Origin of the sequence: Halovibrio sp. HP20-59 (assembly GCF_033052795.2) — a bacterium.
Classification (GTDB): Bacteria; Pseudomonadota; Gammaproteobacteria; order Pseudomonadales; family Halomonadaceae; genus Vreelandella.
In genome coordinates this window covers 230,687-284,240 of sequence record NZ_JAWJUW020000005.1, presented here as the reverse complement: position 1 = coordinate 284,240, position 53,554 = coordinate 230,687, and the positions used below count along the sequence as shown (strand labels likewise).

Below are 53,554 nucleotides of genomic sequence, written 5' to 3'. Positions count from 1 at the left end.
ACCAAAAGGCTTGAGTGGGATTGAGTTCACGGCTCATGATGATCTCCAAAGCAAAAGAGACCACCAGTGTGATCAGCGAAGATACGCTTCGGTAGATGTGTTTTGTGGATCGCTTACTATCTAACTGATAAAATACTTATCGATAAAGATATTGGCCTACATAAAACTAGGGAAATATCAACACGGACTAATGGAATATTTTTATGTGATTTGTTGAGCATAGCCAGAAAATATAAATTGCTTTTGAAGCCTATAACAACAGGCTGGTCTATGCTGCCCCTAACCGACTACCACCCGATTGCGACCGTGAGTTTTCGCTTGATACAGGGCTTTGTCTGCACGCGCATAAAGATGCTTAAAGGTAGCTTCGTTTTGGTATGCTATTGCCACTCCTACACTCACCGTTACTGAAGTGGCAACGCCTAATTGTTGCTGTGTCAGATCGCTCACTTTTTGACGCAGACGTTCTGCTAGTTTCATGGCACCATCCACATCTGTATCCGGCATCAAAACACAGAACTCTTCACCTCCGATCCGAGCTAACACATCAATTTCGCGAGCTTCATCTTTTAGCGCTCCGGCTAATACCTGAAGTATTTGATCACCGGTAGGATGGCCAAAGGTGTCATTTATATATTTAAAATAATCAATATCAATAAGAATCAAACCCAGCGGACAACCACTGCGCTGGCTTTGTTTACAAAAGCTTTCTGCAAAACTCAGTAAATAGCGACGATTGCCTAATTTTGTTAGTTCATCAAACTGGCTAAGTTGCATCACCTTATGGTGCTCGCGCTTGAGCCTAAACAACGATATTAAAAGTCCCACTACTAGTAGCAGGATCATAAAAACCAGCACCAATATAATGCCCCCCAGGCGCTCCATGACAATACGCTGTTTGGCTGCTTCTGAATGCACCAGTCCTTCAAGGATGCTGTAAGTCAACGCCAAGTCATTTTCGATCACTTGGCCCTGATCCAGAAACTTTTCGGGTGAGTCGCCTGAGATAATTCCATCAAGCTGATGCCGCATATCAGACAGACGGTTCTTAACTTCCTGTAACTCTTCTAGAGAGGCGTGATAATCTGATTTTGAAAGCTTATTGCTCTGCAGACTAAAACTGATCCCATCAATATGCTGGGGTATTCGCCATAGAAGATTCTCCAGGCTACTAAAAACGTCAGGGTCTCCAGGGCGTTCGCGCAAATCCTCCAGGGCGTTTCGAAACATAACAGCATGAGACTGAGAGCGTACAACGACTGCTGCTAGCGAGGTGTAATTAGACCCCATGTACTGACGAGCATTTAAATTATATAACGCAATGGCAATGGCAATAATGCACGTCAGCAGAGAAAAACCTAACACCAGTTGCCAGCCTATTGACTTGATGGCCCCCAACTTCATTGGACGATGATATCTCGAATCGACCAGACCCAATGGGTCATATTGGCGGTTCCCGCTTCAACAAACTCTGCCTCAGCCGGAACAATCAGCATAGTAGGTCCAAAATCGGTCAGCGTTAAGGGCTCTCCGTCGAGCCGGGTAACGAGAAGGTAATCCCGTTCTTCAGGATTTATAAAAGCGCTGTAATCGTCATGAGCGATGAAACGCAGCGTCGCCGTTTCATCAACATCTTGTGCAGACAACAGATCTTTAAGCCACACGCCTGCAAAACTTCCTTGCGGACCTTTGAAGTGCTGCACAGTTGTGGCATGAAGTGGCAAGGATTCAATTTCAGCACGGCTAATGAAACGACGTTCTGCCTGAGCATCCACCATCATCAATATGGGAGACTCATCTTGTGAAGGAACAAAAGTGCTTGGGACGGGCTCAGTCTCAGTCGCCTGTAACGTTGTAGCAAACAAATTCAGCGAGACTGCCAATAACCACCATATATATTTTCGTAAGCCAAACGATAAAAAACTTATCATACTTTCAATTACTCACTGAAAAAAATCAACAATATCCCTGAACATCACTCGCGGAATAAATTATATTCGACACATATTGTATTAATATATAGTGTACTGCTTAAGGTAGGTCAAAATTATTAACGAGTGATAATTCCTTTGACGGTAGGTGTCAAACCTATCGCTTAGCCTGAACCCAAGTGCCCATTGAGAAGGACGATGCGTCTATGACCATTACCGCCTCCTTCGACGTGACGCACATCGCCGAGATCTTAAAAGCCGCTATCAAGCGTGCCAATAACGGCCTCGACGAAGCCAAGGAGACAGGTCGGAATCGCATTATCATTCAAGAGATGTACTGGGACCTTTAGGCATGCGCTATTCATGGTTTCCCTCTAACAGGTATTAGATGGCGCATTCTATGATTGAATGAAAGTGCTGGCAATTCATTCCGGCAAATGCAGCCTACCAGACTCTCCCAAGCCTTTGATTCTTGATCTGTTAATTTCCCGTTAGAATGCATAGCCAAAATTCACGCTCCTACTGCATTTCCAAGAATGACCGCTCAGGGTCGTTAGAGGACAAAGCGTTTACCGCTACGCTGAAGCCATCGATGGCTGATACACTTTCGCCAGCCAAATTTAGTCACCGAGTTTACCGATGCCAGTCGTTGACGATAATGTCTCAAAACCTCCCGTATTGCTATTCGACGTATTTAAAACGCTGTTGCTGTTCGACGGCGATCACGTTGATGATGCCACTTTCGCGCACCTCACCGGTTGGCTGCGCTATCGTCAGATAGCGATCACCCCACAGGCACTGAAGCGCCTCTATGTGGCTGTCACGCAGGCACAGCTTGCCGCAGCGCCCGGTCAGCCACCGGATGTAGACGCACTCATCGTCTGGAATGCCGTTTTGACCGAACTCAGCGTCTTCCAGGTACGACGTCGGGAGCTAGCCGTCGAGTTGGCACTGGTCTATCGTCAGATCACCACCCGCCAGATCGATGTCTGGCCTGGCACCTTCGAGATGCTCGACGCCTGTCGCGGCTTTCGCTTGGCTATGGCCTCGAACACCAAGCGTGCCTAAACCGAACCAGAGCTGCGCATGCCCAGGCTGTGGGACTATTTCGAACGAGTGATATCCAGTTCCGACGTCAAGGCCTGCAAGCCCGATACCGCGATTTTTCGGCGCGCCCTGGTTGAGCTCGACGTCACGCCCAGCCAGGTGATTTACATCGGTGACAATCCCTACGACGATGTGCTCGGCGCAGGGCTGCTAGGAATTCCCGCGATCTTGCTCGAGCGTGACACGCCGGCACCGCCAAATGTCGAGCTTCCGACGCCGCTGGCCCGAGTCGCAGACGGTGATCCGGGAGCCGTAGCGCGAGTGCCGACGGCCAGTGTCCAGGCCTATTACAGGAGCGCAAAACCGATTTTCAAAAGTTCCATTTACAGCTGACCGAACTGAGGAGCGGCGACGATCCCGCTCGAACTCCACTGCACCTGTCACGGCGGCATCGTGAGGCGGCCGATATTTATCGTGCGTTGTCGGCGCACTGGGCGTCCAATGGAGCGACCCGCGACGCTGGCTGGGCCTATTATCAAGCACGACGGCTAGAAACCCAGGCGCAGCGTCCTGACAACGTGCTTCATCGGCGGCGTTGCGAGCGAGTCAAGGGACCAAGCGAACTCACCTCGCCGGGCATCGTGCTTGGCACCATGCGATGGCTTAACGGCACCCTGGCTGGCTTAGTAGCCGGCTATGGCGAGAGTCCGCTGCGCGTGGTGGGCGCGATGTTGGCGGTGGTAATGGCCTTCGCCATGGCGTACCTAGCGCTGGGTGTTACAGGCGTCTCAACCGACCCACTTTGGTTACGCGTCACGAATGCGTTACTGTTCAGTACCCAAGCAATGACCGCTTCGCTTGATGCCGATGTGACCCGGCGCTGGCTACGCTGGACGGCGACACTTCAGACCACCGCTGGAATCACGCTTTTGGGGCTGTTGGGTTTCTGCTTGGGAAACCGTGTGCGCAACGCGTGACGTAACTGAATAACATGCTGATGACATATTCGACAATGACTTACCACTGGATACTTGGTCCCGGCGCCATTGGTCGCCTGTTGGCACATTCGCTCACGCCGCTGGCGGCTGTCACGCTGATTGGCCGCCGTTCGCTGCCTGGGCAGCAAACGCTGACCACGCCGGAAGGCAAGACGCTGGGTCGTCTACTCAATTCGCTCACTGTAGCCGATTTGGAGGCTGACGCCCGTGAAGCGCCCGCTTTTGTGCATATCACCACCAAGGCGATGGCCGCTGAGGCGGCGCTTGAGAGCATCGCGAGTGTGATCTCCCCCACTACCCCGCTGGTGCTGTGGCAAAACGGCTTTTTGGCGCAGCCGCGTATTACTCAAGCGTGGCCGGGGCCGGTGCTGTGCGCGACCACCACGGAAGGCGCGTATTTAACAAGTGATAACGGCGTGGTGCACGCGGGGCGCGGGGCGACGTTTGTGGGTGATTTAAATCATCAGTATGGAGAGCTTTCACAAACGCTTGCCGAGACGCTCACGCAGGCCGGGCTTGCCACCACAGCGGTGGACGATATTCGTAGCCGTCTATGGCAAAAGCTCGCGGTAAACGCCGCGATTAATCCGCTGGTGGCGCTGCACGGGGTGCGTAACGGTCAACTGAGTAGCGAGGCGTATGCCGGCCGTGTCCAGGCGGTGGTGAAGGAAGTCGCGGCGATCATGCAGGCTGAGGGCATTCAGCCGCCAAATGATGGGCAAGGCGAAGCCGCATGGTTGGCGTTGGTTTGGCAAGTGGTGGAGAACACCGCCCGAAATAAGGCCTCGATGCTGCAGGATGTGGAGGCCAAGCGCCCTACCGAGCGCGAAGCGATTTTAGGGCCGTTGATTGAGAACGCCCAGCGCCATGGCTTGCCGTATGACGTCCTGCAGGTGCTGGATGCCGATTTAGCGACGCTGGAGGCCAGCTACCTGAACGCTCGCTAAGCACGAATGCCCTAGGCCAGTACTGGGTAAAGCGAACCAATCAGCAGCAACGCCATGGTGATATTAAACGCTCGATTACGCAGAGGGCTGGTCAACCATTGGCGCACCACCAGGCCCAACCAGGCCCATACCGAAATCGCGGGAAAACTCACCATAGCGAACACACTTGCCACCAGCACGACCGATAGAAGCGTATGGTCCGGCGCGTAGAGCGTAATCGCCGAAAGGCACATCGCCCAGGCCTTGGGGTTCACCCACTGAAAGGCAGCCGCCTGCAAAAACGTCATGGGCGTGCCTTTTTCATCTGTCGCTTTTAGCGGCGCGGCGTTGGCTACTTTCCACGCCAGCCAAAGCAGATAGCCAATAGAAACGGCTTGCAGCAGCGTATTGAGTACCGGGTACCTATCAAAAAGCGTCATCAACCCGCCGCCTACCACCAGTACCATCACACTCACGCCCACCATAATGCCCAGCATGTGCGGCAAGGTTCTTTTGAACCCGAAGTTTGCGCCCGACGCCATGAGCATTAGGTTATTGGGCCCTGGGGTCACGGTGGTTACAAACGCAAAGGCCGTTAAGGCAGCAAATACCGATATGCTCATTGATGCTGTCTCTTCTGATTAAGTATGCGTAGAATTTTACCGGCTTACACCCGCAATTTTTCGCCTAATATCCACTTAGATGACCATTATTCACAATAAAATATGAAATTAGACTCAGTTGACAGGAAAATATTGCACGAGCTAAAACGCGATGGAAACCTCAGCAATGTTGAACTTGCCAAGCGCGTTAACTTGTCCGCCTCCGCGTGCCTGCGCCGCGTGCAAGAGCTTGAAAAAAACGAGGTCATCCTCGGGTATCGTGTTATGACAGCGCCAGAGGCGATGGGGAGAGGCTTTGTGGCCTATGTCACGGTGGGGCTGGCATTGCATACCAAGGCGGCTCAGGAGGGCTTTGAACGGGCGATGGCCGTGGCGACGGAAGTGGCGGAGTGCCACAACATTGCAGGCCCGTTTGAGTACCTGCTACGCGTTGAAACCCGAGACCTCGCCAACTACAAGCGCTTTCACACCGAGGTACTCGGCACCCAGCCTGATGTCAGCGCCATTTCCACTCTCATCGTGATGGGCTCCCCCAAAGACGAGCGCGGCTAGTCTCGAGCGACAAACCCATCATCGCTTGCGTATCAGGCGTTGCTGTCATTGTCCTGATAAAAGCGCATCAGGCTCGAAAAGTCGAGCTTGCCGTTGCCGTTGGCCTTGTGGAAGGTGAACAGCGAGCGGGCGGCGGAGCCCATGGGCACCGGCGAGGCGCTTAGCTGGCTGACGTCCATGGCAAGGCCCAGGTCCTTGATCATCAGGTCAACCTGAAAGCCGCCCTGGTAGCCCTTCGAGGCCGGGGCATTTTCCATCACGCCGGGGTAAGGGTTATACACGTTGAGCGCCCAGTTGCCGCCGGAGCTTTGCTGCATGATTTCTGACAGCACTGCCGGATCCAGGCCGTTCTTGACGCCCATGTTGATCGCCTCGCAGGTGCCCGCCATGAGGATCGACAGCAGCATGTTGTTGCACACCTTGGCAATCTGCCCGGCGCCGTGGTCGCCCGCGTGGAAGATGTTTTTACCCATCGCGCCTAGCACCGGCCTGGCCTGCTCGAACTGGGCATCTGAGCCACCGACGATAAACGTCAGCGTGCCCGTCTGAGCGCCGCCTACCCCGCCGGACACCGGCGCATCCACAAAGCCAATACCCTTTTCAGCACCGATGGCGGCCACCTGACGGGCGGTGTCGGCATCGATGGTCGAACAGTCGATCACCAGCGCGCTTGGTTTGATGACGTCGAACAGCGGCGCGTCACCTTCCGCGTAAAGGCCCATGACGTGCTTGCCGGCGGGCAGCATGGAGATCACAAAATCCGCCCCCTCGGCAGCTTCCTGTGCCGAGAACGCTACCTCGCAGCCGTTTAACTTAGCGGTATCCAGGGCATCTGGAGAAAGATCAAAAGCGCGCACGCTGAAGCCTGCTTTGTGCAAATTAGCCGCCATGGGGCCGCCCATGTTGCCTAAACCAATAAATGCTATCGTCGCCATTGGTATTGTCCTTATGATGGGTTGATAGATGGTTAATAGCGTTAACGTAGATCTTCCAACGGGCTTTTCGCCCAGGGAGACGCTAACAGCTGATTGATAAAGCGCTCTTCTACCGAGGCCACATCCGGGTACGTCCAAGCGGGTTGGCCGTCTTTGTCGACCAACAGCGCGCGCACCCCTTCGGGGAACTCGCGGTGGCGGCAACATTGCACCGAAAGCGCCAGCTCGGCTTGAAACACCTCCGCCAGCGACATGTGCTTGGCACGCTTGAGCTGCTCATCAATTAATTTAATGGAAACCGGGCTACCGTGAGCCAACGTCTTCTGTGCTTTGCTAAACCACTGGTTGTCGCTTTTTACCGCCGCAATGGCCGAGACGATTTGCTCGACGCTGTCGTGGTCCATCAACTCGCGAATCAGCGGTGAATGCTGGTAAACGGGTGCTTCCAGTTCAGCGAACACGGGCTGCGATGTTTGCTCCAGCTCTCGCATAATGCGGTTGACCACGCCGTTGGCATCGGTGCTCTCGCCTTTTCCCCAGCGGGCGTCGGTGAGCTGTTGCACCAAGGCATCACGGTGGTAGCTGGCAATCGCCCGGTCGGCCAGCCCCAGATGGACGGCATCCGGGGCGTTGATTTGACTGCCGGTCATGGAGAGAAATCGCCCGGTGCCATTGGGCAGGCGGTTCAGGAACCAGCTGGCACCCACATCTGGATAAAGCCCAATAGTGACTTCCGGCATTGCCAAGCGCGAGGTCTCGGTCACTACACGATGGCTGCTCGCGCTTAGCAGGCCCATACCGCCACCCATGACAATGCCGCTGCCCCAGCAGATCACCGGTTTGGGGTAGGTGTGCAGCGCGTAATCCAGCCGATACTCGTGCTCAAAAAACTGGGTAGGGAAATTTGGGTCGCCCTCGCCTTGTATCGCTTTATACAGGCTGACCACATCGCCACCGGCGCAAAACGCTTTGTCGCCGGCGCTATCCAGCAGTACCGCCACCACGCGTTCATCGTCCCGCCAGTCGGCCAGGCGTGGCAGCATTTCCTCAATCATTTCCAGCGTCAGCGCGTTGAGCGAACGCTCGGCATTGAGCTTAATTTCGGCGATTACATGACCATCGTGGGTGGGGTGTTCAATAAACACTACGCTACTCATCGGCATTCCTTGTTTGTTACTGCTGTCTCGTCTCTGACGCTAAAGCTCCGTAGCCCCTTCAGCCAGTACCCGGCGTGAGATGATCAGCCGCATGATTTCATTGCTGCCTTCAAGAATCCGGTGTACCCGGGTATCGCGCACGTAGCGTTCCATGGGGTACTCCTTAATATAGCCGTTGCCGCCGTATAGCTGCAGCGCCTCATCGCATACGTTAAAGCCTACGTCTGTGGCAAAGCGCTTGGCCATGGCGCAGTAGGTCGGTGCATCTGCGTGGCCCGCATCTAGCTTGGTCGCTGCCATGCGTACCAATTGCCGAGCAGCGACCAGCTCGGTGACCATATCAGCCAGACGGAACTGGAGCGCTTGAAACTCGGCTAGTCGCTTACCGAACTGCTGACGTTCCAGCATATAGTCGCGCGCTTTATTAATCGCCTGCTGGGCAGTGCCGATAGAACAGGTAGCAATGTTGATACGCCCGCCATCCAGACCCTTCATAGCGATTTTAAAGCCATCGCCTTCGTTGCCGAGCATTTGTTGCGCAGGAACCCGCACGTTTTCAAACGTAATCATACGCGTGGGCTGGCTGTTCCAACCCATCTTCTCCTCCTTGCGCCCATAGCTGATGCCGCCTGCGTTGGCATCCACGGCGAAGGCGGAAATCCCGGCCGCCCCCTCGCCGCCGGTGCGCGCCATCACCACCAGAACGTCGGTGCTGCCTGCGCCGGAAATAAACATTTTGCTGCCGTTGAGCAGAAAATCATCGCCGTCACGCTTGGCGGTAGTTTTTAGCGATGCGGCATCAGAGCCTGAATTGGGTTCAGTTAAACAGTACGAGCCCAACAGCTCACCGGTGGCAAGCTTCTCGCCCCACTTTTCAAGGGTGGCAGGCGTGCCGAAATCGGCCACCATCCAGGTCACCATGTTATGGATGGTCAGGTACGCCGTGGTAGAGGTACAGCCCATCGACAGCTGCTCGAAAATGATGCTGGCGTCCAAGCGTGAAAGCCCCAACCCGCCCACACTTTCCGGTGCGTAAAGTGAGCAGAAACCCAGCTCGCCAGCTTTACGGATCACCTCGACTGGGAAGAAAGCTTCTCGGTCCCACTCGGCGGCGTGGGGCGCTAGCTCGTTTTGGGCAAAGGCGCGGGCCATATCGGCAAACGCAACCTGATCTTCACTAAGCTCAAAATCCATGGCGACTCTCCAGGAATGCGCTTGCGCACTGGCTGTTGTAGTTGTAGCTGTGGTTGTAATGCAGCAGCAGCTTCAATTGACGTTTACGTTAACTTATCCATTTACATGACCATAAGCAACATACTCGCACTTGCGACCTTAGACGTAGGGATAAATGAATAGGAACAAAGCGCCAATCGTCGCTTATCAAGTACATCAACACCAAGATGAATAAGGGGAGACACAGACGCGGCAGTAAAGACGACTTGCTCAACAATATAACCGCCGAACAGCAAGCTCATCATTAATAGTTCAGCACCCCACTCATTCCTTTCACATTGCTGAAGCGGACCTCCTGCAGCGCTCCAGATTTAAAATAGATTTAACCATCACCCAAATGGATAAATCCCTGAATAAAGTCTAAAAATCATCGGAAGAAAGATATCCATTTCGTCTTATTTTACGCTATCGACTAAAATAATGACTAAGAAGTGAAAGCTTGCTCAAAGCATTACAGACCGAGTAAAGTTTTCAATTAGGCAGCAACGACACGTTCCAATAAGGATGTAGGGTAATGCACAATCAATTGGAATTAGCCTTATCGCTTTTAGCGGCTCTCACCCTGGGCTTGATGATAGGTGTTGAGCGTGGCTGGAGCGGTCGAGAAAAAGATGAAGGTACGCGCGTTGCTGGCGTACGCACTTTCAGCCTGATTGGGCTAAGCGGGGGTATTTTTGCCATCTTGGCTGAGCAATGGGGTGTTTGGCTAATTGTTACCGGGTTTGTTGTCGTCGCGATGCTTATTTCAGTATCTTACATTAGCCACAGCCACCGCTCAGACGACGCGGGCATTACGACCGAGTTTTCCATGCTGCTGACCTTTGCTTTGGCAATTTGGGCTACCTCTGGTGATCCGCTTCCCGCACTTAGCTGTGGCGCCGTCGTTGTTGCTTTTCTCGGCCACAAAAAAACCTGCACAAATTGCTTAAACATATTCCGCCAAAAACCTTTTACTCAGGAATTACTTTATTGCTTATTTCGGTAGTTATTTTACCCTTACTACCGAACGAAGGTTACGGCCCCTGGCAAGCATTAAACCCCTACTGGCTTTGGTGGATGGTCGTTTTGATTTCTGGCCTATCGTTTATCGGTTACTTATTTACGCAGTTATTAGGCGAGCAGCGTGGCACATTAATTACTGCTATCGCCGGGGGATTCGCCTCATCGACTGCCGTCACATTAACAATGGCGCGTTTTGCAAAAAACAATACTAACAGCATGATATACGCCAGCGGCATGTTACTCGCCTGCAGCATTATGTTTCCGCGTGTTCTAGTTGAAGTCTTCGTCGTTAACCGAGCGCTTTTATCACTGCTGTTACTACCTATTTTATTAATGTTCGCCGGGTTAATAACGGTCACATTTATTATGTACTGGCAACAAAGAAGAAAGTCTTCTGCCGAGGCTGCCGACATGACCATAAACAACCCTTTACAGCTGGGTACAGCGATTCAGTTTGGTATTTTATTGGCCGTTATACTACTTCTGTCTGAAGGGATGAAAAACTGGTTTGGAGACGCCGGCATTTATAGCTTAGCCATCATATCCGGGCTGATGGACGTTGACGCAATTACCTTATCATTGTCACGCTCGGCCCAAGGAGAGCTTTCTCACGCTACTGCAGCAATAGGGATCATATTGGCCTGTGCCAGCAACACGTTACTTAAAGGTGTAATGTTTGCCACGGTTGCCGGTATTAAATTGCACTACCGTTTTGTTGTTTATATGGTTATTGCCGTTATTCCAGGGTTAATTTTGGGATTGTGGCAACTTTTGTAAAGTGAACCCCAACTGGGCATGAAGGAACAACGGCGCTGTGAAGTGAAAGTACTGCTCCACAAGCACACAGCCTTTATCGATTTGCCAATCTCTACAGGTAAAGCAATCAACTGCTACTGCTTTACCTATACGTAAGGTAGGCCTGCAAGCTAGCAACGCTATCTATAGCACTACAATTACAACTTTAGTCGATTAGCGTTAGACCCCTGAGCCAACCGGCCTCGTCAGAATATAAATATCAGACACTTAGACGATTACAGTGCTTTTCAACCGCTACCAACTATTGCTTTACGTTTACGTAAACTTATTTTAGCCTCAATGGCAGTATCCAACAGGCGCATGTCTTAGGAATGATTCTTAGCAACGGTTCTTGAGGACGGTTCTTGAAGACAGTCCTTGAAGACAGTCCTTGAAGACAGTCCTTAAGAACGATGCCCTTTTAAGAGAATCTCGATCATGAGCAAAACCTATTCAATCAGCGAACTGGCCAACGAGTTTGATCTGACCACCCGCAGCATCCGTTTTTACGAAGATCAGGAGCTGCTACACCCGACCCGCCGGGGGCAAACCCGTATCTACAGCAGCCAAGACCGGGTGCGCCTGAAACTGATCATTCGCGGCAAGCGGCTGGGGCTTTCGCTGGCCGAAATCCGCGAGCTGTTTGAACTCTGGGATGAAACCCGCAGCGGCAGTAAAAAGCAGCTGCATTTGATGCTCAGCAAGATTGCCGAACGCCGGGCGGCCCTCGACCAGCAAATGAAAGATATCGCTATGGTTCAGCTCGAGCTTGAGAGCGCAGAAATTCGCTGCCGACAAGCATTAGAAGAGCTAGACGAAAAAGAGCCAGAGGAAAGACAAAACGCGCTAACAACAACAGGTGATTGACCATGTTTTCACACTACTCAGAACTTAATTTTGGCCTCGATGACGAACTGAATATGCTGCGTGAGCAGGTTAATGCCTTTGCGGCCAGTGAGATTGCCCCCCGTGCTGCCGAAATCGACCGTAACAACGAATTCCCCAATGATTTATGGAAGAAGTTTGGCGATATGGGGTTGTTGGGTATTACCGTTTCTGAAGAGGATGGCGGCAGTGGCATGGGCTATCTCGCTCACTGTATTGCCATGGAAGAAATCTCCCGCGCCAGCGCCTCCGTCGCACTGTCTTACGGCGCCCACTCCAATCTGTGCGTCAACCAGATCAAGATCAACGCCTCCGCCGAGCAGAAGGCCAAATACCTGCCCAAGCTGATCAGCGGCGACCATGTAGGGGCGCTGGCCATGTCAGAGCCCGGTGCGGGCTCGGATGTAGTTTCCATGCAGCTGCGAGCCAAGAAAGATGGCGATCACTACATCCTCAACGGCAACAAGATGTGGATCACCAACGGCCCGGATGCGGACGTGCTGGTGGTCTACGCCAAGACCGACCCGGACGCCGGCTCCAAAGGCATCACCGCCTTTATTGTCGAAAAGGGCATGCCCGGTTTCTCCACCGCCCAGAAACTCGACAAGCTCGGCATGCGCGGCTCCAACACCTGCGAGCTGGTGTTCCAGGATTGCGCCGTTCCCGCTGAAAACATTCTCGGTGACGAAGGTAAAGGCGCTCGCGTACTGATGAGCGGCCTGGATTTTGAGCGCACCGTGCTCGCGGCCGGCCCTATCGGCATCATGCAGGCTGCCATGGACGTCGTGCTCCCCTATATCCACGAGCGCAAGCAGTTCAACCAGTCGATCGGCGAGTTCCAGCTGGTACAGGGCAAAGTTGCCGACATGTACACCACCCTGACCGCCTGCCGGGCTTATCTTTATGCCGTGGCGGGCGCCTGCGACCGCGGCCAGACCTCCCGCAAGGACGCCGCCGGGGTGATTCTCTACTGCGCCGAAAAGGCTACCCAGGTGGCGCTGGATGCCATCCAGCTGCTCGGCGGCAACGGCTACATCAACGAGTACCCCACCGGGCGACTGCTGCGCGACGCCAAGTTGTATGAGATCGGCGCGGGCACCAGCGAGATCCGGCGGATGCTGATCGGCCGCGAACTCTTCAACGAAAGCCTTTAACAAACATCAGTAGGGTCGCGCCATGAGCACTTTAAAAACCCAGATCAATCCTCGCAGCGATGTCTTTCAGGCCAACGAAGCGGCGATGCGCAAGGACGTTAGCCAGCTGCGCGAACTTACCGCGGCCATTTCCCAGGGCGGCGGCGCCAAAGCCCGCGAGCGCCACGAAAGCCGGGGTAAGCTGTTCGTGCGCGACCGCATCGATCACCTGATTGACGAAGGCTCGCCGTTTCTGGAATTTTCCGCGCTGGCCGCTCATCACCTCTATGAAAGTGATGTGCCCGCCGCCGGGGTGGTCACCGGCATTGGCCGCGTTTCCGGCGTGGAGTGCGTGATTGTCGCTAACGACGCCACGGTGAAAGGCGGCACCTACTTCCCGCTGACCGTCAAGAAGCACCTGCGCGCCCAGGAAATCGCCCGCAAGCATCGCCTGCCGTGCATTTATTTGGTCGATTCCGGCGGCGCCTTTCTGCCCCGCCAGGACGAAGTTTTCCCCGACCGCGACCACTTTGGGCGCATCTTCTACAACCAGGCGACCCTGTCCGCCGAAGGCATTCCACAAATTGCCGTGGTGATGGGCTCGTGCACCGCGGGCGGCGCCTATGTGCCGGCCATGGCCGATGAGTCGATCATCGTCAAAGAGCAAGGCACGATTTTCCTCGGCGGCCCGCCGCTCGTAAAAGCCGCCACCGGCGAGAACATCAGCGCTGAAGACCTGGGCGGTGCCGATGTCCACGCCAAGGTCAGCGGCGTGGCCGATTACTACGCGGAAAACGATGCCCACGCGCTGCAGCTTGCCCGTGCCTGCGTCTCACGGCTCAACTGGCAGAAGCGCGGCCAGCTGGCCATGCAGGCGCCCAAGCCACCCAGACTCGACCCCGGCGAGCTGTATGGCATCGTCGGCACCGATCTGAAAAAGCCCTACGACGTGCGCGAAGTCATTGGCCGCATCGTCGATGACTCCGACTTCGACGAATTCAAGCGCTACTACGGCGATACGCTGGTTACCGGCTTTGCCCATATTCACGGCTACCCGGTGGGCATCGTGGCCAACAACGGCGTGCTGTTTTCTGAAAGCGCGGTAAAAGGCGCGCACTTTATCGAGCTGTGCGCCCAGCGCAAGATTCCGCTGGTGTTCCTGCAGAACATTACCGGCTTCATGGTCGGCTCCAGGTACGAGCACGAAGGCATTGCCAAGCACGGCGCCAAGCTGGTCACCGCGGTGGCCTGCGCCAAGGTGCCCAAGTACACAGTGCTGATTGGCGGAAGCTTTGGCGCGGGTAACTACGGCATGTGCGGCCGCGCCTATGACCCCCACCTGCTGTTCATGTGGCCCAACGCGCGTATTTCGGTGATGGGCGGTGAGCAGGCAGCGGGCGTGCTTTCTCAGGTGAAACGCGAGCAGTACGAGCGCGAGGGCCGCGAGTGGACGCCGGAGGAGGAAGAAGCCTTCAAGAAACCCACCCGCGAACAGTACGAGCACCAGGGCCACCCCTACTACGCCAGCGCTCGCCTGTGGGACGACGGCGTGATCGACCCGCTGCAAACCCGCGACGTACTGGGGCTTTCCTTGGCTGCGGCCATGAACGCAGAAATAGAAGAGACGCGCTTTGGCGTGTTCCGGATGTAAGGGGTAATGAGAATGGCTTATTCGACACTAACGCTCGACCACGGCATCGCCTGGCTAACCCTGAACCGCCCTGAGGTGCATAACGCCTTTGACGACCGCCTGATTGCCGAGCTGAATGCTCACTTGAGCCGGCTGCATTTGCTTGCGGAGGCGGGCGACGTGCGCGTGGTGGTGCTCGGCTCCGAAGGCAAGAGCTTCTCGGCGGGGGCGGACTTGAACTGGATGAAGCGCATGGTCGACTACGATCTTGACGATAACCTCGCCGATTCGCGCAAGCTCGCCTCGCTGATGCACAGTATGGACACGCTCCCCTGCCCTACGGTTTGCCGCGTTCAAGGCTCGGCCTTCGGCGGCGCGGTGGGCTTGGCCGCCTGCTGCGACATCGTGATCGCCTCGGGTAGCGCTAAATTCTGCCTTTCTGAAGTCAAAATAGGCTTATCGCCCGCGGTTATCAGCCCTTACGTGCAGCGGGCCCTGGGCGAGCGACAGATGCGCCGCTATGCGTTAAGCGCAGAAGTCATGGACGCCGACATAGCGCTCGCGCTTGGTTTAGTCCATCTGGTGGTGGAGCACGACAAGCTAGACGACGAAGTGGACACCATGCTGGCAATCCTATTAGCCGCATCGCCCCAAGCCCAGCGCGCCACCAAGGCGCTGATGGCCACGGTCGCTCAAGCGCCTGACAGTGACGACACTCGCGAACAGACCTGTCAGGTGATCGCCAAGCTGCGGGTAAGCCAAGAAGGGCAAGAGGGTTTATCCAGTTTCTTTGAAAAGCGCCGCCCCGTCTGGGCCGATTCTAATAACACACCCCACGCGTCGGAGCGTCGCTCATGAAAAAACACGAAAGCGCCGTTCGCACGACGCCCTTTGATACGCTGCTGATCGCCAATCGCGGTGAAATCGCCTGCCGGGTGATGCGCACCGCGCGCCGTTTGGGATTAAAAACCGTCGCCATTTACTCTGACGCCGATGCCGGCGCCCGCCACGTGCGCGAAGCCGACGAAGCCATTCGCGTTGGCCCTGCCCCAGCGCGGGAAAGCTACCTCGACGTCGAGGCGGTCATTGAGGCCGCCAGGCGCACCGGCAGCGGCGCGATTCACCCCGGCTACGGCTTTCTTTCCGAGAACGGCGACTTCGTCAACGCCCTGGAAAAAGCGGGCATTACCTTTGTCGGCCCGCCCGCCTCGGCGATCGCCGCCATGGGCGATAAATCCGCCGCCAAGGCACGCATGGCCAACGCGGGCGTGCCATTGGTGCCCGGCTACCACGGTGACGACCAGAGTGACGCCCTGCTGCGCGACGAGGCTGACAAGATCGGCTACCCGGTCATGCTCAAAGCCAGCGCCGGCGGTGGCGGCAAGGGGATGCGCGTCGTCGAATCGGGGGATGGCTTTCAGGCCGCTCTGGACGGCTGCCGACGCGAGTCCAGGGCCGCCTTTAGCGACGATCGCATGCTGATCGAGAAATATCTGGTCAAGCCCCGCCACGTGGAAGTCCAGGTGTTCTGCGACTGCAACGGCAACGGCGTTTACCTGTTCGAGCGCGACTGCAGCGTGCAGCGTCGTCATCAAAAAGTCATTGAAGAAGCCCCCGCCCCCGGCATGACCGCCGAGCTGCGCAGCGCCATGGGCGACGCCGCCGTGCGCGCCGCCCAGGAAATCGGCTATGTGGGCGCCGGCACCATCGAGTTTTTATTGGATGCGGACGGGTCGTTCTTCTTTATGGAGATGAACACCCGTCTCCAGGTCGAGCACCCGGTCACCGAAATGATCACCGGCCAGGATCTGGTCGAATGGCAGTTGCGCGTCGCCATGGGCGAACCCCTGCCCTGCTCTCAAGACGCACTGACCATCACCGGGCATAGCTTTGAAGCGCGCATTTACGCCGAAGACCCGGATCAGGATTTCTTACCCGCCACCGGCCTGCTGACGCGTTTCGCGCTGGATCTGGAGGGTGCGGGTCTAAGCGGCGATCAAGTACGCCTGGATAGCGGCGTGGAAAGCGGCGATACGGTGTCGATGCACTACGACCCCATGCTCGCCAAGCTGATCGTTCACGGCGCTGACCGCGACGCTGCCCTGGCGACCCTTAACCGCGCCCTGGCGGCACTCGACGTTCAGGGCGTGGTGACCAACCGCGCCTTTTTGCTGCGCTTGGCGACCCATCCCGGCTTCAAGAACACGGGGCTTAAGAACGTCGAACTGGATACGCGCTTTATCGAGCGCAACGAGGCGACGCTGTTTGCCCCTCGTACTTACGACCGAGAAGCCTACGCCAGCGCGGCGCTGATTGGTCTGCATCAGCTTTCCCAGGAATGCGAGAGCAACTCGCCCTGGGACCGCCACGACGGTTTCCGACTCAATGCGCCACATACCATTCGCATTGCGCTTTGCGACCCGGCAGATGTCAAAGCCGCTGACAGCGATGAGGCGGTGGTCATTGTTGAAGGTAAGCGCAGCGCCGGCGAGGCGCTTTGGCACCTCGCCATCGGCGACGAAACCCTGACCGCCAGCCTGCAGCCGCTCAGCGGCGATGCCGTCGCGGTCACGCTGGACGGCCACCGTCGCCGGCTGCAGGCACGCCGCGATGGGCACGTGGTGGTGATGGCCGACCCGAGGGGTGAAACGCGCCTGTTCTGGCGGCGCATCGACGCCATCGACCATGGCCACCATGAGGCCGAGTCGACCCTCACCGCACCGATGCACGGCACCGTGGTCGCCCTGCTCGTGGAACCTGGCGCCAGCGTCGAGAAAGGCATGCCGCTGATGGTCATGGAAGCCATGAAGATGGAGCACACCATGACCGCCCCGGCCGATGGCAGCGTGGCGTCGTTCCACTTCCAGGCAGGCGATACCGTCGGCCAGGGCGACGTGCTGCTCGACTTTACCCCCAGCGAATAGGAGCTACCCCATGGCGCTGCCGACGTCCGTGAAACTGTTTGAAATGGCTCCCCGGGACGGCTTGCAGAACGAGCCGGGGGACATCGTGCCCACCGCGACCAAGATGGCGCTGATTGAGCGGCTCGCCAAAGCGGGACTCTCGCACATCGAAGCCGCCAGCTTTGTCTCGCCCAAATGGGTGCCGCAAATGGGCGATGCCACCGAGGTGATGACCGGCATCAACCGTCGGCCGGGGGTGGTCTATTCGGCATTGACACCTAACCTGAAGGGCCTGGAGAACGCGCTTTCGGCGGGCGTTGAGGAAGTCGCCGTGTTCGGGGCGGCGTCTGAGACGTTTTCACAAAAGAATATCAACTGCTCCATTGCCGAGTCCCTGGCGCGCTTTGCGCCGCTGCTCGAACGCGCCAACGATGCTGGCGTGCGCGTGCGAGGCTACGTTTCCTGCGTACTGGGCTGCCCCTACGAAGGCGAAATTGCGCCCCACAAAGTGGCCGAAGTTGCCAAAGCGCTGTATGAGATGGGCTGCTACGAAATATCGCTGGGCGACACCATTGGCGTGGGCACCCCGCTGGCCGCCAAACGCATGCTCGAGGCAACCCGCCAGCAGGTGCCCATCGAATTTCTGGGGGCGCATTTCCACGATACCTACGGCATGGCGCTGGCGAACCTCTATGCCGTACTGGAAGAAGGCGTCAGCGTAATTGATGCATCCACCGCCGGGCTCGGCGGCTGCCCGTATGCCCAGGGCGCCTCGGGCAACGTGGCCACTGAAGACGTGCTTTATCTGCTGGCAGGGTTGGGCATCGATACCGGCGTTGACCTGCAGGCGGTGATTGATACCGGCTACTGGATTACCTTTGAGCTGGGGCGCAAACCCGGCTCAAAAGTCGCCCTGGCCAAAGGCCGCACAAGCGCATAATCAATAACAAACCGTCGCTGCCTATCCGCTCGGACAAGACAATAAGATGTGGAGAGATACCATGGCATCACCTGCACTTACCCTCCCAAGCTACACCAGCAGTACCGCCGATAAGCCCCTGCTGGGCATGACCATTGGCGATAAATTCGACCAGATCGCCGCGCAGTACCCCGATAACGACGCGCTGATCGTGCTCCACCAGAACATTCACTGGCGCTACCGCGAGCTAAAGGAAGAAGTCAATCGCTGTGCCCGTGCCCTACTCGCCATTGGCGCCCAGCCAGGCGACCGGGTAGGCATCTGGGCACCCAACTGCAGCGAGTGGACGGTGACGCAGTTCGCCACCGCTAAAATCGGCGCGATTCTGGTCAACATCAACCCGTCGTACCGCACCCACGAGCTTGAGTATGCGCTCAACCAGTCCGGTGCGCGCTTTTTGGTCACGGCCGACAGTTTCAAGACGTCGGACTATAGCGGCATGCTGTATGAACTGGCCCCCGAGCTCAAGGCCAGCACCGAGGGCAAACTGACGTCAAAAAAACTGCCCGACCTCGAGTGCGTGATCAACCTGAGCGCCGACAAGCACAACGGCATGTGGCGCTGGGCTGACCTGATGGACGAAGCGAATCAGGTCAGCCAGACCGACGTCGACGACCTCCAGGCCACGCTGCAGTTCGATGACCCGATCAACATTCAGTACACCTCGGGCACCACCGGCTTCCCCAAAGGCGCTACGCTTTCCCACCACAACATTCTCAACAACGGCTTCTTTGTCGCCGAAAGCATGGGCTTTACCAGCGAAGACCGCCTGGTGATCCCCGTGCCGCTGTATCACTGTTTCGGCATGGTCATGGGCAACCTGGGATGCATGACCCACGGCGCGGCGATGATCTACCCGGACGAGGGCTTTGACCCCGGCAAGGTGCTCGAGGCGGTGCAGGAGCAGAAAGCCACCGCGCTGTTTGGCGTGCCCACCATGTTTATCGCCGAGCTGGACCATCCCGATTTTCCGAGCACGGATCTGTCGACGCTGCGCACCGGCATCATGGCGGGGTCGATCTGCCCGGCCGAAATCATGAAGCAGGTGATCAGCAAGATGAACATGAAAGGCGTACAGATTGCCTACGGCATGACCGAAACCAGCCCGGTGTCGACCCAGACCGGTGCCGACGACAGCATTGAAAAACGTGTCTCGACCGTCGGCCGTACCCAGCCGCATCAGGAAACCAAAATCGTCGACCCCGGTAAGGGCGGCATTCTGCCCCGCGGTGAAATTGGCGAGCTGTGCACCCGCGGCTACAGCATCATGCTGAAGTACTGGAACAACGAAAAAGCCACCGCCGAGGCCATCGACGAGGCTGGCTGGATGCATACCGGCGACCTGGCCACCATGGACGACGAGGGCTATGTCCAGATCGTTGGCCGGATCAAGGACATGGTGATTCGCGGCGGCGAAAACGTCTATCCCAGGGAGATCGAGGAATTTCTCTACGCCCACCCGGCCATTTCTGACGTCCAGGTCACCGGCGTGCCAGACAAGAAATACGGTGAAGAGCTGATCGCCTGGGTCAAACTCAACGGTACCGACCACGAGATTAGCGGCGAAGACCTGCGCGATTACTGCAAGGGCAAGATCACCCACTTCAAGATTCCCCGCTACTTCAAATTCGTCGATGAATTCCCCATGACCGTCACCGGCAAAATTCAGAAGTTCAAGATGCGCGAAATATCGATTGAGGAGTTGGGGCTGGACAACTAGTTATTCAGTCACGAGAAAGCCGGGCACAGCGAACGTTTTGCGCTGATGGGAAGCCCCTAAACTAAAAAAGGCGCAATTACATTGGTAGAAACCAAGGTCAGTTGCTACTCTCTATAGGGTACTTTTAGGGTACTTTTACTTCTCCTTCTAGGTGAAAAAAATGCCAATCAAACGCTTGGCAAGCAACCTGCTCTGCCTCTCCGCCTGTTGCTCAGCGCCTCTGCTCAGCTGCTTCGCCGACGATAATATGCCGGTGATGGCCTATACCGCCCCTGACAGCAAGTTTATGCAGTTGGATAACGGCGTTATCTTAGAAGGTAGCGACCTCCAAAGCCTTGATAACTATACCAGCGGCTTTCGAGTCACTGCAGGCTTTAGCCCCTGGCGGCTCCCCCAGCTGGATATTGGTGCCGAAATCGCCTACCGGGAAAGCGAAGAGGTCACCATCGACGCCAATGTTTACCCACTGGTTATGGATACCTTGAGCTTGGGCGGCGCGCTTGTTGCCGGTGTTCGCATGGGCGCCTTTAGCGTTTATGCGAAATCTGGTATCACCGAATGGCGCGGCGAAAGCTACCGGGAAGGCGCCGACGAAAGCGGCACCGCGATGTTGCAAGGCTTCGGCGCCACCATAACAATCAACCGCCTGGTCAGCCGCCTAGAGTACGAGCGCATCGACGCCCCGACGCTTAATCATCTCAATATGCTGAGCGCCTCATTGCACCTACCATTTTGAATTTCAACTTTTTCAAAAAGCAATGAGTTAATGATTAAATTAAAAATACCTACAGCTACTCCTCACAGGCCATCTCGTCATTGCATGGACGGTTGGCGTTTTGTCCGTTCTAGTGACGCAAGATATAGTCAATAATTCAACAATTGGAAGGTTATCACTATGTCGATTGAGCTTTGGCTATCGTTTGTGCTGGCGTCGTTTTTGATCATCGCATCTCCCGGCCCCGCCGTTGCCTTGTTGGTAATGACCGGCATCAATCAAGGCCGTAGAGCCGCACTGGCGATGTTGCCTGGCTTTTTCTTAGGTGATCTGGTGGCCATGTCACTCTCGTTTGCAGGCGTCGGCGCTCTGCTGATGGCATCTGCGGAGCTATTCGCCATGGTTAAATGGCTAGGGGTTCTCTATCTACTTTATCTGGGTATTAAGATGTGGCGCGAATCCGGCCAATTGAACGACCTGGAAACCTCAGGAGCCAACGTCAAGCAAGGCACCGCGAAGGCATTTTGGGTGACGCTCCTGAATCCCAAAAGCATTCTGTTTTTCATGGCATTCATGCCGCAGTTTATTAATCAAACTCAACCCCTAGCTCCGCAGTTGGCGATTTTGTTTGCTACGTTTCTTGTGATGGGCGTCATCTCGGATCTCAGCTACACACTGTTGTCGACGACTAGCCGACAGCTAATGACCTCCAAGTTTCGGCGACTGCTACACCGCTGCGGCGCCGGCAGCTTGATTGGCGCCGGGTTATTGATGACCGTTATGCGACGCCCGGCCGGGTAATATCGCTTCAATATTTGCGCTTGTTTTCAACAGCGACAAAACGCGCGCTCAATGCCACTGAAAATATTTCAGTGATGGAAGCTGCCCACTCTACTGCCCCCATAACATGCTAATAGGGACGGCAAAGCAACCTGGTACATTTAGCTTCACACAGTGGCGCCCGGTATAAATCAGCATGCCACCTTGAAACTGCTCGCCTGCTTGATCAGCGAGTCGAGCGAGCCCTGCAGCATCCTTAGCCTGAACGGTAGCAGAGCGCTTGACCTCGACTCCCCAGAGTGCCTGACCGCGTTCAATGACAATATCTACCTCAACCTGATCTTTGTCGCGGTAGTGAGAAAAGCGCAGCTCGGGCTCGACCCAAGAGGCTTGGGCCATAAGTTGCTCAACCACATGAGTTTCCAGAAGGGCACCGAAACGCTCCGCTTCCGTCAACCACTGATCGAAGGATAACCGCCCTAGCGCAGCCGCAAGGCCGGTATCTACCAAGTGTAGCTTAGGGCTCTTGATAAGCCGCTTAGCTTGATTGCGATGCCAAGCGGGTAGCTGACGAATCAAAAAGAGGCGCTCCAGAATACTCAGATATTTGGAAACCGTGCCCCGCTCCAGCCCTAGTTCTTTGCTCAAGATGCTAACGTTGAGCAAGCTGGCCGTTCTGTAAGCCAACAGTTCCATCAACCGCAGCATGCCATCCTCATCTTGAATGGCCGCGATGTCCTTCACGTCGCGCTGAATAATGGCATTGAGATATTGGCGATACCATTGACGAGACCGGCTGGGCGCTCGACGGTTGGGCTCAGGGTAGCCGCCTTGACAGATAATCTCTGGCGTGGCGGGCAGCGACTTGTGATCTGGCACTATCTTGGCGGCCAGCTGTCCCGCTATCAGCTTGGCCAGCAAGGTGGATTCACTAACGCGCTTCTCCTGCTCGGCCAGCGGGTGTAGGTAAATGACTTCCATACGGCCTGCTAAAGAGTCTTGAACCTTAGGAAGCAGTAGTAAATTGGCTGACCCCGTCAGTAGAAAACGCCCCGGCTGGCGGTCGCGGTCAACCACTGACTTGATCGCCAGCAGCAGCTCGGGAGCGCGTTGCACTTCGTCCAGAGTGCTGCGCTCCGGCAGGCCCTCAATGAAACCCAACGGATCCTGCTGTGCGGCCGCCAGCAGCGTTGGGTCATCCAGGTTCAGGTACGCGCGTTCAGAGTCTATCCGTTGTGCGAGCGTTGTTTTACCCACCTGTCTAGGTCCTAGCAGACACACCACCGGCGTATCCGCAAGCGACTCTACCACTCGATCACGGATCAGCCGGGGCAGATAAGAGGTATCCATAGCTTGTCTCTAGTAGCGTCCAATTGCGGGTTATTACAGCGTCCAATTGCGGGTTTCTCTAGCGTCCGATTGTGGGTTATATAAGCGTCTAATTGCGGGTTATTAGACTGACCAATGACCTCAGATAGCGCTTAACCAGGGCATCACCACATCGACCGTCAGGCGTTGTTCAAGTCGTCGATGCTTGTCTTAGTAAGTCAACAATGGAATCCCCCCGTCTATTTTAAAAAGGCGGCAGTTAACCTTCCTTGTTGTTAACATTTTTTGTTTCATTACTTATTCTCTTCAGGCGCCGTCCAGACCGGTACGTCCTCACGTTGGGGCTCGGGCCAATCCTGCAGCATGGCGCTGTTCAGCGCTTCTTCCAGTTTCATAAACAGTTCACCGTAGCGAGGGCTGAAGGTGATGCCTTCCTCGATCTCCTTCCAGGCTTCAAAAAGCTCGTCCTCGTGGGCATCCTCGTTCTGCACAAACGCCCAGGTCATCTGCTTGGCGCGCATGGGGTGGACTCCCATGGCCGTCAGCGCATGGCCGCCCAGTTCCAGTGCCGAGTGGTAGGTTTCACTGATGACGTCATCGGCCCCGGCTTCGCGCAGCTGATAACCATGGCCGCGGTCAAACGCCCGAGCCAGCACCCATACATGGGGGTAGTAATGCTTGACGTGCTTGACCAGCTCAACGGCGCGTTTGCGGTCATCAATGGCCACGACCAGCAAGCGCGCCTGTTCGATACCAGCGGTTTCCAGCAGGTCTGAACGGGTGGCATCGCCGAAATAGCTTTTGATATGGATCCGCCGCAGGTTCTCGATTTGCTCGAGCTCATGGTCGAGCGCGACGATAGGTATGTTGTTGGCACGCAGCAGACGGCAAATAATCTGACCGAAACGCCCCACGCCCGCGACGATCACCGGCGCATGTTCGTCGATGGTATCCGCCTCGCGTCCGTCATTTTTAACCCGGCGATAGCGCGGCAGCACCAGGCGGTCGTAGGCGATGAACAGCAGCGGCGTCAGGAACATCGACAGCGCGATGACCAGCGACAGCACCTGGGAAATCTCGACGGGAATCACGCTGTTCTGCACGCTGTAGGTCAACAGCACAAACCCGAATTCGCCTGCCTGGGCAAGGCTCAGGGTAAATAGCCAGCCGTTGCTGCCATGCACCCGAAACAGCAACGCCAAGACGAGCAAAATGGTCGCCTTGACAGCGATCACCACGACGCCAAGTGCCAGCACCGTGCCCCACTGCGAGGCCAGTACCTGAAAGTCGATCCCCGCGCCGACGGTGATAAAGAACAGACCCAGTAGAAGCCCCTTGAACGGCTCGATATTGGCTTCGATTTCATGCTTGAACTCGCTGTTGGCCAGTACGATACCGGCCAGAAACGCGCCCAGCGCCGGGGAAAGATTCACCAGGCTCATGAGGGCAGCGATACCGATGACCAGCATCAGCGCCGTGGCCGTGAACACCTCACGCAATCCCGAGCCCACCACATAGCGAAACAGTTTCGGGCCGAGGTAGTAACCGCCGGCAATCACGCTGCCGATCGCCGCGACCACCACCAGGGCATGCGCCCAGCCGGGCAAATGCGCCACCAGGCTGATGCTCGCGTGACTGGCTTGATCGCCACCGGCGCCCATCAACTCGGGTAGCGCCAGCAGGGGAATCAACGCCAGCATGGGAATCACCGCGATATCCTGGAACAGCAACACGGAGAAGGCGCTCCGGCCTCCCTCGGTTTTTTCCAGGCCTTTTTCACTCAGGGTTTGCAGCACAATTGCCGTCGAGGACAGCGCGAACAGCAGGCCGATGGCCAGCGACGTTTGCCAGGCAAGCCCCAGCCACCAGGCAATGGCGGTTCCCGCGGCGGTGGTCAGCGTCACCTGCAGCCCGCCCAGACCGACCAGTCGCACGCGCATTGCCCACAGGCCTTTGGGGTCGAGCTCCATGCCGACCAGAAACAGCATCATCACCACGCCAAATTCGGCAAAGTGCTGGATCGTGGTGGTTTCCTGGCCCACCAGCCCCAGTAGCGGGCCAATGACCACGCCGGCCATCAGGTAGCCGAGCACCGAGCCAAGCCCATAGCGTTTCGCCAAGGGGACGGCAATCACCGCCGCCACAAGATAAATAAACGCCTGGATAAAGTACGCGGTCATCGAAGATCCTTTTATTTGTTCAATCTATTGGTTCAATCGGCTTGACTTCACGGCTCAATCATATAGCGTACTAGTACGCTAGTACATTGCTTATTACCCGGCAGCCAACGGTGCCTCCACGACATGCGCTCAAACGAAGATTACCAGGCGGAGCTGGTTCGCCATTTGCTTGCCATTGACTCTCCAGACGCAATGGACAAGGCGCTGGCCAGCCTGCTGACGCCTGCAGAGTACCAGGAAATCAGTAAGCGCCTGCAGATTTTCAAGCTGCTGCGTGAGGGCGTGCCCCACCGCAAGATTGCCGACACCCTGGGCGTGGGTATCGCCACCGTGTCGCGTGGCTCTCGTGCCCTAACAACGTTACCTTCTTCATGGACCGATCAGCTATGACCACTGTCGAAACGCACGCCACAAAAGGCCCGCAGCCTTTTACGCTGCCGCGCAAGCCTCACTACGTGACCCTGGCGGCGGACTGCGATTTTTTTGCCCTGTTTCAAAAAATCGAGCGGCAATTCGATACCTGCTACATGTTGGAGTCGCTTGGCGAGGACAGTCACATGGCGCGTCACTCGATCATCGGCTTCGACCCCGAGTACACGCTCTACGCCAACGGCAAGACGCTGACCATCGAAGAGCGCGACGGCCATGCCAACCACTACCCGAGTGACAATCCCTACGAGCTGCTGCGCAGCCTGATCCCGCAAAATATTATTTCCCGCAAGTATGCCGGTGGGCTGAGCGGCTATCTTGGCTACGATGCCATGCAGTACTTCGAGCCCTCGCTTTCGCTGAAGGCCAGCGACGACTTCGACACCTTCCGCTTCGGGCTGTACAAGGATGGCCTGATCCTCGACAAGATGACCGGGGAAGTCACCTACTTCTATTACGACAACAGCCGCTACGAATTTCTGCAGACGCTGATCAATGCAGACGATACGCCCCCTGGCCCGCTACATATCACAGCGCTCGGCGACACCATGAGCCAGGATGAGCACGCCGAGGCGGTGGCCAAGGTCAAGCAGGACATCATCGACGGCAAGGTGTTTCAGTGCGAAGTGGGCTTCAAGAAGCGCTTCCAGATCCAGGGCGACACCCTCGCGCTGTACGACCAACTGCGCACCATCAACCCCTCGCCGCAGATGTACTACGTTAAATTTGGCGAGCAGAAACTGATCGGCGCCAGCCCCGAGTTGCTGTTCCGACTGCGCCAGGGGGAAATGGAGACGTTCCCGCTGGCGGGCACCACCACCCGGGGCCAAACGCCTCAGGAAGACACCCAGCTTGCCCGCGCGCTGCTCAACGACCCCAAGGAGATTGCCGAGCACAACATGATCGTCGACCTGCACCGCAACGATATTGGCCGCGTCGCGCAGTTTGGCACGGTCAAGGTGCGCAGCCTGATGGATATCAAGCGGTTTAGCCACGTGCAGCATATTTCCAGCGAGATCGTCGGCATTATCGCCGAAGGCGAAGATATGTTCACCGCGCTGGCCAGCAACTTCCCGGCAGGTACGCTGACCGGCGCCCCCAAAATCGAAGCGATGAAAATCATCGACGACCTGGAAATCGACGGGCGCGGCCCCTACGGCGGCGCAGTGGGGCAGTTCTCGTTCAACGGCGACTGCACCTTTGCGATTCCTATCCGTACCGTGTTCGTCAACGGCGAGAGCGCCTACGTGCAGACCTGCGGTGGCAATGTATTTGATAGCAACGCCGCCGATGAATACGAAGAGATTCGCCGCAAGTTTGCGGGCACCCGCAAAGCCCTTGCCCCTTTCATGAGTTCGGATAAGGACACGGAGAGCCACGCATGAAAGTACTTATCATCGATAATTACGATTCTTTCACCTATAACCTTTACCAGTTTATCGGTGAGCTTTTAACCACGGAGAAGAATCGCGGCGGGCTGACCCATTTTGAAATTATCGTTAAGCGCAACAATCAGATCGATTTCAACGCCATCGAAACCATGGCCCCGGATCGCGTTATTATTTCTCCTGGCCCCGGCTCGCCAGACGACCCGCGCTACTTTGGCGTGTGTGCTGAGGTGATTGAGAAGCTGGGCAAGACCACACCGCTGCTGGGCGTTTGCCTGGGCATGCAAGGCATTGTGCACGTGTTTGGCGGCAAGGTCGTCAAAGCGCCACTGCCGATGCACGGCAAAATCAGCCCGATCCACCACAGCAACCGCTCGTTGTTTAACGGCGTGCCCGATCAGCTAGAGGTGATGCGCTATCACTCGCTGATTGCCGATGCGACCACCCTGCCTGAGTGCCTGGAAGTGACCGCCACCGTGGGTGCCTTGGAAGCTGGTAATTTTGAGCAGCGCAACCGCTGGCAGGCAATAGGTGAATTCGAGCTTATGGGTATTAAGCACCGTGACTACCCGATACACGGCATTCAATTCCACCCGGAATCGTTTGCTACCGAAGGCGGCAAGGAGTTGATCGCTAACTTTCTATTCGCGCCCAACGACCAAGCCAGGGCGTAGGCCCCCAAAGTGGGGTGGCTAAACGATATCCACTACAACGATTAGCCATCCTGCACAGGCCAGGTTCAGGGCCACCGTTAGCCAAAAAATGAGCTGAAACGCAGTTTTGCGGGTTTTATGCCGCAGCCGCTGTTGGGCTACAAGCGCGCCCGGCCAGCCCCCCAACACACCAAGCAGATGTAACGACTTCTCGCTGACCCGACGGCGGTTTTTAATCGCCGCCTTTTTATCGATAGCGTAAGTGATATAAGCGATAACGCTAATCGCAGCGTAAAAGGCGACGATTGGAATCACAGTGGAGACTCTTGAAGGGTTAGGAGCTACTTGCGTCGCTGAGAAGGTTTGCCGCCCACCGCTGGCTTACCGCGGCCTTTTCCAACGGGCTTACCTTTAGCACCAGGCTTGCTTTTAACATCGGGCTTACTTTTAACACCAGGCTTACCGGGGGCTTTACCGCCCTTGGGATGCGGCTTACCTGGCGCACTGCCATTCGGGCCGGTACCTGTTTTTCCGCTGACTTTTCCGCTGGCGGCCTTTTTACCTTTGGGAAGCGGTTTAGCCCCGGCGGCCTTGGCACCAGCCGCCTTCGCGCCTGCTTTGGCCGGTCGCCCTTTCGCGGAAGGCTTTCCTGCGCCTGAGCTGTAGTTGGGCCTTTCAGGCTTAGCTTTACTTTTCTTCTCTGGTGCAGCCTCTGAGCGTTCCGTTAGCGCGATAATGGTCTCGATCTCTTTGGCAGTGAGATCGCGCCAGTCGCCCAGGGCCAAACCTTTGAGCGGCACATTCATAATGCGCGTGCGAATAAGCTGGGTAACCTCGTAGCCGAAGTATTCGCACATACGGCGAATTTGCCGATTGAGCCCCTGCACCAGCGTGATGGTGAACACAAAGGTGGACTCTTTTTGCACCTTGCAGCGCTTGGTCACCTTGCCAAGAATCGGTACACCGCTCTGCATGCCCTCGATAAACTCGTCGGTGATCGGCTTGTTTACCGTCACCTGATACTCTTTTTCGTGGTTGTTATTGGCACGCAGAATCTTGTTAACCAAATCGCCGTTATTGGTTAAAAAAATCAGCCCCTGGGAGTCTTTATCGAGCCGCCCAATGGGAAAAATACGCACGCCATGCTTCACGAACTCAACGATATTATCCTTTTCGCTGGATTCGGTGGTACTGACAATGCCCACCGGCTTGTTCAGCGCAATAAGAACCAGATCCTCCTCTTCCTGAGGCTCGATCTCCTGACCGTTAACTTTAACCAAGTCCCCCGCCACCACTTGATCACCGGTGGTCGCGCGGCGACCGTTAATCCACACGTTGCCCTGCTCCACAAAACGGTCAGCTTCGCGGCGAGAACACATCCCGCTCTCGCTAATGTATTTATTGATACGGGTAGATTTTCGTAACGACATAAAACGCCATGTGGCTAAAAGGGTTAAATAAACAGTTAAAAAGACGAGCCGGGCTGCTTTAGAAAGTCCAGCTCCTCTTCGGTAGAGGCCCGCCCCAACAGGGCATTGCGGTGCGGGTAACGCCCGAAGCGATCAATAATCGCCTTGTGGCGTACTTCAAAGCCGTGGTTATTCTCTAACCCTGGTTGGTCAAATAGCTCCACCGCCACCTCATGAATGACTGTGGATTCGCTATGCATATAGGGCATATACAGAAACGCACGCTGTGTGCTGTTTAGTTCAACATCGGCGCTAGCAGCCACCGCCTCCTGGGCTAGCACTAACGCTAAAGCATCCGTGGCAAAAGCGCGGGCATCATCGCGGTAGATATTGCGCGAGAACTGATCCAACACAATAATCTCCGCAAGCCGCCCTTGAGCCGTTTGACGCCATGCATAGCATTCGCACCGCGCGGCTTGGGCATGCAGTGCGCTAAACCGCTGCGAGATAGTACGATCCAACTCAGCGTCTTTTTTAAACCACTGAGCAGGCGTCAAGGCCTCAAACCAAAAACCGAGTACCGCTTGAGCATCTGAGGACATTGACGCCTCCTTGCCGTTAAATAGGGATACTAGCCTGTGTTACGTAGGCCAGCAGCAATCCCCGCCATAGTGACCATCAACGCCCGGGAAAGATCGGCACTGATCGCCCCATCGGCGTCACGGTTACGCTGCAGCAACTCCGCTTGCAAACCGTGAAGCGGGTCAATGTACGGATTACGTACATCAATCGCTTGGCGAATAAGCGGCGTGTTCTCCAGCAGCTTCTCTTGCTGAAGGATATCCAGCACGGCTTCTTCCAAGGACGCGAAGCGCTGGCGTAACTTTTTACCCAGCGCCTTCAGCGATGGCTCATCGACCAAGCGGTGCTCATAGTAGGCCGAAATCGCAACATCGGCTTTGGCCAGCAGCATCTCCAGCATGTCCAGATACGTGCCGAAAAATGGCCACTCATTGCGCATTTCCTGCAGCACATCGCGACCACCAGGCTGCTCTAAACGCCGTGAGAAGGCTTCGCCGCTGCCCAGCCACGCAGGCAGCATCAAGCGAATTTGCGTCCAAGCGAAAATCCAGGGAATGGCACGCAGGGTTTCGACCCCGCCATCCTGGCGCCGCTTGGTGGGGCGTGAGCCCAACGGCAACCGGCCCAGCGCGCCCTCCGGCGTTACCGCCCGGAAATAGGGCACAAAATCAGGGTCTTCACGCACCACACCCACATAGGCGCCATGCGCCACTTTGGCGAGCTGATCCATCTCTTCGCGCCAATGCGGTTCTGGTGCGCGTGGTGGCAATAACGTGGCTTCCAGCACCGCACAGGCATAAATCTCCATGGAGCGCAGGGCAATATCGGGCTGGCCAAACTTGAAGCGAATCATCTCGCCCTGCTCAGTCACTCGCAGGCTGCCGTTTACTGAACCGGGTGGCTGGGAAAGTATCGCCGCGTGAGCCGGGCCGCCGCCACGACCCACGGTGCCACCGCGGCCGTGGAACAGGGTTAAATCAACGCCGTGACGGTGACACACATTCACTAGCGACTCTTGGGCACGGTACTGCGCCCAGGCGGCGGCCAATTGACCGGCGTCTTTGGCTGAATCGGAATAGCCGATCATGACCTCCTGGCGGTCATCAATCAGCGCGCGGTAGCCCGGTATAGCGAGCAGCTGATCTATCACATCCCCGGCATGATCAAGGTCGTTGAGGGTTTCAAACAGCGGCGCGATGGGCAACGTGACTTGACCGCCGACTTCCTTCATCAGTAGCGCCACGGTAAGCACATCCGAAGGCTCAGCGGCCATGGAGATAATATAAGTGCCCAGCGCTTCGTTTTGCTCCTTGGCGATCACTCTGAAAGTATCCAGCACCTCTCGGGACTCGGCAGAGCATTCCCAGCGGCGCGGTATCAGCGGGCGGCGAGAGGCCAGCTCGGCGAGCAGAAATTCCTGGCGCTGGGCTTCGTCCCACTCGCCGTAGTGGCCAAGACCCAATGTACTGGTCAGCTCTTCAATGACCTGGGCATGACGGCTAGCTTCCTGGCGCAGGTCAAGCTTGGTCAGCGTCACGCCAAACACCGCTACGCGGCGCAAGGTATCCAGCAGCGCGCCGTTGGCGATGGTATCCAGGCCTACATCGCACAGCGAACGGTAGCAGGCGAGTAATGGCGCATACAGCTGATCACGAGTCTCGATAATCGGCCCGCCATTATAAACATGCCCTTCCAACTCGGCTTTAGCCCACTCTCGAGTCGACTCCATCTTCGCCAGCAGACGTTTTATCACTTCGCGATACGGCTCGGAGACGTCGCCCGCCTCGGCTTTGAGCGCGCTGTTGGCCTTCCACATGGAGAGCTCGGTTTTTAGCTGCTCAAGGTCGCGTAGATAAAGGTCGGCGGCCATCCAACGGCCGAGCAGTAACACTTCACGGGTCACTCGGGCAGTGACGTTGGGGTTACCGTCGCGGTCGCCGCCCATCCAGGAGGCGTAGCGTATCGGCGCGGCGTCCAGGGGCAGGCGTTCGCCGGCGGTGTCCAGCAGCAGGTTGTCCAAATCTCTATGGAAATCAGGCACCGCCTGCCACAGCGAATTTTCAATTACCGCAAAGCCCCACTTGGCTTCATCGACCGGGGTGGGCCGCTCGTGGCGGATCTCGTCGGTGTGCCACGCCTGACTAATCAGCTCTTCCAGGCGCCCCTGGGCACGGGTGCCGCGTTCTGGGTAATCTTCGGAGCTCTCAATGGCGGTTAAGCATTCATCGATAGCGTCATATTTTTGGATCAAGGTGCGGCGGATAACTTCGGTGGGGTGCGCGGTTAGCACTAGCTCAACGCGCATATTGGCCAGGGTCTCGACCAGTTTGCGCGGTGAGTTGCCTGCCTGCTCGGCACGCGCAAGCAGTTCGCCCAGCACCGGCTGGGAGCCGGGTTTGTAATCTTCGACGCGACGAAAGCGCGCCCGGTAGTGCTGTTCGGCAATATTGGCGAGGTTTAAAAATTGGTTAAACGCTCGGGTAACCGGTAGCAGGTCCTGCTCGGGCAGGTCACGCAGGTACTCAATCAGCTCGCGCTGCTGCAGCGAGTCGCCCTGGCGGCCACGCTTGGCATGGGCACGAATAGTTTCAATTTTATCGACAAATGCTTGGCCCAAATCGTCGGCAATGGTTCGCCCTAGGCTGTCGCCCAGAATACGCACGTTATCGCGCAGAGATTCGTGTAGATCGTGACTCATTGGCATGGCCTCCTTGCAGGGGTCGCATCATTATTAGATCAGGAATAGGTAGATTGTTTTTCTTCTGCTTTGGCTGCCTGCCAGTGGGCTTCCATCTCGTCGAGGGAAGCCTCTATTAATGGCCGCTGGGCAGCGCTAAGCTCGCGCTCGACAAAACGAAAACGGCGCTCGAACTTGGCATTGGTAGCGCGCAGGCACTGTTCAGGGTCGGCATTCAGCGTGCGGGCAAGATTGGTCACCGCAAACAGTAAATCGCCGACTTCTTCCTGAGCGTGCTGTTGATCACCGGCGGCGAGCGCCTCTTCTACTTCCGCCAGCTCTTCACGAATTTTAGCTACTACGCCGCGCGCATCGGGCCAATCAAAGCCTACCCGAGCCGCGCGCTTAGAAAGCTTGGCAGCGCGGCTAAGGGCGGGCAGCGTACGCGGTACATCGTCGAGCACAGAGGGCTGCTCAACGGCTCTCTCGGCACGCTCCTCGGCTTTCAGTGACTCCCAGCGGCTGTTGACCTGCTGAGTTTGTACTTCCTCTGCGCTGACGCCCGGCGGGCGGCGGGAAGCCAGGGTGCCATCCGGAAATACGTGCGGGTGGCGGCGTAGCATTTTAGCGGTCAGCGTATCGACGATATCGGCAAAGTCGAAGCGCTGCTCTTCGGCGCCAAACTGGGCGTAGTAGACCACTTGAAAAAGCAGGTCACCCAGCTCGCCCGGCAACTCGTCAAAGGCGCGTCGCTCAATGGCATCGGCAACCTCGTAGGCCTCTTCCAAGGTGTGGGGCACAATACTGTCCCAATCTTGCTTGATATCCCACGGGCAGCCTTGTTCATGATCACGCAGTACCTGCATTAACGTCAGCAGGTCATTGATACCATGGCGCATCACGCCCCTCCTCCACGGCTATTCTTGTCAGGGTCAGTATCGCGCAGGCGGCGTACCTCAGTCACATTGGGCAACTGCTGAATACGCGAGAACAGCCGACCAAGCGCCTCCAGACCATCGACTTCCAGGGTAATGCGTAGCCGTGCAATCCCTTCGTCGGTATCGGTTAGCGTGTTCACCGCAAGCACATTGACTTTTTCATTACCGAGCAGCCCGGTGACATCGCGCAGCAGACCAGAGCGATCCCAGGCCTGAATCTCAATGGTTACCGGATAGCGGGTCTGGGCACGCTCACCCCACTCCACTTCGATAATGCGCTGGGGTTCGTCCATCCGCAATTGCAGAATATTGCTGCAGTCCTGGCGATGCACCGTGACCCCGCGGCCCTGGGTAATAAAGCCGATAATTGGCTCGCCTGGGACCGGGCGGCAACAGTTGGCCATGCTGGTTTTCAGGTTGCCGACACCCAGCACCGTGATATCGCTTTTGGTGGCTTTGCTGGATTGGCGTTTCGGCTTGGCGAGCAGGCGGTCGAGCTGCTCTTGATCGTCGGTTTCACCAAATAGCTGCTGAGCCTGGTGCAGCACTTGGCCAATGCGTAGGTCACCGGCACCGATGGCGGCGTACATATCATCGGCGTTTTGATAGTTAACGGCATTGGCCAGCTTGGCTAGATCGAGCCCTTCAACGTCCAGGCGACGCATCTCACGATCAAACAGCGCACGCCCTTCTTCCAGGTTCTGATCCCGCGCCTGGTGTTTAAACCACGCCTGAATTTTGGCCCGCGCTCGCGAAGTACGCACATAGCCCAGGCTGGGGTTTAGCCAGTCGCGGCTTGGGCCGCCTTTAGTGGCGGTAAGAATTTCTATCTGCTGGCCGGTTTTAAGCTTGTAGGTGAGCGGTACAATGCGACCGTTGATTTTGGCGCCCCGGCAGCGGTGACCAATTTCTGTATGCACCCGGTAGGCGAAATCAATGGGCGTGGCAATCCGCGGCAGGTCGATCACGTGGCCGTCAGGAGTAAACACGTAGATGCGATCCGGGGCTACATCGCTGGAAAGCCCTTCGCGCAAATCGCCATAGCCACCCACTTCGTCCTGCCACTCCAACACTTGGCGCAGCCAGGCAATCTTCTCTTCGTAGCTACGACTTTTGGCGTTGGTATCGTGGCCTTTGTAACGCCAGTGGGCGCAGACCCCCAGCTCCGCTTCGTCATGCATGGCGAAGGTGCGGATCTGAATTTCAAGCACCTTGTTTTCTGGACCCATGACGGCGGTGTGCAACGACTGGTAGCCGTTCTTTTTGGGGTTAGCGATGTAGTCATCAAACTCATTGGGCACATGGTGCCAACGCGAGTGAATAATCCCCAGCACGGTGTAGCAGTCGGTAACGTCAGGGACCAGGATGCGCACCGCTCGCACGTCATGCACCTGAGAAAAATCGATCCCTTTACGCTTCATTTTGCGCCAGATCGAGTAAATATGTTTGGCGCGGCCATCCACGTCGTAGCGGTGGATGTGCTGGGCTTCCATCAAGCCTTTGATGGTTTCCACCACATCGTTAATATAGCGATCGCGATCAAGCCGCTTTTCCGCCAGCAGCTTGGCAATGGCTTTGTATTCTTCTTCATGTAAGTAACGAAACGAGAGGTCTTCCAGCTCCCACTTGAGCTGGCCAATCCCCAGGCGGTGGGCCAGTGGCGCGTAAATATCAGCGACTTCTCTGGCCACCTGTAAGGATTTCTCACGCGGTGCGTCTTTAACCTGGCGCAGCGCACAGGTCCGTTCGGCAATTTTGATCAACGCCACGCGCACATCGCCGACCATATTGACCAGCATTTTTCGCAGGTTTTCCTGCTGGTTATGTTGGCCCATGCCATGATCCGGTGCCAACGGGTAGCTGATGGCGGCCATTTGCAACACGCCATCAATCAGGTTAGCCACTTCCTCGCCAAAGCGCTTTGTCACAGACTCAAGGCTCAATAGCCCTTCCCGCACCGCGCGGTAGAGAACGGCGGCCTCAAGCGTGGCTTGGTCGAGCTTTAGTTCGCCAAGAATATCGGCCATTTCCAGCCCCATACGAAAGCTAGAACCGGGCGATAGCCATACGCGATGGGTGCGCGGGGCCTCAAGCTCTAGCGTCTCGGCAAGCTCACAGGCGCTGCCTAAACGCTCAGGATCCCATAGGCGCACATCGTCTTGCAGGCGCGTTAACCATTGTTGTATATCCACCTTTCCACTAGCGGTGAGCGGCTGGTCTTCACGCACTTTTACCATGACGTTAACTCATCCATTCAGGGCGACGGTCTGTGTTCGGCCGTCACCGTGGTTTGATGCACAGGGCTAATGAAGCACCTGGACTTAAAACGTCCGTTAGGGAAAGCTCCATCGCGGGAATATCCGTTTTAACCAGCATCAAATTCAAACAACATTAGCGTTTCTAAATGCGCAGTGTGAAGGAACATATCCGCCACGACTACCTGCTTAACGCGGTAACCCGCATGCACAAGATGTGCCGCATCGCGGGCGAGCGTCGCCGGGTCACAAGAAATATAGACCACCTTGGGCACTGGGTGGCGCGCCAACGCCTGACAAATTGCTTCAGCGCCAGTGCGCGGCGGGTCGAGTACGACGGCATCACTAGCGCGATGGTCGGTTAATAACGCATTAACGCTAACCGGGTCGGATAAATCGGCCTGTTGACCACTCACCATGAGGTGATTGCGCTGCGCGTTAGTGGCGATACGCCCAACCATGGTGGGGTTGCCCTCTACCGCGTGCACATCGGCCCCGGCAGCCGCCATCGGCAGGCTGAAATTACCAATGCCAGCAAACAGATCGAGTAGCTTTTGCCCCGGCTTCACCGCCAGCCATTGGATCACTTGGGCGACCATTTGCTGGTTAACCAGCGCGTTAACCTGTAAAAAATCGCCCGGCGAGAAAATTAAGCTCAGCGGCGGATAGCCGTCGAGTGACAATGTCTCTTCAAGCACTGGTGCTGCACCATGCCAGTGCAGCGCAGGCGTTTCACGCCCCAACCAAGTACCTAACGCCACCTGCTGCTGCTCAGCAAAGGCTTGCCAGCGCACGGCATCTTGCGCATGTGCTTTTAGCTGGCGTACCAGCACCACCTGGGTGGTCGCCGTCGCCAGCAGCTCAATATGGCCGACCTGACGCGGCGCGTCTAACGTTTCCAACAACGCGCGCAGCGGCGTTAGCAGCTGCTGCAATGCGTCAACCAGTACCGGACAGCGTTCAACATCCACCAGCCGGTGACTGTGAGCAGCGCGAAAGCCAAGCCGAGTATTGCCCTGGCTATCAACTTTGACCCCCAGACGCGCACGGCGCCGGTAACCCTGGTCGCTGCTATGAATCGAACCAATATCAGTCAGCGTTATTCCCTGGCGGGAAAACAGCTCGCGCACCACCTCGCGCTTATGGGCAAGCTGAGCGGCAACGTTTAAGTGTTGCAAATCACAGCCGCCACAGTGGCCAAAATGCGGGCAAGGTGGCGTGACACGCTGCTCGGATGTGGTCAATAGCGATTTAATATGTGCTTCGTCAAAGCGTTTACGGGTGAGATGGACCGCCACTTCTACTTGTTCACCGGGCAACGCCTGATCCACAAATACGGCTTTACCATTGGCCGCGTGCGCCACACCGCGGCCATCGTGGGCCAAGCGCTCAATCTGCAGCGGTGAGATGTCATCACTGTTAGTAGGCTGCGCCTTGCCGCCCGGCGAGCGGGCGAGCCCTGAGTGACCCGACGCAGGCCGCGCTGGCCGCCGTTTTCCCAACATGGCCATAGATTAAACTCCTGGGGCAAAGAGGCCGGTGGAGAGATAGCGATCACCACGGTCACAGACAATAAATACAATTACCGCATTTTCGGTTTGTTCGGCTATCCGCAACGCGCCTACCAAGCTGCCACCCGAGGACACGCCCGCCAGAATGCCCTCTTCACGCGCCAGCCGGCGCATGTGCTCTTCGGCCTCTTGCTGGCCAATATCAAGAGTGATATCGACACGAGGAGGCTCAAAAATGGCGGGCAGGTACTCTTTTGGCCAGCGGCGGATGCCGGGAATGCTCGCCTCATCGGCGGGCTGCAAACCGACAATCTGAATCGCCGGGTTTTGCTCTTTTAAATAACGCGACACACCCATGATAGTACCGGTAGTGCCCATGGAGCTAATAAAGTGGGTTACCTCGCCGCCGGTTTGCTGCCACACTTCAGGGCCGGTGGTGCGATAATGCGCTAGCGGGTTGTCCGGATTGGCAAACTGATTAAGCGGCTTACCCTCACCTCTGGCAATCATGCCATCGGCAATATCCCGAGCCTGCTCCATACCGCCGGTTTTGCTCACTGAGATCAATTTAGCGCCGTAGGCCGCCATCGCCTGCTTACGCTCTTCTGAGGCGTTTTCCGGCATCACCAATACCATCGTGTAGCCTTTGATCGCTGCGGCCATGGCCAGCGCAATGCCAGTATTGCCGGACGTCGCTTCAATCAGCGTATCGCCTGGGGTAATGTCACCGCGGGCTTCTGCTTCGCTGAGCATGGAAAGCGCCGGGCGATCTTTGACCGATCCAGCGGGGTTATTACCTTCGAGCTTGGCCAGCAAGGTATTGTTGCGCCCTGCGCTGATACGCTTGAGGCGCACTAGCGGCGTATTGCCAACCATATCTTCTAAGGTGGGATATTTCATCGCACGCTCCTTATCGTAACCGTTATGCTGCATTATATCGGTGTCGCCTTTAGCTTGACAGGTAACCTCATTGAATTAGCGAGCTTCTTTCATGTCTTTGAACTCCCGCCTTCTGTTCGCCTTACTCGGTTTACCGCTACTGGTATATGCACTGATGGGTATTCTTCTGGTGGTACTAAGCGATGCGCAAGCACGCGCGGAGTACACAGATCGCTTAGAGAGTGCCGGGCAGCTGCTGGCCCCAAGCCTTGCTGACGCGGTCGCAATGCGAGATTCACAGCGGCTGGAACAGCTGGCGAGCCAGCTTCTCAACCTAAACGACCTACGCACGGTGGCGCTATATGGCGCGCAAGGCAATCGGCTGCTAACGATGGGGTTGTCTAGCGCACCCGCTGACAACCAACTCACTATCGATGAGGAGCCGGGGTGGCTTAACTTAGCGCTAACGCCGCCTGAGGGTAGCGAATCCACTCCGCTCGGCTGGCTAGCAGCGGAAATGGATACCCGCGCGCTCACCCTTAAGCGTTACAAGCTAATTGCGAGCCTAAGCTTGGGTGGCATGCTACTAGGGATGCTCATGTTTTTGGTCGCCTTTGCGATCAGCCGCTATGTTACCCGGCCCATTGAAGAGGCCAACCAAGCCCTTTATCGCTTGTCTCGCGGCGATTATCGACTGCATCTGGAGCCTTCCCAGGCAACCGAGCTCTACCAGCTCTCTTGTCATGTCAACGTCTTGGCTGAACACTTTCAACAGGCCAAGCGAGATATGCAAACGCAAATTGAGCAGGCCACCAGCGAATTACAAGAGTCGATGGACACTATCGAAGAGCAGAATATCAAGCTCGATTTAGCCCATCGCAGTGCACTGCGCGCAAACGCAGTGAAATCTGAATTTCTGGCCAACATGAGCCATGAAATCCGCACCCCACTCAACGGCATTATCGGCTTTTGCCGTCTGCTCGGTCGCTCGGCTCTGGATACGCGTCAGCAAGAATGGCTGCAGCACGTCCGACGCGCCTCCGATAACCTGCTTATGCTGGTTAACGATGTCCTCGACTTTTCTAAGCTTGAGGCTAACCGTCTAACCCTGGAAGAAGCGGATATCGATATCGTCGCCCTGGTCGATGAAGTGCTAGGCCTACACGCACCAGAAGCCCAGCGCAAGCAGCTACACTTGGTGGCCATGGTGTATGACGATGTGCCTACACCGCTGTGCGGCGACCCGTTACGCATCCATCAGGTATTGAATAATTTAATTAGCAATGCGCTCAAATTCACGCATAAAGGCGAAGTGATTGTGCGCGTGATGCTGGATAACTTGGAGGGCCAGCATGTAGTGCTTAACCTTAGCGTTAGTGACACTGGGATTGGCCTAAGCGACACCCAACAGCAGGCGCTATTTAGCGCTTTTTGCCAAGCCGAGCCTAGCCACTCGCGGCAATTTGGCGGCAGCGGCTTGGGGCTGACCATCTGCCGCCAATTAATTGAGCGTATGGGGGGCGAGATCAGCGTTGAGAGCGAGCTTGGTATTGGCTCCACTTTCTCATTTACGCTGCCGTTGCTGGCCCATAAAGCCATCGAACGGCCAGCAGAAATCAATCTGTCCAACGCGGTTGTTCGCTTATATGAAAACCATGCGCCCACTCGCTACTTATTAGAGCATTTTCTGCACCGCTGGGAAGCGCAGCCACTGGCGTTTGACTCCCCTGAACCAGCCCAGTTGCTGATACTGGGATTGGAGCACGACGATTTTAACGCCGAGCGTTACAGCCACTGGCAAACGGTGATTGATCAAACCGCTTGCCCAGTTTTAATTTTAGCCAATGGCAACAATTTTGATCTGCCTGCGTTGCGCTTACCGCATGGCGGCGAGACTCTCTATAAACCCTTTTCCCGGGCGCAGTTAGTGGCATCGTTGAAGCAGCTGCTGCAACCCTCGCTTGATCTGGATAAACCTGTCGGCTCGTTGCCCGCCCTTCCGGTAGTGCCTCAGACGCTCAAGCTGCTGATTGTTGACGACAATCGGCCCAATCGTGAACTGCTCAAAAGCATGCTTGAAAATCCTAACCTGGCTATCACCACGGTGGAAAGCGGCCAACAGGCGCTGGAGTTTGCGCGTAGCCACAACGTTGACATGGTGTTAATGGATATTCGTATGCCGGGAATGGATGGGATACAAACGACTCAAGCGCTGCGCCGGCTCAGTAGCACCTGGGCACGCTGTCCCATTATTGCCGTTACCGCTCACGTACTCAGCAATGAACGCCAACAGTGGCTGGCGGCAGGCCTGGACGACGTGCTGATCAAACCTATTGATGAAGCACAGCTAGATCAATTGCTAAACCGCTTTTTGGGGCTCACTCAGCGACAAAGCGTCAGTACTACACCGCTTTTATCACAAACCCTATTACAAAATGCCCCCAAGCCAAATAGCCATAAAGCCCCCGCCACACTTCCTGTGGTCGACCTTGAGATGGGAGCACGCCTGGCAGGTGGAAAAGAGTACTTGGCCCGCGAGCAACTAAAACGTCTGACTGACAGCCTTGCCGAGAGTGAGCAACATATGCGCGCCGCTTTTGCGCAGCAGAATTTACCTACACTACTCGATTGGGTGCACGGTCTTAACGGCGCTAGCCGTTACTGCGGTGCCCCTGAGCTCGCCCTGCTGGTAGAAACCTTGGAAACCCGCCTGCGCACAGGCGGGTTAAACCGTGCAGAGGCGCTGCTCGAAGAGGTATACCGGGCGATGGCACGACTACGCGCGCATCGCTCGCGGTTACTGAGCGATGAACTCAGCCGCTAAGCAAGACAGAGACAATAGCTAGCAGTACGAACTTATCCGGTTCGCTTCTAGCGCTCAAGCACTACAAATGCCACCGCATAGTCGGCCTCATCACTTAGGGTAACGTGGCTGGCAATAATCCCCGCAGCCTGAATGAGCCGTTCGGCTTCACCACCCAGCTGAAAATACGGCTTGCCTAAGGCATCGTTGAGCACTTGAATGTCACGCCACTGCATACCGTCACGCAGGCCTAGGCCCAGCGCCTTAACAAACGCCTCTTTAGCGGCAAAACGCTTGGCCAGAAAGGCGGCCGGTTGCGACTTGGCTAGCCAGACGGCATGCTCATCAGGGCCTAATATCCGCTGCGCAAAACGCGGGCCATGGCGCGCCACAGCCCGCGTAAAACGATCTACACGGGCAATATCCGAGCCAATGCCCACAATCATCGCCTCAATAACCTCTTAATAGAAAACCTCTGTTTAATGTCCACAGCAGCCATTATGCACATGTTCAGAATGGTCTTCATGATGAGGGTCGTGCTGATGCTCAAGATCATGAGCGTCAAGCGCCGCCATTAAACCGGCTTCTTGGCCTGCGATGATAAGGCGCTTCATCTCCTGAACGGCCTCTTTGAGGCCCACAAACAGCGCACGGGCAATAATGGCATGGCCGATATTGAGTTCATTGATACCGGGCAGCGCAGCGATCGCTTCGACATTGTGGTAATGCAGGCCGTGACCAGCGTTGACCACCAAGCCCAGTGAAACAGCGTGAGTCGCGGCGGCGGTTAGACGCTGATATTCGCCGTTAGCCACTTCGCTGCCAGGCCGCGCTTCGGCGTAAGCACCCGTGTGCAGTTCAATTGTTGGCGCACCGGCGCGCTGAGCAGCATCGATCTGTTCAACGTCAGGATCGATAAACAGCGACACATCGCAACCCACCGCGCTCAACCGCTGGCAGGCTTCGGCGATAGCGTCAAAGCCGCCGACAACATCCAGGCCGCCTTCGGTGGTCAACTCCTGGCGCTTTTCCGGCACTAGGCAGACATGCGCAGGGCGTAACTCTTCAGCCAGCACCAGCATCTCTTCAGTGACCGCCATTTCCAGGTTCATACGTGTATTAAGCACTTCGGCCAGAATGCGGACATCGCGAGGCTGGATATGCCGACGGTCTTCACGCAAGTGAACCGTAATACCATCGGCACCCGCCTCCTCAGCCACTAATGCCGCCTGCACGGGGTCGGGGTAGCGCGTACCTCGGGCTTGGCGAAGTGTCGCAATGTGATCAATATTGACGCCCAACAGGATCCGAGGGGGGTGCATAGTGCCTCCAATGCAGCGATAAGATAAAAGTGTTTCATTAACAAAAAACATGACGCATAAACCATCAAGGACGATGGCGGCGCCGGGCTAAATCGAGCATCAGTTCCCGCGAACGCAAAACGGCAGTGCCAAGATGGGGCGCCAATGCCGCACGCATGACGTTCTTAAGCGCATTGGCAAGCCCTTCATGCTGCCAGTCGCCCTGCTCAATATAGCGCAGCGTTCGCCCATCAAGGCCGCGATCGGCCGGTATAAATGCCCGAGACGCAACGTCAAAGCGGTAACGAACCTGGGGGTCTAACCCGCTGCCGTCAGGTGTCGTAAAACGCGGGGTGGCTTCCAACGCTTCCAGCAGCGACCACTCATAGCGGCGCAGCGACAACGCTCGTTCCGCTGGCACTGACAGCGCTTCCATTAGCGCGGTATAAAACGCGAAAACGTCAGGCGCTGGTAACTCTAACGGCAGTAACCGAGTGGCGATTTCATTGGCATATAGCCCGCAAAGCAGCCCTTCACCTGCGAGCAATGCCGTTTGGCCGCGTGACTCCATCAGGGTAAGCCGCTTTAACTCATGGCTGCCCTGCCAAGTCACAAACAGCGGCGTAAACGGCTGCAGGCGCTGGCGGGATTTTGAGCCGGGCCGCTGACCACCCTGGGCCACCGCGCGCACCCTACCGTGATTGAGCGTTAATAGGTCCACCAGCGCACTGGTTTCACGATAGGGCCGACGATGAAGCAAAAATGCCGGCTCGGGAGCCATTGCCACCCTCAATCGAGGTTGTAACCCAAGCTTTTCAGCGCGCGTTCGTCATCCGACCAGCCGCGCTTCACTTTCACCCATAAGTTGAGCATGACTTTAGTGCCCAGCGCGCGCTCCATGTCCAGGCGCGCTTCGCGGCCGATGCTCTTAATTCGGTCGCCATTTTCACCAATCAGAATGACTTTCTGGCCCTGGCGCTCGACCAAAATCAAAGCGCTGATATGGGTAATGCGCTCAGTCTCACGAAACTCTTCGATTTCCACAGTCATCTGATAAGGCAGCTCATCGCCCAGTTGACGCATGACCTTTTCACGCACCATTTCAGCGGCCATAAAGCGCAGGCTTTTATCGGTCACTTGGTCTTCAGGGAAGAAGTGAACGCTCTCAGGAAGATGTTTGGCCACTTCTTCTTCTAGGGTATCGACCTGAGTACCGTGCTTAGCTGAAATCGGTATGATGGCAGCAAAGTCACGACGCGCCCCCACCTCAGCAAGCCACGGCAGCAAATCACCTTTTTCACCCAGACGGTCGACTTTGTTAACCGCTAGAATCACGGGTGCTTTAACGTGTTCCAGGCGCTTCAAAACGGCTTGATCTTCTTCTGTCCAACGGGTGCGATCAATAATAAACACCACGCAATCGACATCACGCAGCGCTTGGGTAGCCGCCTGATTCATAAAGCGATTGATCGCTTTATTACGATCCTTAGACATGATGTGCATGCCCGGTGTATCCACATAGATGAACTGGGTCTCATCCTCCGTTTTGATGCCCATCACCTGATGACGCGTGGTTTGCGGCCGCCGTGAGGTAATCGATATTTTCTGCCCCAGAATGCGGTTCATGAGGGTCGATTTGCCCACGTTGGGTCGGCCCACAATGGCAACGAATCCGCAAGTTTGGCTCATGATTTTTCTCCAGGGCTTTTTTCGAGGTATGACAATGCTTCTTCTGCTGCTTGTTGTTCAGCATGACGGCGGCTAGGGCCCTTACCAGTGGTATGCTCAACCAATAGGTCAATGTAGCACTCCACGGTAAAGGTCTGGGCATGCGCCTCGCCCTTCACGCAGACAACTTCATACCGCGGCAAAGCGGCTTGGCGCGACTGGAGAAACTCCTGAAGCCGCGTTTTAGGGTCTTTTTGGGTGTCTTGCAAGGAGATATTGCCGAGCCGCTCCGCGTACCAATCCAGCACACGGTCGCGTACCACATCCATTCCGGCATCCAGGTAGATAGCGCCAATAACAGCTTCAACAGCATCTGCCAGAATTGATTCACGCCGGTGTCCGCCGCTTTTCATCTCGCCGGAACCCAGCTTTAGACATTCACCAAATTCCATCTCGCGCGCCAGCTCGGCCAAGGTTTGTCCTTTCACCAACCGTGCGCGCAAGCGTGAAAGTTGACCTTCGCGCGCCTGGGGAAAGCGCTGAAACAACGCTTCGGCAATCACAAAATTGACGATAGAGTCACCCAGAAACTCCAGGCGCTCATTGTTGCGACCACCGAAGCTGCGGTGAGTCATGGCCAATTCCATTAGCATATCATCGCCAAAAGTATGGCCGATTCGTCGGCAAAAAGCGTTCAAGGAATTACTCACAGCTCTCCTACGTCATTGACGTTAACTAAAGTGAAATAACTGACTAGACACAGCGCAGGCAGACGCTTCATTCAATCCGCCGTACGCTGGTAAAACTGGGTAGCCCGCCATTCCAGTGCATCCACACAGCAAAGGCACGACCGACAATGTTCTCTTCCGGCACGAAGCCCCAATAGCGGCTATCGTTGGAATGATCGCGGTTATCGCCCATCATGAAATAGTGGCCTTCTGGCACTTCAACTTCCCGCATTTGCGGGCCGGGATCACGCGGATTGTTATAGATAAAGTGCTCAGCGTCGCCAAGCTGCTCTTCTAATAATAGCTGCTGGGGCGAACCACCAGCTCCTTCTTCGACCAAGTCTTTAGCGACCGCCTCGCCGTTGACATAAAGCTGCTTGCCTTCGTAACGAATACGATCCCCCGGCATCCCAATCACACGCTTAATAAAGTTCACCGATGGCTCTTCCGGAAAACGGAACACCATCACATCGCCGCGCTCAGGGTCGTCTACTTCTATAAAGCGCGTGTTGACTACGGGCAAGCGTAGGCCGTAGGCAAATTTATTGACCAGGATGAAATCACCCACTTCCAGCGTCGGTCGCATTGAACCCGAAGGAATTTGAAAGGGCTCAATAACAAAGCTACGCACCACCAGCACCACCAGCAACACGGGAAAAAACGAGCGTGCGTAGTCGACCGGCCAAGGCTCTTTAAGTAGCTTTTCACTAGTGGCAGCATCCAACTCGCCTTGAGTCTTGGATTCAGCTTCTTCGAAGCGCTGGCGGCGCTTGGGCTTTAAGAACAGCACATCCAGTAGATAAACAACGCCCGAGAGCGCTACAGCAAGAACCAGCAGTAATGAAAAATCCATGGGTGGTGTCTTTCCTAGTCGTTAACCTTGAGCACAGCAAGGAAGGCATCTTGGGGAATTTCTACACGCCCCACTTGTTTCATGCGTTTCTTACCCGCTTTCTGTTTCTCGAGCAGTTTCTTCTTACGGCTGACATCGCCGCCGTAACACTTGGCGGTGACGTTTTTGCGCAGCGCCTTCACGGTCGAGCGTGCGACTACCTGCCCCCCGATGGCGGCTTGAATCGCCACGTCAAACATTTGCCGCGGAATCAGCTCTTTCATTTTTTCCACTAGCAAACGGCCGCGATGATGGGCATGGTCACGGTGAATGATGACCGCTAACGCATCGACCTTGTCGCCATTAATCAGTACATCAAGGCGCACCAACTTGGCTTCTTCAAAGCGTTCAAAGTTGTATTCAAGCGATGCGTAACCCTTGGAGATCGATTTCAGACGGTCAAAGAAGTCCATAACGACTTCCGACATGGGCAGCTCGTAGGCCAGCTGAATTTGATTACCCAAGAACTGCATATCCAGCTGTGTGCCACGGCGCTGCTCGCACTCGGTGATCACGTTACCGACGTACTCCTGAGGAACCAGAATACTGGCGCGCACCACCGGCTCACGCATTTCATCCACGTCGGCCATGTCGGGTAGCTTGGAAGGGTTGGCAACATAGCTGATGTCGCCATTTTTCATGGCTAGCTCATAGACCACCGTTGGCGCCGTGGTGAGCAGGTCGATGTCGTACTCACGCTCTAGCCGCTCCTGGACGATTTCCATGTGCAGGGTGCCCAGAAAGCCCACCCGGAAGCCAAAGCCAAGGGCATCAGAGTTTTCCGGCTCGTAAGCAAGCGAGGCATCGTTGAGTGCAAGCTTTTCAAGCGCATCGCGGAAGTCTTCGTAATCATCTGCACTGACCGGGAACATGCCGGCATAGACCTGCGGTTTTACCTTTAGGAAACCGGGTAGACGCGCAACATCCGGCGTCTTGGTATGGGTAATGGTATCGCCCACCGGTGCCCCGTGAATTTCTTTGATACCGGCAACAATAAAACCGACTTCACCGGCACGCAAAATACCGGTCTGCTTACGCTGCGGGGTAAAGATGCCAACTTCCGTGGTGCCCCAGTCGCGCCCTGTCGATTTAATGCGAATCTTATCGCCTTTTCGCAGCGTGCCGTCAAACAGACGAACCAATGAGACAACGCCGAGATAGTTATCAAACCAGGAGTCGATAATCAGCGCCTGCAACGGCGCCTCTGGGTCCCCCTTGGGCGGCGGAATATCACGCACTAGGCGCTCTAAAAGCGCATCAATGCCTATCCCGCTTTTAGCAGACACCTGGCAAGCATCGGTGGCATCAAGCCCAATAATCTCTTCGATTTCCTGGGCAACCTTGTCGCAATCCGCTTGGGGCAAATCGATTTTATTGAGCACGGGCAGCACTTCAAGCCCCTGCTCAATCGCGGTATAGCAGTTAGCAACCGACTGCGCTTCAACACCCTGCGCGGCATCCACCACCAGCAACGCCCCTTCACAGGCATAGAGCGAACGGGATACTTCGTAGGAGAAATCGACGTGGCCAGGTGTATCGATAAAGTTCAGCTGGTAAACCTGCCCATCGGCAGCGGTGTAATCCAGCGTAACCGACTGCGCTTTGATGGTAATACCCCGCTCGCGCTCGATGTCCATGGAGTCGAGCACTTGCTCTTTAAGCTCGCGTTCGGTTAACCCTTCACAGGTCTGAATCAAACGATCAGAAAGCGTCGATTTACCGTGGTCGATATGCGCGATTATCGAGAAATTGCGTATGTGCTTAAGCTTTCCGTTGGGAACGTCTTGGGACATCGAGTCTGTTCTGCCTTAGTGGTACGCAAGCGGCTACGCTAGCAGGCCGCTTCGAGAGTTCAAAGCTCGAAAACAGCTGCCGTTTTTGCATAAGGGCTATTTTCGACAAAAAGATAGGCCCTATTGTAGCGATATGCGCAGGATAGGAACAGCAGTCAGAACAGTAGTCCGGCGAGAACCGCCGGACTATGTGCAAATAGGTGGGTTAATCTAAGCGTAACGCTACGAACAGCGAACGCCCATCGCGGAACAGGCGCAGCGGAATAGCACGGTCAGTGGGTAATTCTTCGGCAATCGCTACCAGTTCATCTGGAGAGGACACGCTGCGATGATCAATACTGACCAACACATCGCCTGGGCGAATACCGGCCTCTGCCGCCACGCTGCCAGGCTCTACCTGACGAACAACCACGCCACCAGACACATTGAGCTGCTCGCGCATGGCCTCATCAAGCTCTGCCACCCTCACACCGAGACGCACTTGGTTGTCGCTACTGCTTTGATCGGCCTGCTGCTCTGCATCAGGCCAGCTGCCTAACTCGACGGTCTCAGACATCTCTTCACCGTCTCGCATTAAGGTCAGTTCTACCTCAGTGCCTGGCGACACATTACCAATCAGGCGAGGCAGTGAATTCGACCGTTCAACCTCTTCACCATTCACCTCAAGAATGACATCGCCAGCCTGCAAGCCGCCCTGCGCTGCCGGACCTTCGGGGTCAAGGTCAGCGATCAAGGCACCTGCCGCACTTTCCATGCCAAAAGACTCTGCCAGATCTTCAGAAACGGGTTGAATCATTACCCCCAACCAGCCGCGGTTAACTCGGCCGTCGTCACGCAACTGTTCGGCGACTTCCATAGCGACATTAATCGGTATGGCAAAGGAAACGCCCATGAAGCCGCCACTGCGGGTAAAGATTTGTGAGTTGATGCCCACCACTTCACCGTCGAGGTTAAACAGCGGGCCACCGGAATTACCGGGGTTAATCGCTACATCGGTCTGAATAAAAGGTACGTAGGCATCGCGGGGTAAGGTGCGGTTGATCGCGCTCACAATACCCGCCGTTACCGAGTGGTCAAAACCAAAGGGAGAACCAATGGCGGCCACCCATTCACCGACTTGAAGTTCGTCCGAGTCACCCAAGGTGAGCGTCGGCAAGTCACTGGCGTCGATTTTCAACACTGCTACATCGGTTTGGGGGTCACTGCCAATTACCTCCGCGCTTAGTTCGCGGCGATCATTCAGGCGCACGAGTATTTCGTCGGCGTCTTGGACCACATGGGCATTGGTCATCACATAGCCATCTTCGCTGATAACAAACCCAGAGCCTAGCGATTGACGCTCTTCGGTGCGGCCGCGTTCGTTGCCTGGCGGAGCCGGAAAGCTATCGCCAAAGCGGTCTCCAAAAAAATGCCGGAAAATTTCCGGGACGTCCTGACCACCAAACCCTTCTAAACCGGGCATGCTGGGGCGCTGAACCGTTCGGCTGGTAGAAATATTCACCACCCCAGGGGCGGCATCTTCGACCAGCTTGGTGAAATCAGGCAGGTTTTGCGCATTGGCAGCTTGGCCAAAGGTTAGCAACGCCACCACACATACCCAGAGCGTGGAAGGGAGAATCAAGCGTTTCATGCAAGCGCTCCTACTTAAGATGATGGTAATTGAGTTAAGATCATAATAATCGAAGGCAAGCAACTCACGATAAGTTGCATGAACATCAATTGACCAAACGTGGACGAAAGCGTTCCCTCTGCCCACGCAATAAGTACTTGGCGCTTATCACACCAAATACCAAGGCACTAAAGAAGATCAACGGCGCTAGCCAAAAGGCGGCATTCATAAAAGACGCCCATCCAGAGAGCAGCAATGCCATCAACAGCGGCAATGCGTAAACAAAAAAAGCTAGCAGCGTAATGGAGGCACGCGGCAGGCTAACAGTGACATGGCTGCCGAGAGGATAGGCTTGTTGCGACTTGCTGGCGAGCGCTACCGCCACCCGATAACGGCGTTGAGGTGACAACAGCCCTACTCCGCAGCCACGGCCTTGAGCGCACTGCTCGCAACGTTCTTGGGGGCGTATTTCAACAACAAGGCCGTGCTGCGTATAGTCTGCAACCGTTCCCGTGCGTAGCAAAGAAGGGCAGGAAGACGCCATTACCATTTCCAAATGTCTCATTGTGTACTTTGCAGGCGAGCCTATTGCCCACCCGTATCGGCTTGCTCGAACGTAATTGAACGCGCGATCCGCTGAAGTGTCGTAACGGGCATTTCACCAATAGCCACCAATTGCCAACGCCCTTGCTCAGTAGCGTAGTGCTCAACAGCAACGGCAGAGACGCCAAGTTGCTGAATTCCTTCACGCAAAGCGGTTGTTTCTTCTTCACCAAGAGGTTCGACAAAGACACTAACCGTGGCCAGGCCATCGCTATACAGGCGTTGGTGGCCATCATCACCAGCAAAGGTAACCGGCTGGGCGACAAAACCGTCGGGTAGCCAAGTAATATCCCAAGGTGTACTAAGCACACTCTTAGCGGCATCGACTCGTACGCTACCGGTATATTGCTGCGGTGACTGTAGCTGGGTGATTTGAAAGGTTTCAATGACCCGTCCTTGCTTATCATTGAGGACATGCTTAAGTAGCAGGCCGGTATCGCGGTCAACCCACCACTGGTGGGAGAAGCGCCATTCGTCACGGGGCTCAAAGTCGAGTTTCACCGCATCCCGCCCTGCAACACGCTCATTCTCTTCAAGCTCAACCGTATAGTATTGCTCTAAATGCTCGGCCCATCTCGCGGGCGTGGGCAGCTCTCCATTGCTGTTTTCTTGGGTCCAAGCCAACCGCCCCACGGGAGAACGTCGCTCAATGCTAACCGAAGGCCCATCTAGATATTGCACGACTTGTTGTCGGATACCGTCTTGAATACGGTGCGAAAGCGCAAGTGTTCGCACATTGATAGCGTCAATCGCGACAGCCCTTGCTTGAAAGGCATAGCAGTGACTAGCCCACAAACTTCGCTCAAGCCACTGTAGCGCATTACTCGGCTTGTCCTTGTCAGTTCCGGAACACTCATAGCCAGGGTGGCTTTCAGAACTGCTCTCAGCATTTTCAGCATGCGCCTGAGTGAGCATACCTAAGGCCAGTACAAGTACCCCTACGCGCTTAGCTCGCCAGAGAACCATCATTTTGCACACTCCAGTTCAAGGCACTTTCCAGTTCAAGGCACTTCAATTGAAAGAATTGAAAGCATTCGCTGCTTAACTAACCATTTCAATACCGGCCATCTCAACACCGGCCATCGTTATCGGCAAATCATTACCGGAAACACCGGCATTCGATTAGCGTCGACCGATTTACGCTGCTCGTTAACGCTGACCCAATGGCTCAGTGACGGCGGATGAACGCATCAGCGGCATCCAACTATCACCACTGCCGTAAGCAGCGCCCTGGGTATGTTGCTCCAAGTAAGACTGAAGCATGCCTATCTGGTCGACATCGATGCTAGTGCCTTGTTGAGCGGTAACGCCCTGAGAGCTCTGCGCAGAAAAGCCAGACTCGCTAATATTCATTAAGCCACTCTGGGCTGACTGGCCACTAAGCCGGAAAGGGGTCTGCTCAAACATAGGCATCTCAGTGCGTGATGTCACTGCAGGCTGGGAAGCCAAATTAACCGGCTGAACTTGTGCTGCCCCGTTGGCACCAGAAGCCGAGGCTGCAACATCACCACCACTTTGGCTTACCGAAGCGTCATTACCAAAGAACTGCACGCCGGTGATGACCATCAACGAGACAGCGGCAGCGACACTAGCCCCGCGGGCAAACGATATGCCGCCCGTGCGGTTAGCAACATGCTCTGTATTTTGAACAGAGGGAGCAGGTTCATCACGCAATCGAGCCATGACGCCAGCAGACAGGTCGATACTGACGTCGACCCCTCGCTCGCGCTGCATCATGCTGCGCGCAAGATGGTAACGGCGCCACGTGTCAGCAGCGTCGTCGTCTTTAGGCAGTGACTTCAACACTCGGCGTAGCTCAAGCTCGTCACTTTCGCCGTCCATTAACACCGAAAGTGATTCCCGTGTGTTTTGACTCATACTTCACACCCTCACACTGTTTAAAAGAAGTACTGGCGTGCTCGGCGCCGGTTAAGCGAACCGTCACACCGACTACTTCACAGGCCAAGCCCTTGCTGCGCCCCCTAAAGCTGAAGACTCTAAGGCGCAAACGCTAAATTCAAGACGCTTGGCACATTCGACACATCAAACATGCCATGTGGCATGGTCGCTGTGCATTACGTCACGGCACGATTACAAACGCTTCAACCATTCATTTTGAGAGCTATTGACTCTAAACTCATTGGCCCTTGGGTATTAGCTGTTAAAACTACCGCACCGAAAAATTCTTTCAGCGCGTGCTAACCAAGCGAGTTAATCGAAATCGTCAGGATGTATGACGCGTTACCTGCCAGACAGTTCACAAAAAAAGCAAAAGCTTAATTTTTATGGCCGCAATTAACGCTCATCATATTACCTACCACAGTCAGACCACTACTCGTCGCGGCTGTTCCGTGCCGTCGACACGAGGGGACGAATATGCTCATCAACCGCCTCACGAGCGCGGAAAATTCGTGAACGTACCGTACCCACAGGGCACTGCATGACCTGAGCAATATCTTCATAAGCGAGGCCATCCAGTTCACGCAGGGTAATCGCCGTGCGCAGATCATCCGGCAAATTTTCGATTGCCTGATAAACCGCTGCTTCTAGCTGATCTCTGGCAATCGCCGCTTCCGGCGACTCGGAATCTGCCAATCGCCCGCTTTGATCAATGATTTCAGCGTCGGCAATATCCATATCACTTCCCGGCGGGCGCCTTCCCCGCGAGACCAGATAGTTTTTCGCCGTGTTAATCGCGATGCGATACATCCAGGTGTAGAACGCACTTTCTGAGCGAAACTTACCCAAGGCGCGATACGCCTTGATAAATGCCTCCTGGGCGACATCCTGAACTTCAGAGTGGTCATGAACATAACGGCCAATAAGACCAATAATTTTATGCTGGTATTTTTTCACCAGCAGATCAAATGCGCGCGTATCGCCTTTTTGGGCACGCTCAACAAGCTGTTGGTCTGTTTCCCGAGTGCCCATTCACGCGCTCCTCCAGCTCGTACGGCATGCGCCGAACTTCATTCCTATTAGCCCTAACACTTGGGCGTTCACAGCGAGCAGCATAGCGTCCCTTGGGCATTAATTAAAAATAGAGTGAAATAAAAAGGCCAATGTGTCGCCCCAACCTGTTACTACAACATTGTATGACAAAGCTATATTTTATTACGACTTAAGCCCTAGTGTTACGCGTTCTGTGCGGCGCATCAAGCGCTTACCCGCCTTTGACAAAGCCCTGAGGCTGACACTTTTCATGCATCTATAGTTCCAGAACAATTGATTTTTACCTCCTCGGCAAGCGATAGTAGTCATCACTTCAATCGCTCCCTCACTTTTCCAGCCATTACGCAAGCACAGGTAGCAAGATGTCAGAACAGCAGGTTAATAACCTTAACGTCCTCGCTCAAGACGTTCTCACCACGCCAGAAGCCCTTAAAAACGCCGTACCGTTAACCGATACGGCCGAACGGACCGTCATTGAAGGCCGCCAAACCATTCAAAACATTCTGGATGGCAACGACCCGCGGTTACTAGTCGTCGTCGGCCCTTGCTCTATCCACGATGTGGAAGCAGCACTCGACTACGCCCGTCGCCTTCGTCAATTAGCCGATCAAGTCAGCGACAGCCTGTATATTGTGATGCGCGTGTATTTTGAAAAACCACGCACCACCATAGGCTGGAAAGGCCTGATCAACGACCCTCACCTTAACGACTCTTTCGAGATTGATGAAGGCTTGCACATCGCCCGCAAACTGCTGGTCGATTTAGCTGAAATCGGTTTACCGCTAGCCACCGAAGCGCTCGACCCTATTTCTCCCCAATACCTGCAAGACTGCATTAGCTGGTCGGCGATTGGCGCGCGCACCACTGAATCGCAGACTCACCGCGAAATGGCATCCGGCCTCTCCTGCCCGGTCGGCTTTAAGAACGGCACCGATGGCAGCTTGGATGTGGCCATTAACGCCCTACAGTCTGTTGCCAGCCCGCACAATTTCCTGGGTATTAACCAAGCAGGTCAGGTGGCAATTATTCGT

At 55.7% G+C, this 53,554-nt stretch carries 50 protein-coding genes (1 of these 50 only partly in view); 22 read left to right on the top strand and 28 right to left on the bottom strand.

Annotated features, from left to right (window positions below; translation table 11 throughout):
• Nucleotides 1-279 precede the first annotated feature (279 nt).
• Together RZA33_RS08535 and RZA33_RS08530 are read right to left on the bottom strand one after the other, a co-directional pair.
• The gene (locus tag RZA33_RS08535) at nt 280-1,404 is read right to left on the bottom strand and encodes a GGDEF domain-containing protein (RefSeq protein ID WP_317507422.1); all 1,125 of its coding nucleotides are present in this window, start codon (nt 1,402-1,404) and stop codon (nt 280-282) included.
• Nucleotides 1,401-1,931: a hypothetical protein gene (locus RZA33_RS08530; protein WP_322976195.1), complete on the bottom strand. Its 531-nt coding sequence runs from the start codon at nt 1,929-1,931 to the stop codon at nt 1,401-1,403. Before RZA33_RS08530 ends, RZA33_RS08535 begins: the two co-directional genes overlap by 4 nt.
• A gap of 206 nt (nt 1,932-2,137) precedes the next feature.
• On the opposite strand from RZA33_RS08530, the gene RZA33_RS08525 reads away from it, so the two are divergent.
• The 5 genes from RZA33_RS08525 (at nt 2,138) to RZA33_RS08505 (ending at nt 4,923) form a co-directional block, all read left to right on the top strand.
• Complete coding sequence (locus tag RZA33_RS08525) at nt 2,138-2,281, top strand: hypothetical protein (RefSeq protein WP_317507420.1); 144 nt, start codon at nt 2,138-2,140, stop codon at nt 2,279-2,281.
• A 289-nt stretch (nt 2,282-2,570) separates the two neighbouring features.
• Nucleotides 2,571-2,999, top strand: coding sequence for a hypothetical protein (locus RZA33_RS08520; protein ID WP_317507419.1), 429 nt, complete (start codon nt 2,571-2,573; stop codon nt 2,997-2,999).
• Nucleotides 3,000-3,017: 18 nt separating this feature from the next.
• On the top strand, nt 3,018-3,371 hold the full coding sequence (locus RZA33_RS08515; protein WP_317507418.1) for an HAD family hydrolase: 354 nt from the start codon (nt 3,018-3,020) through the stop codon (nt 3,369-3,371).
• 86 nt (nt 3,372-3,457) lie between these two features.
• The gene (locus RZA33_RS08510; protein ID WP_317507417.1) at nt 3,458-3,955 is read left to right on the top strand and encodes a hypothetical protein; all 498 of its coding nucleotides are present in this window, start codon (nt 3,458-3,460) and stop codon (nt 3,953-3,955) included.
• 35 nt (nt 3,956-3,990) lie between these two features.
• Nucleotides 3,991-4,923, top strand: a complete 933-nt coding sequence (locus RZA33_RS08505) for a 2-dehydropantoate 2-reductase (RefSeq protein ID WP_317507432.1) — start codon at nt 3,991-3,993, stop codon at nt 4,921-4,923.
• Between the two features lie 11 nt (nt 4,924-4,934).
• Here RZA33_RS08505 and RZA33_RS08500 read toward each other — a convergent pair whose 3' ends face one another.
• Nucleotides 4,935-5,525 (bottom strand): LysE family translocator, encoded by a 591-nt coding sequence (locus tag RZA33_RS08500; RefSeq protein ID WP_317507416.1) that lies wholly within the window; start codon nt 5,523-5,525, stop codon nt 4,935-4,937.
• Nucleotides 5,526-5,627: 102 nt separating this feature from the next.
• On the opposite strand from RZA33_RS08500, the gene RZA33_RS08495 reads away from it, so the two are divergent.
• Nucleotides 5,628-6,077: an Lrp/AsnC family transcriptional regulator gene (locus RZA33_RS08495; RefSeq protein ID WP_317507415.1), complete on the top strand. Its 450-nt coding sequence runs from the start codon at nt 5,628-5,630 to the stop codon at nt 6,075-6,077.
• Nucleotides 6,078-6,109: 32 nt separating this feature from the next.
• Here the strand turns inward: RZA33_RS08495 and mmsB are convergent, their stop codons facing one another.
• The 3 genes from mmsB to RZA33_RS08480 are packed head-to-tail and all read right to left on the bottom strand — an operon-like array spanning nt 6,110 to nt 9,363.
• Nucleotides 6,110-7,012, bottom strand: coding sequence for a 3-hydroxyisobutyrate dehydrogenase (gene mmsB / locus RZA33_RS08490; RefSeq protein ID WP_317507414.1), 903 nt, complete (start codon nt 7,010-7,012; stop codon nt 6,110-6,112).
• A gap of 41 nt (nt 7,013-7,053) precedes the next feature.
• On the bottom strand, nt 7,054-8,169 hold the full coding sequence (locus RZA33_RS08485; protein ID WP_317507413.1) for an enoyl-CoA hydratase/isomerase family protein: 1,116 nt from the start codon (nt 8,167-8,169) through the stop codon (nt 7,054-7,056).
• Nucleotides 8,170-8,208: 39 nt separating this feature from the next.
• Nucleotides 8,209-9,363, bottom strand: a complete 1,155-nt coding sequence (locus tag RZA33_RS08480) for an acyl-CoA dehydrogenase family protein (protein WP_317507412.1) — start codon at nt 9,361-9,363, stop codon at nt 8,209-8,211.
• A 553-nt stretch (nt 9,364-9,916) separates the two neighbouring features.
• On the opposite strand from RZA33_RS08480, the gene RZA33_RS08475 reads away from it, so the two are divergent.
• The 11 genes from RZA33_RS08475 to RZA33_RS08425 all read left to right on the top strand — a co-directional run bounded on the left by RZA33_RS08475 (nt 9,917) and on the right by RZA33_RS08425 (nt 21,965).
• On the top strand, nt 9,917-10,387 hold the full coding sequence (locus RZA33_RS08475) for an MgtC/SapB family protein (RefSeq protein WP_317507411.1): 471 nt from the start codon (nt 9,917-9,919) through the stop codon (nt 10,385-10,387).
• Complete coding sequence (locus RZA33_RS08470; protein ID WP_317507410.1) at nt 10,372-11,181, top strand: DUF4010 domain-containing protein; 810 nt, start codon at nt 10,372-10,374, stop codon at nt 11,179-11,181. Before RZA33_RS08475 ends, RZA33_RS08470 begins: the two co-directional genes overlap by 16 nt.
• A gap of 456 nt (nt 11,182-11,637) precedes the next feature.
• Nucleotides 11,638-12,066 carry a MerR family DNA-binding transcriptional regulator gene (locus RZA33_RS08465; protein WP_317507409.1) on the top strand — a complete coding sequence of 143 codons (429 nt, stop codon included), beginning with the start codon at nt 11,638-11,640 and terminating at the stop codon, nt 12,064-12,066.
• A gap of 2 nt (nt 12,067-12,068) precedes the next feature.
• Nucleotides 12,069-13,238 carry an isovaleryl-CoA dehydrogenase gene (locus RZA33_RS08460; RefSeq protein ID WP_317507408.1) on the top strand — a complete coding sequence of 390 codons (1,170 nt, stop codon included), beginning with the start codon at nt 12,069-12,071 and terminating at the stop codon, nt 13,236-13,238.
• A gap of 22 nt (nt 13,239-13,260) precedes the next feature.
• Entirely contained in the window at nt 13,261-14,868 is a 1,608-nt protein-coding gene (locus RZA33_RS08455) for a carboxyl transferase domain-containing protein (protein WP_317507407.1), read from the top strand.
• A gap of 12 nt (nt 14,869-14,880) precedes the next feature.
• Nucleotides 14,881-15,705 carry an enoyl-CoA hydratase/isomerase family protein gene (locus RZA33_RS08450; RefSeq protein WP_317507406.1) on the top strand — a complete coding sequence of 275 codons (825 nt, stop codon included), beginning with the start codon at nt 14,881-14,883 and terminating at the stop codon, nt 15,703-15,705.
• Entirely contained in the window at nt 15,702-17,771 is a 2,070-nt protein-coding gene (locus tag RZA33_RS08445) for an acetyl/propionyl/methylcrotonyl-CoA carboxylase subunit alpha (RefSeq protein WP_317507405.1), read from the top strand. Before RZA33_RS08450 ends, RZA33_RS08445 begins: the two co-directional genes overlap by 4 nt.
• A gap of 10 nt (nt 17,772-17,781) precedes the next feature.
• Nucleotides 17,782-18,690 (top strand): hydroxymethylglutaryl-CoA lyase, encoded by a 909-nt coding sequence (locus RZA33_RS08440; RefSeq protein ID WP_317507404.1) that lies wholly within the window; start codon nt 17,782-17,784, stop codon nt 18,688-18,690.
• 61 nt (nt 18,691-18,751) lie between these two features.
• Nucleotides 18,752-20,449 carry an AMP-binding protein gene (locus tag RZA33_RS08435; RefSeq protein ID WP_317507403.1) on the top strand — a complete coding sequence of 566 codons (1,698 nt, stop codon included), beginning with the start codon at nt 18,752-18,754 and terminating at the stop codon, nt 20,447-20,449.
• A 160-nt stretch (nt 20,450-20,609) separates the two neighbouring features.
• A complete protein-coding gene (locus RZA33_RS08430; protein WP_317507402.1) occupies nt 20,610-21,185 on the top strand; it encodes a hypothetical protein in 576 nt (191 codons plus the stop codon).
• Between the two features lie 159 nt (nt 21,186-21,344).
• The gene (locus RZA33_RS08425) at nt 21,345-21,965 is read left to right on the top strand and encodes a LysE family translocator (RefSeq protein ID WP_317507401.1); all 621 of its coding nucleotides are present in this window, start codon (nt 21,345-21,347) and stop codon (nt 21,963-21,965) included.
• A 90-nt stretch (nt 21,966-22,055) separates the two neighbouring features.
• Here the strand turns inward: RZA33_RS08425 and RZA33_RS08420 are convergent, their stop codons facing one another.
• Together RZA33_RS08420 and RZA33_RS08415 are read right to left on the bottom strand one after the other, a co-directional pair.
• Nucleotides 22,056-23,294: an ATP-binding protein gene (locus tag RZA33_RS08420; RefSeq protein WP_317507400.1), complete on the bottom strand. Its 1,239-nt coding sequence runs from the start codon at nt 23,292-23,294 to the stop codon at nt 22,056-22,058.
• 272 nt (nt 23,295-23,566) lie between these two features.
• Nucleotides 23,567-25,453: a cation:proton antiporter gene (locus RZA33_RS08415; RefSeq protein ID WP_317507399.1), complete on the bottom strand. Its 1,887-nt coding sequence runs from the start codon at nt 25,451-25,453 to the stop codon at nt 23,567-23,569.
• 123 nt (nt 25,454-25,576) lie between these two features.
• Between RZA33_RS08415 and RZA33_RS08410 the strand changes: the two genes are divergently transcribed.
• From RZA33_RS08410 to RZA33_RS08400, 3 genes are read left to right on the top strand one after another with little or no spacing between them, the layout of a single operon-like run.
• Nucleotides 25,577-25,843, top strand: a complete 267-nt coding sequence (locus RZA33_RS08410; protein WP_317507398.1) for a Trp family transcriptional regulator — start codon at nt 25,577-25,579, stop codon at nt 25,841-25,843.
• Entirely contained in the window at nt 25,840-27,267 is a 1,428-nt protein-coding gene (locus tag RZA33_RS08405) for an anthranilate synthase component I family protein (protein ID WP_317507397.1), read from the top strand. Before RZA33_RS08410 ends, RZA33_RS08405 begins: the two co-directional genes overlap by 4 nt.
• Nucleotides 27,264-27,944, top strand: a complete 681-nt coding sequence (locus RZA33_RS08400; RefSeq protein ID WP_317507396.1) for an aminodeoxychorismate/anthranilate synthase component II — start codon at nt 27,264-27,266, stop codon at nt 27,942-27,944. Before RZA33_RS08405 ends, RZA33_RS08400 begins: the two co-directional genes overlap by 4 nt.
• Nucleotides 27,945-27,962: 18 nt before the next feature.
• Here the strand turns inward: RZA33_RS08400 and RZA33_RS08395 are convergent, their stop codons facing one another.
• The 8 genes from RZA33_RS08395 to cysM form a co-directional block, all read right to left on the bottom strand.
• Nucleotides 27,963-28,238 carry a DUF1294 domain-containing protein gene (locus RZA33_RS08395; RefSeq protein ID WP_317507395.1) on the bottom strand — a complete coding sequence of 92 codons (276 nt, stop codon included), beginning with the start codon at nt 28,236-28,238 and terminating at the stop codon, nt 27,963-27,965.
• Nucleotides 28,239-28,264: 26 nt separating this feature from the next.
• The gene (gene rluF / locus RZA33_RS08390; RefSeq protein ID WP_317507394.1) at nt 28,265-29,353 is read right to left on the bottom strand and encodes a 23S rRNA pseudouridine(2604) synthase RluF; all 1,089 of its coding nucleotides are present in this window, start codon (nt 29,351-29,353) and stop codon (nt 28,265-28,267) included.
• Between the two features lie 35 nt (nt 29,354-29,388).
• Nucleotides 29,389-29,934, bottom strand: coding sequence for a DUF924 family protein (locus tag RZA33_RS08385; protein WP_317507393.1), 546 nt, complete (start codon nt 29,932-29,934; stop codon nt 29,389-29,391).
• A gap of 29 nt (nt 29,935-29,963) precedes the next feature.
• Complete coding sequence (gene ppc / locus RZA33_RS08380) at nt 29,964-32,612, bottom strand: phosphoenolpyruvate carboxylase (protein WP_317507392.1); 2,649 nt, start codon at nt 32,610-32,612, stop codon at nt 29,964-29,966.
• A 38-nt stretch (nt 32,613-32,650) separates the two neighbouring features.
• The gene (gene mazG, locus RZA33_RS08375; RefSeq protein WP_317507391.1) at nt 32,651-33,490 is read right to left on the bottom strand and encodes a nucleoside triphosphate pyrophosphohydrolase; all 840 of its coding nucleotides are present in this window, start codon (nt 33,488-33,490) and stop codon (nt 32,651-32,653) included.
• Nucleotides 33,490-35,766, bottom strand: a complete 2,277-nt coding sequence (gene relA, locus RZA33_RS08370; RefSeq protein ID WP_317507390.1) for a GTP diphosphokinase — start codon at nt 35,764-35,766, stop codon at nt 33,490-33,492. Before relA ends, mazG begins: the two co-directional genes overlap by 1 nt.
• Nucleotides 35,767-35,894: 128 nt before the next feature.
• Nucleotides 35,895-37,295: a 23S rRNA (uracil(1939)-C(5))-methyltransferase RlmD gene (rlmD, locus tag RZA33_RS08365; protein ID WP_317507389.1), complete on the bottom strand. Its 1,401-nt coding sequence runs from the start codon at nt 37,293-37,295 to the stop codon at nt 35,895-35,897.
• Between the two features lie 3 nt (nt 37,296-37,298).
• Entirely contained in the window at nt 37,299-38,195 is an 897-nt protein-coding gene (cysM, locus tag RZA33_RS08360; RefSeq protein ID WP_317507388.1) for a cysteine synthase CysM, read from the bottom strand.
• Between the two features lie 91 nt (nt 38,196-38,286).
• Here cysM and RZA33_RS08355 point away from each other — a divergent pair, with 91 nt between their 5' ends.
• Nucleotides 38,287-40,998, top strand: coding sequence for a response regulator (locus tag RZA33_RS08355; RefSeq protein WP_317507387.1), 2,712 nt, complete (start codon nt 38,287-38,289; stop codon nt 40,996-40,998).
• Between the two features lie 47 nt (nt 40,999-41,045).
• On the opposite strand, the gene acpS is transcribed toward RZA33_RS08355, so the two are convergent.
• The 12 genes from acpS to rpoE all read right to left on the bottom strand — a co-directional run bounded on the left by acpS (nt 41,046) and on the right by rpoE (nt 52,502).
• Nucleotides 41,046-41,423: a holo-ACP synthase gene (acpS, locus tag RZA33_RS08350; RefSeq protein ID WP_317507386.1), complete on the bottom strand. Its 378-nt coding sequence runs from the start codon at nt 41,421-41,423 to the stop codon at nt 41,046-41,048.
• Nucleotides 41,424-41,456: 33 nt separating this feature from the next.
• Nucleotides 41,457-42,299 (bottom strand): pyridoxine 5'-phosphate synthase, encoded by an 843-nt coding sequence (pdxJ, locus tag RZA33_RS08345; RefSeq protein WP_317507385.1) that lies wholly within the window; start codon nt 42,297-42,299, stop codon nt 41,457-41,459.
• A gap of 64 nt (nt 42,300-42,363) precedes the next feature.
• Nucleotides 42,364-43,059 (bottom strand): DNA repair protein RecO, encoded by a 696-nt coding sequence (gene recO, locus RZA33_RS08340; protein WP_317507384.1) that lies wholly within the window; start codon nt 43,057-43,059, stop codon nt 42,364-42,366.
• Between the two features lie 8 nt (nt 43,060-43,067).
• On the bottom strand, nt 43,068-43,967 hold the full coding sequence (gene era / locus RZA33_RS08335; RefSeq protein ID WP_317507383.1) for a GTPase Era: 900 nt from the start codon (nt 43,965-43,967) through the stop codon (nt 43,068-43,070).
• A complete protein-coding gene (gene rnc, locus RZA33_RS08330) occupies nt 43,964-44,656 on the bottom strand; it encodes a ribonuclease III (RefSeq protein WP_146873780.1) in 693 nt (230 codons plus the stop codon). Before rnc ends, era begins: the two co-directional genes overlap by 4 nt.
• 67 nt (nt 44,657-44,723) lie before the next feature.
• Nucleotides 44,724-45,527, bottom strand: a complete 804-nt coding sequence (lepB, locus tag RZA33_RS08325) for a signal peptidase I (protein ID WP_317507382.1) — start codon at nt 45,525-45,527, stop codon at nt 44,724-44,726.
• Between the two features lie 14 nt (nt 45,528-45,541).
• Nucleotides 45,542-47,359, bottom strand: a complete 1,818-nt coding sequence (lepA, locus tag RZA33_RS08320; protein WP_317507381.1) for a translation elongation factor 4 — start codon at nt 47,357-47,359, stop codon at nt 45,542-45,544.
• Between the two features lie 205 nt (nt 47,360-47,564).
• The gene (locus tag RZA33_RS08315; protein WP_317507380.1) at nt 47,565-48,989 is read right to left on the bottom strand and encodes a DegQ family serine endoprotease; all 1,425 of its coding nucleotides are present in this window, start codon (nt 48,987-48,989) and stop codon (nt 47,565-47,567) included.
• An 85-nt stretch (nt 48,990-49,074) separates the two neighbouring features.
• Nucleotides 49,075-49,512, bottom strand: coding sequence for a SoxR reducing system RseC family protein (locus tag RZA33_RS08310; RefSeq protein WP_317507379.1), 438 nt, complete (start codon nt 49,510-49,512; stop codon nt 49,075-49,077).
• 41 nt (nt 49,513-49,553) lie between these two features.
• The gene (locus RZA33_RS08305) at nt 49,554-50,540 is read right to left on the bottom strand and encodes a MucB/RseB C-terminal domain-containing protein (protein WP_317507378.1); all 987 of its coding nucleotides are present in this window, start codon (nt 50,538-50,540) and stop codon (nt 49,554-49,556) included.
• Between the two features lie 180 nt (nt 50,541-50,720).
• Nucleotides 50,721-51,449, bottom strand: coding sequence for a sigma-E factor negative regulatory protein (locus RZA33_RS08300; RefSeq protein WP_317507377.1), 729 nt, complete (start codon nt 51,447-51,449; stop codon nt 50,721-50,723).
• A 453-nt stretch (nt 51,450-51,902) separates the two neighbouring features.
• Nucleotides 51,903-52,502, bottom strand: a complete 600-nt coding sequence (gene rpoE / locus RZA33_RS08295) for an RNA polymerase sigma factor RpoE (protein WP_317507376.1) — start codon at nt 52,500-52,502, stop codon at nt 51,903-51,905.
• Between the two features lie 383 nt (nt 52,503-52,885).
• Here rpoE and RZA33_RS08290 point away from each other — a divergent pair, with 383 nt between their 5' ends.
• On the top strand, nt 52,886-53,554 hold the 5' portion of the coding sequence (locus RZA33_RS08290) for a 3-deoxy-7-phosphoheptulonate synthase (RefSeq protein WP_317507375.1). 408 nt of this gene lie beyond the right edge of the window; only the first 669 of its 1,077 coding nucleotides appear in the window; it begins with the start codon at nt 52,886-52,888; its stop codon lies beyond the right edge, outside the window.

Coding starts and splice junctions, on each gene's coding strand:
- RZA33_RS08535 (WP_317507422.1), bottom strand. CDS start 1,404: ATGAAGTTGGGGGCCATCAAGTCAATAGGCTGGCAACTGGTGTTAGGT.
- RZA33_RS08530 (WP_322976195.1), bottom strand. CDS start 1,931: ATGATAAGTTTTTTATCGTTTGGCTTACGAAAATATATATGGTGGTTA.
- RZA33_RS08525 (WP_317507420.1), top strand. CDS start 2,138: ATGACCATTACCGCCTCCTTCGACGTGACGCACATCGCCGAGATCTTA.
- RZA33_RS08520 (WP_317507419.1), top strand. CDS start 2,571: ATGCCAGTCGTTGACGATAATGTCTCAAAACCTCCCGTATTGCTATTC.
- RZA33_RS08515 (WP_317507418.1), top strand. CDS start 3,018: ATGCCCAGGCTGTGGGACTATTTCGAACGAGTGATATCCAGTTCCGAC.
- RZA33_RS08505 (WP_317507432.1), top strand. CDS start 3,991: ATGACTTACCACTGGATACTTGGTCCCGGCGCCATTGGTCGCCTGTTG.
- RZA33_RS08500 (WP_317507416.1), bottom strand. CDS start 5,525: ATGAGCATATCGGTATTTGCTGCCTTAACGGCCTTTGCGTTTGTAACC.
- RZA33_RS08495 (WP_317507415.1), top strand. CDS start 5,628: ATGAAATTAGACTCAGTTGACAGGAAAATATTGCACGAGCTAAAACGC.
- mmsB (WP_317507414.1), bottom strand. CDS start 7,012: ATGGCGACGATAGCATTTATTGGTTTAGGCAACATGGGCGGCCCCATG.
- RZA33_RS08485 (WP_317507413.1), bottom strand. CDS start 8,169: ATGAGTAGCGTAGTGTTTATTGAACACCCCACCCACGATGGTCATGTA.
- RZA33_RS08480 (WP_317507412.1), bottom strand. CDS start 9,363: ATGGATTTTGAGCTTAGTGAAGATCAGGTTGCGTTTGCCGATATGGCC.
- RZA33_RS08475 (WP_317507411.1), top strand. CDS start 9,917: ATGCACAATCAATTGGAATTAGCCTTATCGCTTTTAGCGGCTCTCACC.
- RZA33_RS08465 (WP_317507409.1), top strand. CDS start 11,638: ATGAGCAAAACCTATTCAATCAGCGAACTGGCCAACGAGTTTGATCTG.
- RZA33_RS08460 (WP_317507408.1), top strand. CDS start 12,069: ATGTTTTCACACTACTCAGAACTTAATTTTGGCCTCGATGACGAACTG.
- RZA33_RS08455 (WP_317507407.1), top strand. CDS start 13,261: ATGAGCACTTTAAAAACCCAGATCAATCCTCGCAGCGATGTCTTTCAG.
- RZA33_RS08450 (WP_317507406.1), top strand. CDS start 14,881: ATGGCTTATTCGACACTAACGCTCGACCACGGCATCGCCTGGCTAACC.
- RZA33_RS08445 (WP_317507405.1), top strand. CDS start 15,702: ATGAAAAAACACGAAAGCGCCGTTCGCACGACGCCCTTTGATACGCTG.
- RZA33_RS08440 (WP_317507404.1), top strand. CDS start 17,782: ATGGCGCTGCCGACGTCCGTGAAACTGTTTGAAATGGCTCCCCGGGAC.
- RZA33_RS08435 (WP_317507403.1), top strand. CDS start 18,752: ATGGCATCACCTGCACTTACCCTCCCAAGCTACACCAGCAGTACCGCC.
- RZA33_RS08430 (WP_317507402.1), top strand. CDS start 20,610: ATGCCAATCAAACGCTTGGCAAGCAACCTGCTCTGCCTCTCCGCCTGT.
- RZA33_RS08425 (WP_317507401.1), top strand. CDS start 21,345: ATGTCGATTGAGCTTTGGCTATCGTTTGTGCTGGCGTCGTTTTTGATC.
- RZA33_RS08420 (WP_317507400.1), bottom strand. CDS start 23,294: ATGGATACCTCTTATCTGCCCCGGCTGATCCGTGATCGAGTGGTAGAG.
- RZA33_RS08415 (WP_317507399.1), bottom strand. CDS start 25,453: ATGACCGCGTACTTTATCCAGGCGTTTATTTATCTTGTGGCGGCGGTG.
- RZA33_RS08410 (WP_317507398.1), top strand. CDS start 25,577: ATGCGCTCAAACGAAGATTACCAGGCGGAGCTGGTTCGCCATTTGCTT.
- RZA33_RS08405 (WP_317507397.1), top strand. CDS start 25,840: ATGACCACTGTCGAAACGCACGCCACAAAAGGCCCGCAGCCTTTTACG.
- RZA33_RS08400 (WP_317507396.1), top strand. CDS start 27,264: ATGAAAGTACTTATCATCGATAATTACGATTCTTTCACCTATAACCTT.
- rluF (WP_317507394.1), bottom strand. CDS start 29,353: ATGTCGTTACGAAAATCTACCCGTATCAATAAATACATTAGCGAGAGC.
- RZA33_RS08385 (WP_317507393.1), bottom strand. CDS start 29,934: ATGTCCTCAGATGCTCAAGCGGTACTCGGTTTTTGGTTTGAGGCCTTG.
- ppc (WP_317507392.1), bottom strand. CDS start 32,612: ATGAGTCACGATCTACACGAATCTCTGCGCGATAACGTGCGTATTCTG.
- mazG (WP_317507391.1), bottom strand. CDS start 33,490: ATGCGCCATGGTATCAATGACCTGCTGACGTTAATGCAGGTACTGCGT.
- relA (WP_317507390.1), bottom strand. CDS start 35,766: ATGGTAAAAGTGCGTGAAGACCAGCCGCTCACCGCTAGTGGAAAGGTG.
- rlmD (WP_317507389.1), bottom strand. CDS start 37,295: ATGGCCATGTTGGGAAAACGGCGGCCAGCGCGGCCTGCGTCGGGTCAC.
- cysM (WP_317507388.1), bottom strand. CDS start 38,195: ATGAAATATCCCACCTTAGAAGATATGGTTGGCAATACGCCGCTAGTG.
- RZA33_RS08355 (WP_317507387.1), top strand. CDS start 38,287: ATGTCTTTGAACTCCCGCCTTCTGTTCGCCTTACTCGGTTTACCGCTA.
- acpS (WP_317507386.1), bottom strand. CDS start 41,423: ATGATTGTGGGCATTGGCTCGGATATTGCCCGTGTAGATCGTTTTACG.
- pdxJ (WP_317507385.1), bottom strand. CDS start 42,299: ATGCACCCCCCTCGGATCCTGTTGGGCGTCAATATTGATCACATTGCG.
- recO (WP_317507384.1), bottom strand. CDS start 43,059: ATGGCTCCCGAGCCGGCATTTTTGCTTCATCGTCGGCCCTATCGTGAA.
- era (WP_317507383.1), bottom strand. CDS start 43,967: ATGAGCCAAACTTGCGGATTCGTTGCCATTGTGGGCCGACCCAACGTG.
- lepB (WP_317507382.1), bottom strand. CDS start 45,527: ATGGATTTTTCATTACTGCTGGTTCTTGCTGTAGCGCTCTCGGGCGTT.
- lepA (WP_317507381.1), bottom strand. CDS start 47,359: ATGTCCCAAGACGTTCCCAACGGAAAGCTTAAGCACATACGCAATTTC.
- RZA33_RS08315 (WP_317507380.1), bottom strand. CDS start 48,989: ATGAAACGCTTGATTCTCCCTTCCACGCTCTGGGTATGTGTGGTGGCG.
- RZA33_RS08310 (WP_317507379.1), bottom strand. CDS start 49,512: ATGGCGTCTTCCTGCCCTTCTTTGCTACGCACGGGAACGGTTGCAGAC.
- RZA33_RS08305 (WP_317507378.1), bottom strand. CDS start 50,540: ATGATGGTTCTCTGGCGAGCTAAGCGCGTAGGGGTACTTGTACTGGCC.
- RZA33_RS08300 (WP_317507377.1), bottom strand. CDS start 51,449: ATGAGTCAAAACACACGGGAATCACTTTCGGTGTTAATGGACGGCGAA.
- rpoE (WP_317507376.1), bottom strand. CDS start 52,502: ATGGGCACTCGGGAAACAGACCAACAGCTTGTTGAGCGTGCCCAAAAA.